General features: G+C 38.5%; 52 protein-coding genes and 1 riboswitch (2 of these 53 cut by a window edge). Of the genes, 34 read left to right on the plus strand and 18 right to left on the minus strand.

The annotated features are described in order from the left end of the window. The 12 genes from CD001_RS11030 to CD001_RS11085 form a co-directional block, all read left to right on the plus strand. A protein-coding gene (locus CD001_RS11030) for a lysophospholipid acyltransferase family protein (protein WP_096187787.1) crosses the window boundary here: on the plus strand, window positions 1–385 show its end. 560 nt of this gene lie to the left of the window's left edge; 385 of the gene's 945 nt are visible here — the last part of the coding sequence; the start codon falls outside the window, past its left edge; the stop codon is at window positions 383–385. Window positions 386–659: 274 nt separating this feature from the next. Continuing rightward, window positions 660–1,157, plus strand: a complete 498-nt coding sequence (locus tag CD001_RS11035) for a M50 family metallopeptidase (protein WP_096187790.1) — start codon at window positions 660–662, stop codon at window positions 1,155–1,157. Between the two features lie 17 nt (window positions 1,158–1,174). Beyond that, a complete protein-coding gene (locus CD001_RS11040) occupies window positions 1,175–1,516 on the plus strand; it encodes a hypothetical protein (RefSeq protein ID WP_096187792.1) in 342 nt (113 codons plus the stop codon). Window positions 1,517–1,554: 38 nt separating this feature from the next. After that, window positions 1,555–2,637, plus strand: a complete 1,083-nt coding sequence (locus CD001_RS11045; protein ID WP_096187794.1) for a nitric oxide synthase oxygenase — start codon at window positions 1,555–1,557, stop codon at window positions 2,635–2,637. A gap of 175 nt (window positions 2,638–2,812) precedes the next feature. Beyond that, window positions 2,813–3,211 (plus strand): VOC family protein, encoded by a 399-nt coding sequence (locus tag CD001_RS11050; RefSeq protein WP_096187796.1) that lies wholly within the window; start codon window positions 2,813–2,815, stop codon window positions 3,209–3,211. A gap of 11 nt (window positions 3,212–3,222) precedes the next feature. Next, window positions 3,223–3,606, plus strand: a complete 384-nt coding sequence (locus CD001_RS11055; RefSeq protein WP_096187797.1) for an HIT family protein — start codon at window positions 3,223–3,225, stop codon at window positions 3,604–3,606. A gap of 10 nt (window positions 3,607–3,616) precedes the next feature. Beyond that, on the plus strand, window positions 3,617–4,468 hold the full coding sequence (locus CD001_RS11060; RefSeq protein ID WP_096187799.1) for a hypothetical protein: 852 nt from the start codon (window positions 3,617–3,619) through the stop codon (window positions 4,466–4,468). Then, entirely contained in the window at window positions 4,465–4,872 is a 408-nt protein-coding gene (locus tag CD001_RS11065) for a VOC family protein (protein ID WP_096187801.1), read from the plus strand. Before CD001_RS11060 ends, CD001_RS11065 begins: the two co-directional genes overlap by 4 nt. A 215-nt stretch (window positions 4,873–5,087) precedes the next feature. Beyond that, a riboswitch (SAM riboswitch) is annotated at window positions 5,088–5,213 on the plus strand. A gap of 187 nt (window positions 5,214–5,400) precedes the next feature. After that, window positions 5,401–6,429: a methionine ABC transporter ATP-binding protein gene (locus tag CD001_RS11070; protein ID WP_096187802.1), complete on the plus strand. Its 1,029-nt coding sequence runs from the start codon at window positions 5,401–5,403 to the stop codon at window positions 6,427–6,429. Continuing rightward, complete coding sequence (locus CD001_RS11075; RefSeq protein WP_096187803.1) at window positions 6,419–7,081, plus strand: methionine ABC transporter permease; 663 nt, start codon at window positions 6,419–6,421, stop codon at window positions 7,079–7,081. The genes CD001_RS11070 and CD001_RS11075 overlap by 11 nt, the downstream gene beginning before the upstream one ends. 43 nt (window positions 7,082–7,124) lie before the next feature. Next, on the plus strand, window positions 7,125–7,943 hold the full coding sequence (locus CD001_RS11080; protein WP_096187804.1) for a MetQ/NlpA family ABC transporter substrate-binding protein: 819 nt from the start codon (window positions 7,125–7,127) through the stop codon (window positions 7,941–7,943). Window positions 7,944–7,970: 27 nt separating this feature from the next. After that, window positions 7,971–9,167 (plus strand): M20 family metallopeptidase, encoded by a 1,197-nt coding sequence (locus tag CD001_RS11085; protein WP_096187805.1) that lies wholly within the window; start codon window positions 7,971–7,973, stop codon window positions 9,165–9,167. Window positions 9,168–9,382: 215 nt separating this feature from the next. Here the strand turns inward: CD001_RS11085 and CD001_RS11090 are convergent, their stop codons facing one another. Both CD001_RS11090 and CD001_RS11095 read right to left on the minus strand, forming a co-directional pair. Continuing rightward, a complete protein-coding gene (locus CD001_RS11090) occupies window positions 9,383–9,853 on the minus strand; it encodes a hypothetical protein (protein WP_096187806.1) in 471 nt (156 codons plus the stop codon). A 20-nt stretch (window positions 9,854–9,873) separates the two neighbouring features. After that, a complete protein-coding gene (locus CD001_RS11095) occupies window positions 9,874–10,494 on the minus strand; it encodes a hypothetical protein (protein ID WP_096187807.1) in 621 nt (206 codons plus the stop codon). A 347-nt stretch (window positions 10,495–10,841) separates the two neighbouring features. Here CD001_RS11095 and CD001_RS11100 point away from each other — a divergent pair, with 347 nt between their 5' ends. Then, window positions 10,842–11,465 carry an alpha/beta hydrolase gene (locus tag CD001_RS11100; protein ID WP_179298705.1) on the plus strand — a complete coding sequence of 208 codons (624 nt, stop codon included), beginning with the start codon at window positions 10,842–10,844 and terminating at the stop codon, window positions 11,463–11,465. A gap of 2 nt (window positions 11,466–11,467) precedes the next feature. Beyond that, window positions 11,468–12,070, plus strand: a complete 603-nt coding sequence (locus CD001_RS11105; protein WP_096187808.1) for a flavin reductase family protein — start codon at window positions 11,468–11,470, stop codon at window positions 12,068–12,070. 136 nt (window positions 12,071–12,206) lie between these two features. Here the strand turns inward: CD001_RS11105 and CD001_RS11110 are convergent. Further along, window positions 12,207–13,548 (minus strand): IS1182 family transposase gene (locus CD001_RS11110; protein WP_407081103.1). Its coding sequence is split into 2 segments (ribosomal slippage): window positions 12,207–12,963 and window positions 12,962–13,548, totalling 1,344 coding nucleotides; the frame shifts between segments, so codons are not numbered across the junction. An 87-nt stretch (window positions 13,549–13,635) separates the two neighbouring features. Continuing rightward, complete coding sequence (locus CD001_RS25990) at window positions 13,636–13,947, minus strand: hypothetical protein (RefSeq protein WP_142303577.1); 312 nt, start codon at window positions 13,945–13,947, stop codon at window positions 13,636–13,638. 280 nt (window positions 13,948–14,227) lie between these two features. Between CD001_RS25990 and argC the strand changes: the two genes are divergently transcribed. Genes argC through CD001_RS11130 form a run of 4 tightly spaced genes read left to right on the plus strand, consistent with a single transcriptional unit; the run spans window position 14,228 to window position 18,478 of the window. Next, entirely contained in the window at window positions 14,228–15,265 is a 1,038-nt protein-coding gene (gene argC, locus CD001_RS11115) for an N-acetyl-gamma-glutamyl-phosphate reductase (protein ID WP_096187809.1), read from the plus strand. A 16-nt stretch (window positions 15,266–15,281) separates the two neighbouring features. After that, window positions 15,282–16,514 carry a bifunctional ornithine acetyltransferase/N-acetylglutamate synthase gene (gene argJ, locus CD001_RS11120; RefSeq protein WP_407081104.1) on the plus strand — a complete coding sequence of 411 codons (1,233 nt, stop codon included), beginning with the start codon at window positions 15,282–15,284 and terminating at the stop codon, window positions 16,512–16,514. A 21-nt stretch (window positions 16,515–16,535) separates the two neighbouring features. Then, entirely contained in the window at window positions 16,536–17,321 is a 786-nt protein-coding gene (gene argB / locus CD001_RS11125) for an acetylglutamate kinase (protein ID WP_096187811.1), read from the plus strand. Window positions 17,322–17,341: 20 nt separating this feature from the next. Next, the gene (locus tag CD001_RS11130) at window positions 17,342–18,478 is read left to right on the plus strand and encodes an acetylornithine transaminase (protein ID WP_096187812.1); all 1,137 of its coding nucleotides are present in this window, start codon (window positions 17,342–17,344) and stop codon (window positions 18,476–18,478) included. 159 nt (window positions 18,479–18,637) lie between these two features. On the opposite strand, the gene CD001_RS11135 is transcribed toward CD001_RS11130, so the two are convergent. From CD001_RS11135 to CD001_RS11150, 4 genes are all read right to left on the minus strand, one after another. Further along, on the minus strand, window positions 18,638–19,366 hold the full coding sequence (locus CD001_RS11135; protein WP_096187813.1) for a MerR family transcriptional regulator: 729 nt from the start codon (window positions 19,364–19,366) through the stop codon (window positions 18,638–18,640). Between the two features lie 44 nt (window positions 19,367–19,410). Beyond that, on the minus strand, window positions 19,411–20,262 hold the full coding sequence (locus CD001_RS11140) for an Hsp33 family molecular chaperone HslO (protein ID WP_096187814.1): 852 nt from the start codon (window positions 20,260–20,262) through the stop codon (window positions 19,411–19,413). 209 nt (window positions 20,263–20,471) lie between these two features. Next, on the minus strand, window positions 20,472–21,152 hold the full coding sequence (locus tag CD001_RS11145; protein ID WP_179298707.1) for an SIMPL domain-containing protein: 681 nt from the start codon (window positions 21,150–21,152) through the stop codon (window positions 20,472–20,474). Window positions 21,153–21,275: 123 nt separating this feature from the next. Next, window positions 21,276–22,832, minus strand: a complete 1,557-nt coding sequence (locus CD001_RS11150) for an ABC-F family ATP-binding cassette domain-containing protein (RefSeq protein ID WP_096187816.1) — start codon at window positions 22,830–22,832, stop codon at window positions 21,276–21,278. Between the two features lie 167 nt (window positions 22,833–22,999). On the opposite strand from CD001_RS11150, the gene CD001_RS11155 reads away from it, so the two are divergent. After that, window positions 23,000–24,139, plus strand: coding sequence for a DEAD/DEAH box helicase (locus tag CD001_RS11155; RefSeq protein ID WP_096187817.1), 1,140 nt, complete (start codon window positions 23,000–23,002; stop codon window positions 24,137–24,139). A gap of 107 nt (window positions 24,140–24,246) precedes the next feature. Here CD001_RS11155 and CD001_RS11160 read toward each other — a convergent pair whose 3' ends face one another. Further along, window positions 24,247–25,494: a TraB/GumN family protein gene (locus CD001_RS11160; RefSeq protein WP_096187818.1), complete on the minus strand. Its 1,248-nt coding sequence runs from the start codon at window positions 25,492–25,494 to the stop codon at window positions 24,247–24,249. 393 nt (window positions 25,495–25,887) lie between these two features. Here CD001_RS11160 and CD001_RS11165 point away from each other — a divergent pair, with 393 nt between their 5' ends. The 3 genes from CD001_RS11165 (at window position 25,888) to CD001_RS11175 (ending at window position 31,725) form a co-directional block, all read left to right on the plus strand. Then, window positions 25,888–27,414, plus strand: coding sequence for a DEAD/DEAH box helicase (locus CD001_RS11165; protein ID WP_179298708.1), 1,527 nt, complete (start codon window positions 25,888–25,890; stop codon window positions 27,412–27,414). Window positions 27,415–27,966: 552 nt separating this feature from the next. Continuing rightward, window positions 27,967–31,248, plus strand: a complete 3,282-nt coding sequence (locus CD001_RS11170) for a DEAD/DEAH box helicase (RefSeq protein WP_096187819.1) — start codon at window positions 27,967–27,969, stop codon at window positions 31,246–31,248. Window positions 31,249–31,482: 234 nt separating this feature from the next. Further along, on the plus strand, window positions 31,483–31,725 hold the full coding sequence (locus CD001_RS11175) for a hypothetical protein (protein ID WP_096187820.1): 243 nt from the start codon (window positions 31,483–31,485) through the stop codon (window positions 31,723–31,725). 56 nt (window positions 31,726–31,781) lie between these two features. On the opposite strand, the gene CD001_RS11180 is transcribed toward CD001_RS11175, so the two are convergent. Further along, complete coding sequence (locus tag CD001_RS11180) at window positions 31,782–33,461, minus strand: hypothetical protein (protein ID WP_257009979.1); 1,680 nt, start codon at window positions 33,459–33,461, stop codon at window positions 31,782–31,784. 273 nt (window positions 33,462–33,734) lie between these two features. On the opposite strand from CD001_RS11180, the gene CD001_RS11185 reads away from it, so the two are divergent. Beyond that, entirely contained in the window at window positions 33,735–35,651 is a 1,917-nt protein-coding gene (locus CD001_RS11185; protein WP_096187822.1) for an ABC-F family ATP-binding cassette domain-containing protein, read from the plus strand. Between the two features lie 101 nt (window positions 35,652–35,752). Here CD001_RS11185 and kynU read toward each other — a convergent pair whose 3' ends face one another. Next, window positions 35,753–37,024, minus strand: a complete 1,272-nt coding sequence (gene kynU, locus CD001_RS11190; protein ID WP_096187823.1) for a kynureninase — start codon at window positions 37,022–37,024, stop codon at window positions 35,753–35,755. Window positions 37,025–37,415: 391 nt separating this feature from the next. On the opposite strand from kynU, the gene CD001_RS11195 reads away from it, so the two are divergent. After that, window positions 37,416–38,441, plus strand: a complete 1,026-nt coding sequence (locus tag CD001_RS11195) for a WD40/YVTN/BNR-like repeat-containing protein (RefSeq protein ID WP_096187824.1) — start codon at window positions 37,416–37,418, stop codon at window positions 38,439–38,441. A gap of 533 nt (window positions 38,442–38,974) precedes the next feature. On the opposite strand, the gene CD001_RS11205 is transcribed toward CD001_RS11195, so the two are convergent. The 3 genes from CD001_RS11205 to CD001_RS11215 form a co-directional block, all read right to left on the minus strand. After that, on the minus strand, window positions 38,975–39,289 hold the full coding sequence (locus CD001_RS11205; RefSeq protein ID WP_096187826.1) for a DUF2325 domain-containing protein: 315 nt from the start codon (window positions 39,287–39,289) through the stop codon (window positions 38,975–38,977). Window positions 39,290–39,388: 99 nt separating this feature from the next. After that, complete coding sequence (ytvI, locus tag CD001_RS11210) at window positions 39,389–40,534, minus strand: sporulation integral membrane protein YtvI (RefSeq protein WP_096187827.1); 1,146 nt, start codon at window positions 40,532–40,534, stop codon at window positions 39,389–39,391. Between the two features lie 642 nt (window positions 40,535–41,176). Continuing rightward, window positions 41,177–41,578, minus strand: coding sequence for a DUF4870 domain-containing protein (locus tag CD001_RS11215; protein ID WP_096187828.1), 402 nt, complete (start codon window positions 41,576–41,578; stop codon window positions 41,177–41,179). Between the two features lie 403 nt (window positions 41,579–41,981). Between CD001_RS11215 and nhaC the strand changes: the two genes are divergently transcribed. Then, window positions 41,982–43,430: a Na+/H+ antiporter NhaC gene (gene nhaC / locus CD001_RS11220; protein ID WP_096187829.1), complete on the plus strand. Its 1,449-nt coding sequence runs from the start codon at window positions 41,982–41,984 to the stop codon at window positions 43,428–43,430. Window positions 43,431–43,882: 452 nt separating this feature from the next. Beyond that, a complete protein-coding gene (locus CD001_RS25995; protein ID WP_142303579.1) occupies window positions 43,883–44,332 on the plus strand; it encodes a hypothetical protein in 450 nt (149 codons plus the stop codon). 274 nt (window positions 44,333–44,606) lie between these two features. Here CD001_RS25995 and mreBH read toward each other — a convergent pair whose 3' ends face one another. Next, window positions 44,607–45,614 (minus strand): rod-share determining protein MreBH, encoded by a 1,008-nt coding sequence (mreBH, locus tag CD001_RS11225; RefSeq protein WP_096187830.1) that lies wholly within the window; start codon window positions 45,612–45,614, stop codon window positions 44,607–44,609. Between the two features lie 429 nt (window positions 45,615–46,043). Between mreBH and CD001_RS11230 the strand changes: the two genes are divergently transcribed. The 8 genes from CD001_RS11230 (at window position 46,044) to CD001_RS11265 (ending at window position 54,250) form a co-directional block, all read left to right on the plus strand. After that, on the plus strand, window positions 46,044–47,210 hold the full coding sequence (locus tag CD001_RS11230) for an acyl-CoA dehydrogenase family protein (protein WP_096187831.1): 1,167 nt from the start codon (window positions 46,044–46,046) through the stop codon (window positions 47,208–47,210). 413 nt (window positions 47,211–47,623) lie between these two features. After that, window positions 47,624–49,243 (plus strand): ribosomal protection-like ABC-F family protein, encoded by a 1,620-nt coding sequence (gene abc-f, locus CD001_RS11235; protein ID WP_096187832.1) that lies wholly within the window; start codon window positions 47,624–47,626, stop codon window positions 49,241–49,243. Between the two features lie 206 nt (window positions 49,244–49,449). Next, a complete protein-coding gene (locus CD001_RS11240; RefSeq protein WP_096187833.1) occupies window positions 49,450–50,136 on the plus strand; it encodes an MOSC domain-containing protein in 687 nt (228 codons plus the stop codon). A gap of 100 nt (window positions 50,137–50,236) precedes the next feature. Then, window positions 50,237–50,434: a hypothetical protein gene (locus CD001_RS11245; RefSeq protein WP_096187834.1), complete on the plus strand. Its 198-nt coding sequence runs from the start codon at window positions 50,237–50,239 to the stop codon at window positions 50,432–50,434. Window positions 50,435–50,489: 55 nt separating this feature from the next. Further along, entirely contained in the window at window positions 50,490–50,792 is a 303-nt protein-coding gene (locus CD001_RS11250) for a YhdT family protein (RefSeq protein ID WP_096187835.1), read from the plus strand. Continuing rightward, window positions 50,789–52,240 carry a sodium/pantothenate symporter gene (gene panF / locus CD001_RS11255; protein WP_096187836.1) on the plus strand — a complete coding sequence of 484 codons (1,452 nt, stop codon included), beginning with the start codon at window positions 50,789–50,791 and terminating at the stop codon, window positions 52,238–52,240. Before CD001_RS11250 ends, panF begins: the two co-directional genes overlap by 4 nt. 17 nt (window positions 52,241–52,257) lie before the next feature. Then, a complete protein-coding gene (locus tag CD001_RS11260; RefSeq protein ID WP_096187837.1) occupies window positions 52,258–52,584 on the plus strand; it encodes a nucleoside triphosphate pyrophosphohydrolase in 327 nt (108 codons plus the stop codon). 385 nt (window positions 52,585–52,969) lie between these two features. Further along, entirely contained in the window at window positions 52,970–54,250 is a 1,281-nt protein-coding gene (locus tag CD001_RS11265) for a helix-turn-helix transcriptional regulator (protein ID WP_096187838.1), read from the plus strand. 102 nt (window positions 54,251–54,352) lie between these two features. Here CD001_RS11265 and CD001_RS11270 read toward each other — a convergent pair whose 3' ends face one another. The 3 genes in view from CD001_RS11270 to hutU are tightly spaced (at most 2 nt apart) and all read right to left on the minus strand, a layout consistent with a single transcriptional unit that may run on beyond the window. Further along, complete coding sequence (locus CD001_RS11270) at window positions 54,353–55,345, minus strand: agmatinase family protein (protein ID WP_096187839.1); 993 nt, start codon at window positions 55,343–55,345, stop codon at window positions 54,353–54,355. After that, window positions 55,338–56,612 carry an imidazolonepropionase gene (gene hutI, locus CD001_RS11275; protein ID WP_096187840.1) on the minus strand — a complete coding sequence of 425 codons (1,275 nt, stop codon included), beginning with the start codon at window positions 56,610–56,612 and terminating at the stop codon, window positions 55,338–55,340. The genes CD001_RS11270 and hutI overlap by 8 nt, the downstream gene beginning before the upstream one ends. Window positions 56,613–56,614: 2 nt before the next feature. Next, on the minus strand, window positions 56,615–57,671 hold the 3' portion of the coding sequence (gene hutU, locus CD001_RS11280) for a urocanate hydratase (protein ID WP_306454069.1). The gene runs 599 nt beyond the window's last position; only the last 1,057 of its 1,656 coding nucleotides appear in the window; the start codon falls outside the window, past its right edge — the gene reads right to left on this strand; it ends in the stop codon at window positions 56,615–56,617.

Raw genomic sequence — 57,671 nt, forward strand, 5'->3', positions numbered from 1 at the left:
TAGTCCTTTTAAAGTCAACTTCATGAAGAAAAGACAAAAAGCACCAAGCTCTATTTTTCGATTAGCGGTAAAATTTCAAAAGGCGGTATGCTTCGTCCACTCAACAAAAAATGAGAATGATGAACCGGTATTACACATATATGGCCCGCTATGGGTACAAGATGATCAAATACAAAGTACATCACAAATTATTTATGATTTATTTGAGGAAGAATTGTTAAAGAAGCCTTATTTATGGAAAAAGTGGCATCGCCACAAGACGTTGGATGAGTACACCGATCAAATGATTACTCGCGCTGATCCAAGCATCGATGTGCTAAACCGATGGGGCACTCACGGATTAAATATTCAATCCGGTTTGATTTATCAAATTGCCTCATCATAAGTAAGTTAAGTTAGAAGGAAGTTTTACTTAAATTCGCTATTTCCCCTTAATTTTCGAATAGATGATGCCAAGCTCACTCATTAGAGCTTGGTCTTTTTTTTTTACAAAATCGCTGGATTTCCCCTCCTAATTCCCATTTACTTTCCACGTGCCTGGCACATGGGGATATCTGGTAATTCATTAAAGATTATAGGGATGTGTATGAAAAGTATATAGGGATATTTTGGTTTTGTTTGGTGATTCAAGGTAATAGTATGAGTATGGAGGGAGTGTTATGGATACGAGTACAACGATTAGTATCATCCTTTTTATATTCATCGCTTTTCCACTGTCTGTTTTTATTCATGAGTTCGGACATGCAGCAGCGATATTGCTATTAACAAAGAAAAAAGTACGGATATTTATCGGACCGCGTACTTCTGATAATGATGAAAGCTTTAAAGTCGGTCGATGTCATTTTCATTTACAATGGTCGACTGGAGGTTCCTGTTTCACAATGATGGAGGAGCAAGAATGGACAAAAAAAATTACGTTTTTCTTCTTTCTATTCGGTCCGCTTTTTTCTTTCATAGCAGCTTCGACGTTTATTTTAGCTGCGAATATGTTGAAACAAGAAACTTTTTGGTCTACAGTGCTCTTTTGGACTGGATATTTGAATGCAATCATGTTTATAATCACGTTAGTTCCGATAAAATATCCGAATACAACAGGACGGCTGAATGGAGTCCATTCAGATGGATATGAGCTCGTCCGCCTATTTTTCCAAAAATGAGTGAAGGAGTATTATATATGGTTTTTTGTGATCATTGTGAAACAGAGGTCGATGAAGTATTGATGGAGGCTGATTATGGCGCAGATCCATTTTGGTGCCAAGAGTGCTTAGGAAACCTGGATCTAGAAGATTTTCCGCTGGACGAGCATATAAAAGTCATGTTATTGGAATGGACGTTGGAATACGGAAGTTTTATAGATTTTGTCAAAAATAAATATGTTGAAAATGGCCGTGATATGGAAAAGGCTTTTAATGAAAAAGGTCAATTACTAAAAAATATGGTCGAATATGAGTTAGGGAACGAAATGTCGATCACATTTAAACCGTCAGAGTATTATAAGGTGCTAGAAGATAGTTGAAGATGAGTATAGGAATTTTATGAATCGAGGATGCAGGAATGACTAGTTTATTAGGGCAAGCTGAAGCATTTATTATTCGGTGTTACGAAGAGTTAAAGAAAAAAACAGAGATAGAGGCTCGTCTTAGAGAGATTAAAGAGGAAATTTCTGAAACGGGCACATACGAACATACATGTGAGGAACTATCGTATGGTGCAAAGATGGCATGGCGTAATAGTAACAAGTGTATTGGCCGCCTTTTTTGGGAGAACCTCCACGTGTTTGATGCCCGTCATGTGCATACGTCTGAGGATGTGTTTGCTTCATTACATGATCATATTAAATATGCAACGAATGGTGGCAAAATAAGGCCAACAATTACGATTTTTCCCCCTCGGAAAAATGGACGTGATCGAGTACGTATCTGGAATCACCAGCTTATTAGGTATGCTGGCTATGAAACAGAAGAAGAAATCATCGGCGATTCTTGGTCGCTTCGCTTCACGGAAATTTGTAGAGAACTTGGCTGGGAAGGTAGGTACACAAGCTTTGATATCCTCCCTCATGTTATTCAAGTAAATGATGCCCCGCCTGTTTGGAGAGAAGTTCCACTAGATATTGTGAAAGAAGTAAATATAGAACACCCTGAAAATCCAAAGCTAAAACAATTGAACTTGCAATGGTATGCTGTTCCGATCATTTCCGATATGTGTTTAGAAATTGGAGGGATAGAATATCCTGCTGCACCGTTTAATGGCTGGTATATGGGAACTGAAATTGGTGCAAGAAATTTAGCGGATACGGATCGATACAATGTTCTTCCAAAAGTAGCATCAATGTTTAAGATGGACATGAAACGAAATTCAAGTCTTTCGATAGATCGTGCACTTGTAGAATTAAATCGAGCAGTGCTTCATTCATTTCAAAAGGAAGGCGTCAGTATTGTTGATCATCATACAGCAGCTGAGCAGTTTAAGCAATTTGAGAAAAAAGAAACGAATGCTGGACGGTCAGTTACCGGCCAATGGAGCTGGTTAATACCCCCTGTATCTCCTGCGGCAACTCACATTTTTCATAAAGAGTATACGGATGAGCTTGTGTCACCAAATTATGTTTATCAAGACAAACCTTACTCATCTTGAGCATGTGCCATTATTGAGATGATCACATGCTTTTTTAGTAGGAAAAGAAACAGATCTAAAATGATGTTCGTTTCTACTATTTCATTGAACGATTCGTAAACCTTCGAATTTTTCAAAAAGGTATAGGATTTTTCCGGAAAGATGTCGAATGAAGTTTCGAAGGAGTGATGTATAAATGGAACTGACACATACGAGATTGTTAGTGAAAGATTATAAGGCTTGTTTAACGTTTTACAGAGATACGTTACAGTTTGAGCTTGATTGGGGTGACGAAAACACAAATTATTGCCAGTTTAAAGTTGGTAGTCATTTGTTAGCGCTTTTTGACAGAAACATGATGGCTGCTTCTGTAAGGAAGAGTGAATTACCGCTTGAGGTTGAGCAGATGGACCGTATTGCGTTAATCTTTCGCGTGGATGACGTAGATACGAAAGCAAATGAATTAAAAGAAAAGGGAATAACGTTTGATATGCACCCGGTAAATCGACCGGAATGGGGAATTCGAGTTGCACATTTTAGAGATCCAGATGGAAATTTAATCGAGATTAACGAGCCGATAGAATTTACTGGATAGGAGAGAGCCATATGGATCATTGCCTTTTCTGTTATTATGACCAGTTTCCGGGGCAAAAAGTCGTATTTGAAAATAAGTACGTCTTATTTTTACAAAAGCCGCAAGAGGTATTAATTGGATCAGGTTTAATTATTCCTCGAGCACATCGTGAAACGGTGTTTGACTTAACTCAAGAAGAATGGAATGCAACGTATGTGATGCTTCAGCAAGTGAAGACGTACCTTGACGATGAAAATTCACCAGATGGTTATAACGTTGGTTGGAACTGTAAGGAAGTTGGCGGCCAGTCAATTCCACATGCACATTTGCATGTCATCCCACGTTATAAAGATGAACCATATGCTGGAAAAGGATTGCGTTATTGGTTGAAAAGTAGTGAAAACAAGCGGGGGTAAGGGGGCTCGTATGGATTTAAAGAAGAGGGATGAGCAATTGCCTGCTGAACGTGAAAAGTTGATATTGGCAATTGAAGCCAATATTACTCCAGATGAAAATATTTTGTCCGTCTTTTACGGTGGATCAATAGGCGCGGGAAATACAGATCTCTATTCTGATATTGATGTACGAATAGTTGTGAAAGAAGATGTATATGAACAATATGTGTTATCGAAACAAAGTCGGGCAAGGAACTGGGGAGATGTCTTATTTTTTGAAGATTTTCCTGGGACTACGTATACAGTTGCCCATTATGATTGCTTTGTTAAAGTCGATTGTTTTTATTATCGCGCAGTAGATTTGAAGCCTTCAGTCTGGCTGAAAGACATTAAGATCGTTAAAGACACGGATCAGATAATGACAGTTGTAGCGGAGGAGTCAAAAAAGCTTTCTTTTAACTTAACAAAGGAAGACGTAGAGGTGTGGCGGACAAAATTTTTCGCCTATATCCATGAAGTGTATCGCCGTGTGAAACGTGGTGAAATATATTATGCTTTGAGCTGTTTAGATCATCTTCGTTTTTCACTGACTTCAGGGTGGTATATGGAGAAAGGGATTCAACCGAATTCTTTCGGTGATTGGGCAAAAATTGAAGGTCCACGCAGCTACTTAAATGACTGGCAGCAATCATTGCTGAAAGAATGGGAAGGTAGCCTGCAGCCTGATCATATTATGCATGTTATGAAACAGATGATTCCTGAGTTTATTCGTGTTCATAAAGTGTTGTGTGAAAAAGTTAGCTTGATTGAAGATCGTCAAAGGGTTGATAACATTTTAGGAAAAGTGTTTCAGGCTCTAAATAAAGGAGAAGATTGGCAATGACAGTAGGTGGGCTTCATCACATTGAGTTTTACGTTTCAGATTTAGAAAGATCATTGGATTTTTGGGGTTGGTTCTTAAGCGAATTGGATTATAAAATATTTCAAGAGTGGGAAGAAGGCCGAAGCTGGAAGAAGGAAAACATGTACATTGTGCTTGTTCAAGCTGATGAAAGGTTTCTAGACATCCCTTACCATCGGCGGCGCGTTGGTTTAAATCATTTGGCCTTCCATGCCCAATCACGTAAACATGTCGATGAAATGACAGAAAGCCTAAAGAAAAGAGGTGTTACGATTTTGTATACTGATCAACACCCTTACGCAGGAGGAACAGAACATTATGCGGTTTACTTCGAAGACCCAGACAGAATGAAAGTTGAACTAGTTGCACCAATATTGAATTTATAGAATATGGAAACGTTATTTTTCTGAACAACTGTTAATACATATTTCAGAAAAAATGAGATAAATTTCGCGACGCTAAGTTTATTAATATAACAACTTTGGTTCCGCTTTCAAAAGAAATAGAGATTAATATTTTTGAAAACTCAGTATTGACTTATATTTTTAACGGGTGTAAGATACCACTTATCAACAAAACAACAATTGTTACATAAATAATCTTCTTATCAAGAGAGACAGAGGGACATGGCCTGATGAAGTCTCGGCAGCGGGTTTTTGAACACGAATCTTGTTCAGATACACTGTGCCAATTCCTGCAAGCTTATTAAAAGCTTGAGAGATGAGAAGAGTGCGTTTGCATACATAAATTGCAAGCCCCTCTTCTTTATCTTTAAGAAGAGGGGCTTTTCCTATTCTAGGAAAACATTAACCTCTCACACAGAAATAAACACAAATTCTAGTAAAAATCAAGGAAGTTCACAAAATTGTCGGGGACCTGGTACCTGACAATTGAAAGGGGTTTGAAGGGACATCATGATTACGTTTGAGAATGTGAGTAAAGTTTTTGGTGATGGTGAAGAAGGGATAGCAGCTGTAAAAGATGTGTCCTTAAAGGTAAATAAAGGAGATATTTATGGGGTCATTGGTTTTAGTGGTGCTGGTAAAAGTACACTTGTAAGATGTGTCAACCTTTTGGAACGTCCTACTTCTGGACGTGTTCTCGTAAACGGTCAGAATATGACTGATTTGTCAGCTCAACAATTACGGGATGCGAGGAAAAAAATAGGGATGGTCTTTCAGCATTTTAATCTCTGTGAGTCTAAAACTGTTTTTAATAATGTCGCGATTCCACTTAAACTTTCAAAAGTAGCGAAAGAAGAAGTCAAACAGCGGGTGGATGAACTACTTGAATTTGTCGGTTTATCTGATAAAGCGACACAATATCCTGATCAACTATCTGGCGGACAAAAGCAACGTGTCGGAATTGCAAGGGCATTGGCAACTTCTCCTGAAGTATTGCTGTGTGATGAGGCAACTTCTGCACTCGATCCACAAACGACAGAGTCGATATTACATCTTATAAAAAAAGTGAATCGTGAATTAAATATTACAGTCTTGATGATCACTCATGAAATGAACGTTATACGTCAAGTTTGTAATAAAGTGGCAGTCATGGAAAATGGGGAATTGATTGAAGAGGGCTCCGTATTCGATGTTTTCTCGAAACCGCAAGCAAAAACAACGAAAAACTTTGTCAATTCAGTGATGCAAGATGATATTCCGAAGTCGATCCTGAATTTACTGGACGCTGGTAATCAAGAGAGACCTTTATACAGGATTTTGTTTGAGGGGCATCTTGCAGGGAAACCTATTTTATCACAAGTTGCTCGCAAATATGAGCTTGATGTAAACGTTCTTCATGGACAAATTACCGAGCTTCAAGAAAAACCATTTGGGAACTTAATCGTTCAATTCGATGGTCCTGATGTGAATGTAAAACAAGCAGTTGAATATATAAGTGAGAACTTAATCATCAAGGAGGTAGACAGACATGCAAGTTGAATGGAGCACGTTTTGGGTGCGAGTCTGGGAAGCGACTGTTGAAACGTTGGCAATGACAGGTTTTTCGTTATTGTTTGCAGCCTTGATCGGCCTACCGTTAGGGATCGCATTAGTTGTAACAAGACCAGGAGGATTATTTGAAAATAAACCTTTTTTTCAAGTAACAAATACGGTTGTCAATATCGTCAGATCTGTTCCATTTATTATTTTAATGGTAGCAATCATTCCGTTTACACGATTCATCGTCGGAACATCAATTGGAACAGCGGCTGCTGTCGTACCTCTCGTCGTATTTGCCGCACCATTTATTGCCAGACTCGTGGAGAGCAGTTTGTTAGAAGTTTCGGCAGGAATCATTGAAGCTGCTGAAGCGATGGGGGCTACACCTTGGCAAGTAATTTTTCGCTTTATGGTACCAGAAGCATTAAGCTCACTCGTATTAAATTTCACAATTGCAACGATTGGAATTGTCGGTGCTTCAGCGATGGCGGGGGCTGTCGGTGGAGGTGGACTCGGGAACTTGGCGATCGCATATGGATATCAACGATTCCAAGGAGACGTCATGCTCGTGACGGTTATCGTTCTAATTGTCATGGTTCAAGGTATACAAATGTTCGGCAACAAGCTATCTCAGGTGATCCGAAGACACTAATAAATGTCACACATACTATTACGAAAAAGGGAGAGAAAATTCAATGAAAAAAATCGTATCAGCAATTACAAGCATCATTGCATTATCCACTTTATTAACTGCATGCGGCGGGGATGAAGACACCATTACAGTCGGTGTTAACGGCTCAGGCATTCCAGTTTGGGAGTATATAGCTGATAAAGTAGAAAACGAAGGAATTACGATCGATATTATGGAATTTGATGATTACGTCCGACCGAATATGGCGTTAGCAGATGGGGAAATTGATATCAATGCATTCCAAACGATTTCATACTTTGAAAATTTTATTAACGAGCATAGTTTAGATTTAGTACCAATTGCATCAACATACTTAGCACCAATGGGGATGTATTCTGAAAAACACCCTTCTCCAAACGAAATTCCTGAAGGTGGCCAGGTTGCTGTACCGCAGGAAGAAACGAACCAAGGGCGAGCATTGTTGTTGTTAGAAGCGGCAGAGTTAATTGAGTTAGAAGAAGGATTTGATGGAGTTGGTGGTGCAGAAAATATCGTTTCAAACCCACTTAATTTAGAAATTGTAGAAGTTGTTGCGGCACAAACACCGAGAGTTTTACCTGATGTCGATGCATCGATTATTAATAATGGAGTTGCAGTAGAAGCAGGATTTACTCCAGTTCAAGATGCGATCTTCATAGAAGATGACACAGCAGAGCCGTATATTAACATTATAGCAACACAGTCTGGGCGTGAAGATGAAGAAGTATTACAAACGATTGTAGAGTTGTATCAAGAAGATGATACGATCGAATTTATTCGCGATACGTATAATGATTCACTCGTTCCAGTTTTTATAAGTGTCGATGAATTACAAGACTATTAATGAGATCACTCAAGAGGGGCTGGTTCAATGTCTACGGTAGAGGTTCAGTTAAGAGATGTCGTCATAGACAGTGTCGAAAAAAACAAAGAGACGTATCTTGAAACGAGTCATGCGATCCATGCACGTCCGGAAATTGGCAATGAGGAATATTTTGCACAAGAAACGCTCACTGCTTTATTAAAAAAAGAGGGCTTTACCGTTGAACAAGGAGTTGCTGGCCATGAAACTTCCTTTATCGCATCGTTCGATTCAAATAAAGAAGGTCCTCATATATGCTTTTTAGCAGAATATGATGCTTTACCTGGCTTCGGTCATGCGTGCGGACATAACATTATCGGTACAGCAAGTACTGCTGCAGGGATTGCATTGAAAAACATCCTTCAAAAAACTGGAGGCATGATTACGATATTTGGTACTCCTGCTGAAGAGGGTGGACCAAATGGAAGTGCAAAAGGCAGTTTCGTAAAACATCGATATTTCGATCAAGTCGATGCAGCGTTAATGATCCATCCATACAACAAAAATACGAGAACAGGGGAATCTCTTGCAGTCGATCCGCTAGACTTTGAATTCCATGGCCAAGCTGCTCATGCAGCAGCTTCTCCAGAGGATGGGATCAATGCGTTAGACGGAGTCATTCAGCTTTTTAACGGGGTGAATGCTCTTCGTCAACATGTGACGGACGATGTTCGAATTCATGGGATTATTACTCACGGTGGTGATGCACCGAACATTGTACCTGAGTATGCGAAAGCACGTTTTTATATACGTGCTGCGACGAGGGAAGCGTGTAATGAAGTGACAGCTAAAGTGAAAAAAATTGCCGAAGGGGCAGCACTTGCGACCGGAACATCACATCGAGTCATAAAAATTCAAAATGAGGTAGATAACTTCCAATTAAATGACCGGTTCGACGAGCTATTTCAAGAACAGTGGGAAAGTCTAGGAGAATCGTTTGATCCAATAAATACGAAAGGACTAGGCTCAACGGATGCAGGAAACGTTAGCCAAGTTGTGCCAACGATTCATCCGTTCATAAAAATCGGTGCTGAAGATCTTGTCGTCCATACGGATGCATTTCGTGAAGCTGCCAAGTCAAAGCAAGGTGATCAAGCCTTAATTCAAGGGGCAAAAGGACTCGCATTAACAGGACTTGAGCTGTTAACGAATCGTGATGTACTTGAGGAAATTAAAGAGGAATTCAAGCGTAAAAAAGATAGATAGGAAACAAGGAGAAGGTCTCATATTATATGACCTTCTCTTAAGATAAGAAAGTATAAAATTTCAATCTCTTGATTGCTGTCTAGACTTCAGGCGCCATCGGCTCGAGGTCGCTTCGCCCCGCCATTTGAAGTCTAAGTTCGAACTTCTTCATGTCGGGACTCCAGCGCTTTTCGCCGATAGGCGGGCGCCTTGCGCTTTTCTAATTCAACGATCAATTATTCAAGTAACTCAATAATATCATCTACGATTGAAAGGTGAATGGTTGCCAAAATGATGAATGAGATAAGGGAGACAATAAAACCAAGTCGTTTCTTATACTTTTGCCTCTTCGTATTCTTTTCATTGGTATTTTCTGAACGTTCACCTCTTTGCCAACTGAACCAACGTTCAACACTGATCAACAAAATGGAAACAAATGTTAAAGCTGAAGTTCTTAAGCTATCAATTTTATTTAATAGCAAATGTACATCGAAAGTTTGATCAGCATCACCTGTTGACGTATTGAAAAGATAAACGTTATCCTGAAACATCCCTTCATAGACATATACTTTAGTTTCATCGATGAAATCGTATGTAAAACTTTTCGGATAAAAGCCTGTCCAAGCAGCATAAAAAAGAAAACTCGCGATGATTAAAAAACGGATTAGGTCAATAAAGTTACGTTTATCTGAAAAAAGTTTCTTCAACTACGCGATCCTCCAGTTTCCTATTCATGATCTTCTGATATTTGAATATAGAACACGAGTGTTCTTACACTATCATCTAGTAACCTTTGAAAATCGTCATCATCTTGGTAATCATACATGTGCCATGTATTCCCAGCATAGCGATAAACAGCGAGCCTTTTTGCTTCTCCAACTTCAAGGCCGACATTTTCAGATGCGATCGCATAATCTCCGCCAAAACTTGTGTATTCAACCTCTTCTCGGGTGTTAAGTGGTTCTGAACCGGCAAAACTCGCCCCCGTACCATATAATAGGATAGATGCGTTATCATTATGGGGATTTAATATAGCAAATCCAATATTCCCTTCGGCGATCTCATCTACACTTTTACCATAAGTAAGGCTTCCTACCTCTTCTTGTTTCTCTCCCTCAATATACTCATCAACCGTTAAGGTGACCCAGTGAGTATCGGCATCGTTCAATACAAGATGAAAGTTAAAGATGTCACCTAAGTTAAGTTTTTCAAAGGTAGTCGTGTAATAAGAATCTTCATATGCACGAACATAGCCGATATAATCGTTTTCTTCATTTTGTTCGTCAATAAATATTGCTGAAAAAATAAGAACAAGAAATAAACTAGCAACCATGAAATCATTTTTCATTTCTATACTCACCCTTTCCATTAACAACGTAATCATAACATAAATTACCAATAAATTGGTTGTTCTCTTTATAGTGGATACGGGATGAGCTATACTCATAAAGTAAGACATATGTTTTGAATGAGTAGATCCAAAAAGATAAAATATAATTACTTACTTTTTGAAAGTCAAGTAGAGCAGGATTTGAGAGGATAAAGAAGGCCACTTTAGAAAGTCATCATGTCACAGATATTGTTGAAACCCGCATAAAAAGACGCTTATGCAACGGTGATAATGAAACGAGTGATTGCCTTAATACTTGAAATGAAATCTGTATTAGCTGTTCATGTACTGAAAGGAGAAATGAAATGATGAATCATATTTTTAAAGAAGGAAAAGAAGGCAATGAGAATACATTATTATTATTACACGGAACAGGTGGCGACGAGCAAGATTTGCTTCCACTTCGTGATATGATTGATCCAGATGCAGCTGTGTTAAGTGTAAGAGGGAACGTGAGTGAAAATGGGATGAATCGGTTTTTTCGCAGATTAGCTGAAGGGGTGTTTGATGAGGAGGATTTAATTTTCCGTACGAAAGAATTGAATGAATTTATTGATCAGGCAGCGAAGGACTATCGTTTTGATAGAAAACAAGTCATTGCTGTTGGTTATTCAAATGGTGCCAACATTGCTGGCAGTCTTCTTTATCACTATGATAAAAGTTTAAGAGGAGCGATTTTACTGCATCCGATGGTGCCACGCCGCGGAATAGAACTACCTAACTTAGAAGGGACGCCAGTGTTCATCGGAGCTGGGGCAAATGATCCAATTTGTGCTCCTGAAGAGACGAAGGAGCTAGATAAGATGCTTTCCGATGCAGGAGCAAAAGTCGAAGTATTTTGGGCACACCAAGGTCACCAATTAACACGTGAAGAGCTCGACCATGCTAGAAACTGGTATGACAACAATGTGAAAGGAGCGAATAAATAACGATGCATTCTGTTGATCCGAATTCATTCAGTAAAAAGAAGAATTACGGTTTATTAACAGCAACAATTGCACCAAGACCAATAGCGTTTGTAACGTCTATGTCGAAAGAGGGGGTGCTTAATGCTGCCCCTTTCAGTTACTTTAATGTGATTTCAGCTGAGCCCCCTTTAATTTCAATTTCGATTGGCAGACGCGGAGAGATAGCCAAAGATACCGCCCGAAACATTTTAACTTTGGAGGAATTTGTTGTTCACGTGACAGACGAATCAAATGTCGAATCAGTTAATCAAACGGCTGAAAGTTTAGGACCGGACGAAAGTGAAGTCGAGAAGGTAGGCTTAACCCCAGTAGAAAGTGAAAAAATCGAGGTTCCTGGTTTAAAGGAAGCGGCTGTCCGTTTTGAATGTAAATTAGAAAAGCACCTCGTTTTTTCTGAAGGAGAAACGTCAACCGATTTTATTATTGGCCGTATCGTCCACTATCATTTTTCAGACTCTATCTATAAAGATGGCCGCATTGATACGTCCGCGTTAAAACCTGTAGGACGGCTAGGTGGTACAGATTATACAAAATTAGGAGAAATCTTTTCCTTGAAGCGACCATAATGAGAAAAAGAACTTGCCCGGCAAGTTCTCAGATTGTCGAGAAACCCACACTTTTTGAGAAGTGCGGGTTTCTCTTTATTATTTTCGTCAGAAGAATTTGCTCACCCCTACGGTGAAGAATGGCCGAAACCACCTCTTAGCTCGCTGAGAGGTGGTTTGCGATCTTTTTTATGTTCTGTGCTGCCGCTGTCATCAACGCTTGTTCTGATGCGCCCTTTAAGCTGTGTAACCGGGAGTAGCGAAGTCCGTGGAGCTGTTTGGCATCCGCGAAGCTTCGCTCAATGGTTTCTTTTCTTTTTTTATAGAGGAATTTCCCTGTTGCGGAAAGTCTATGCTCTCTCACTTTTTCCTTACTGTCTTCCCATACATGCCTTGTGAGAACTTTTTTATGATTTTTGGCTTTCGTACATTGGTTAAGCAGGGGACAGTTTACACATTCTGCAGGGTTTGAATGGTATTGACGATAGCCTTCGCGGTTCGTTGTAGCGTAAGATAAGGTGCTACCATTAGGGCATGTATAAGTATCCGTCTCTTTGTTATAGGTAAATTTCCACTTTGGCAAATACCCCTTTTTAGGTTTGAAGCGGCGATGTGCGATAACCCCCATAATATGGCGATCTTCTAACCCTTTACATAAGGGAATGGTTAAGTAGCCCGCGTCTAATCCGACAGCTTCCACATTGAAACCAAATGTCTTTATCTGACGGTCCAGTCGATTTAAATACGGCAGGGAATCATGGATATTTCCTGGTGTTAAATGAACATCAGTAATAATATTAAATTTCATGTCTGTTGTCCGATGGTCTAAATAAAAGAACCCTTCGGGCTTTCCATCCCTGAACATATAGCCGCTTTCTTTATCTGTCGTACTGACTTTAATCTCTTTTTCTTTTATCTCTTTCCGGTAAGGGCTTTTTTCCATGTGCTTTTCGATCCTCCTCAACCGCTTTATTTAGATCTTCTATGTACACGCGTGTTTCAACTTGAACCGTCTTCTTAGTGAATTTCCGCTTATTTGCGTTGGCTTTAAGGTGGGTAGAATCAGTAAATAAAGCTCTCCCGCCAACCATACGATGCTTCATAGCCAGAAGAACGGTCTCATCAAATATCTCTTGAAAAATGTCTGTTTCTTTAAACCGTTTATGCCGATTGAAGCTTATGGTGGAATGGTGAGGAACCGAATCAGTTAGACTTAATCCTAAAAACCATCGATAAGCAATATTTGTCTCAATTTCTTTTTCTAACTGTCTTTCAGATCGGATACCGTAAAGGTATCCAATAAACATCATTTTAAAAAGCATAACCGGATCAATTGGTGGGCGACCGTTATCTTCACTGTAGTAAGGTTTTACTTTGTCATATATGAAGGAAAAATCAATTGTGGCATCAATTTTTCTTAGTAAGTGGTCGTCTGGGACTAACTGATCGATAGAGACCATTTCGAGTTCAACTTGTTTTGCACGAATGGGGCGTAACACACGATCACCTCACGAGTGGTTTTATCTATATTATACTATATTTACCTGAATAATCAGATAAAACTGATGAAAAAATAACCATCATTTCTAAATAGGAAAAGATGGATGTTCTAGGTTGATTGAAGAACGAAAGGCGGCGACTCCAATCGGATCAGCGCAGTCAGAATTAGTTGAAGACAAGCCCCATGGAAAGCGTCCGCCGGGAGGGATGAGATCGTGAGATATCATACTTTTCTTTTTAAAAAAAGGCTGTTGAGAAAACTTTCTCAACAGCCTGAGAATTTGCCCGGCAAGTTCTTTTTTTAGTTCATTTTTTAAACGTCTGATGACATAGAATTCGTTATATCGAGAAAAAGAGCTGATCTCGTGGCGTTTGAGGACAACAGGTTTGCTATTCACTGTAAATCATCTGAATTCGTCTTCCTTTTTGTATGATAAAAGGATCTCCTGTCCTTTAAAACGTAATAGTAAGCCTCTTTGATCGAAATACAGAACTGGTGTCCAACAATCGAGAGGTTGTTCCATCCCCACTATATTCAGCAGTAATAAACGAATTGTCTTCAAATTTCTGAAAAAAACATAAAAAAGAATAAAAATTCAGTTGAATTTATTAATATTCATACTTATAATATAACACAACATATCATTACTTAGTTAATGTTAAGAGGAGGAGAGGAGTTTGCGAGCAGCTATTGTCGGTGCAACCGGATATGGAGGAGCGGAGTTAATTCGATTATTATACAACCACCCTGAGGTCGAATTAAGTTCAATTCATTCTTCATCACAAAAAGGAACGTCAATTATTGAGAGCTATCCACATTTATATGATCTTGAGAGTAAGGCTCTCGAAGAAATTGATCCTGTTTTAATGAAACAAAAAGCTGATGTTGTCTTTCTTTCAACACCACCTGGTATTTCAGCAAAGATAACCCCATTGTTACTTGAACAAGGGTTAAGTGTAATTGATTTGTCAGGAGATCTCCGGCTAAAAGATCCGGAACAATATAAAAAATGGTATCATCTCAAACCGGCGGATGACGAAATAATTATGCAATCGGTATACGGGTTATCTGAATGGGCGCGTCACCAATTAAAAGGTGCTCAGCTCATATCGAATCCTGGATGTTATCCAACAGCTTCCCTGCTAGGGTTAGGTCCAGTGATCAATGAAAAGGTAATCGAAACAAACTCGATCATTATCGATGCAAAATCCGGTGTATCCGGTGCAGGAAGATCACCGATGCCGATTAGTCATTTCAGTGAAATGACTAATAATTTTAAAATTTATAAAGTAAATGAGCATAAACATATTCCAGAAATTGAACAGACTCTTCAACAGTGGGATGAGGAGGTTACACGAGTAACAGTAAGTACTCATTTAGTTCCGATGACAAGAGGAATAATGACAACGATATACGCGAATGCAAAAGAGCCGATGACTGAAAAACAATTGCGTGACCTGTATATGGAAGTATACTCACGCTCTCCTTTTGTCAGGGTTCGTGAAGAAGGGGTATACCCTGCGACAAAGGAAGTACATGGCACAAATTATTGTGATATTGGGATCACATTTGATGAGCGGACAGGAAGAATCACGATTGTTTCTGTTATTGATAATTTAATGAAAGGGGCAGCTGGGCAGGCTATACAGAACTTAAACTTGGCAATGGGGATAGATGAGACGGCTGGGTTACAATATATCCCGATATATCCGTAAAGAAAGGAGATTCATTGTGAGCATAAAAAGCAGTGATGAAAAAATCATACATGTTAAAGAAGGAACAATTACTGAGCCAAAAGGGTTTCGAGCAGCAGGCATATACACCGGGGTAAAAAGAAAACGGCTTGATTTAGGAATGATTTTTTGTGATGTTCCAGCAAGCAGTGCGGCAGTATATACATTAAATAAAGTGCAAGCTGCTCCGCTGAAAGTAACGAAAGAAAGCATAGCGAAAGAAGGAAAACTTAGTGCTGTTGTTGTGAACAGCGGTAATGCAAATGCATGCACTGGAAAAAAGGGGTTAGAAGATGCATATGAAATGCGAAAACTTACTGCTGAAACATTTTCTGTTCCTGAAAATCAAGTGGCAGTTTCTTCGACCGGTGTAATCGGAGAATATTTACAAATGGACAAAATAACAAAAGGGATAAGTCAATTATCTCCACTTTCATCTCCAGATGGAGCGGATCAGTTTAGTGAATCGATTTTAACGACAGATACATTGAAAAAACATGCTTGTTATCAAGTCATGATCGATGGTGTGGAGGTTACAATCGCAGGTGTTGCAAAGGGATCGGGAATGATCCACCCAAACATGGCAACGATGCTTGCCTTTATAACGACAGATGCAAAGATCGAACCAGAAATACTTCAGCATGCCCTTGCTGGAGTGACCGATGAAAGCTTCAATCAGATCACTGTTGATGGGGATACATCTACAAATGATATGGTTGTTGCTATGGCGAGCGGCTTAGCAGAAAACAAAACATTAACAAAGGATCATCCTGATTGGAGTCAATTTATACTTGCTTTAAAGACAACGTGTGAAGATTTAGCTAAAAAAATAGCACGTGATGGGGAAGGTGCTACCAAACTTATTGAAGCAAATGTAATTGGTGCAAAATCGAATAAAGAAGCTAGTATGGTTGCAAAACAGATAGTTGGTTCAGACCTCGTAAAGTCTGCCATTTATGGCACAGATGCTAATTGGGGACGGATAATTTGTGCGGTCGGGTACAGTGGTGCGGACATTGACTCAGAATCAATTGATATTATGATTGGTCCTATTAAAGTTTTAGAAAACAGTCGTCCGCTTAATTTTTCAGAGGAATTAGCAAAAAGATATTTACAAAATGAATACATTACAATTTACGTAAATTGTAATGTTGGCGATGGATTCAGTAAAGCATGGGGATGTGATTTAACCTATGACTATGTGCGAATAAATGCTGGATACCGTACTTAGTAGGAGGGAGACGGGGAAATAATGAACGATATTATTGTTGTGAAATGCGGTGGAAGCACAATTGACCACCTTTCCAAAAGTTTTTTTCAAAGTATTAAAGATTTAAAGGATTCAGGAAAATCGCCGATTATTGTTCATGGTGGTGGACCAGAAATAAATAAAATGCTTCAGACGTTACATGTCGAAAGTCATTTTATAAATGGACTGCGCAAAACGACAAAAGAAGTGTTAGAAACGGCAGAAATGGTTTTATGCGGAAAAGTAAATAAAAAGCTTGTGACGGAGTTTCATAAAGTTGGGTTAAATGCAATTGGCTTATCTGGATGTGATGGCAAACTTTTGGAAGTAGTGCCTGTTAATATTGAGAAACTTGGTTTTGTTGGTGAGGTTGCAAATATGAATACAGAGTTGCTGCAGCAACTTGTCCAAAGTCATTTTACACCTATAATCGCGCCAATAGGTATCGGTAACGACGGTGAACGCTATAATATTAATGCAGATAGTGCGGCAGCAGCAGTCGCAACAACATTAGGAGCGAAAGAGTTGCTGTTCGTCACCGATGTACCTGGAATATTACGCCATGAACGTTTATTAGAAAGAGTAACAACAGAAGAAGTAAAAGAATTAATCGATAATGGGACGATAAGTGGCGGTATGATCCCGAAAGTTTTAGCTGCTATGAAAAGTCTCAAAGGTAATATTGAATCGGTCAAAATTATGAACGGGCAAGGGAATCATTTAATAAAAAATGGGTCAATGATCGGAACAATGATTGTAAAAGGCTCTACACCAAAACACGTAATATAATAAGTAAGGTGGTTTTATGAATGAGTGCACTATTTCCAACATATGCAAGATGGAACATTTCGATTGAAGAGGCAAAAGGAGCGGTACTTATTGATAAAAAGGGGCAAAAGTATTTAGATTTTGCTTCTGGTATTGGCACATGCAACTTAGGCCATTGTCATGAACGAGTGACGGAGGCGCTGAAGGCTCAAACTGAAAAAGTGTGGCACGTCTCTAACATGTTCGAAATTGAAGGGCAAGAGCGTGTGGCAAAGTTGCTTACGACGTTTTCAGATGGAGAACTTGTTTTCTTTTGTAATAGCGGTGCTGAAGCCAATGAGGCGGCGATTAAACTAGCTAGAAAACAGACTGGAAAAACAAAGATTATTAGTTTTAAACAATCTTTTCATGGAAGGACATTTGCAAGCATGTCTGCAACAGGGCAAGAGAAGATTCATAAAGGCTATGGACCTTTACTCGATGAGTTCCTTTATTTACCCTATAATGATGTATTATCGTGTGAAGAAGAGATTGATGAATCGGTTGCTGCTGTTATGCTTGAAGTGGTTCAAGGGGAAGGAGGCATAATCCCCGGTGAGAAGCACTTTATAAAAGAAGTAGCAGATTTATGCAAAGAGAAAGAAATTCTCTTGATCATAGATGAGGTGCAAACAGGGATAGGGCGTACAGGTAATCCTTTTGCTTATCAACATTATGAGATCTCACCTGATATCATTACAGTTGCAAAAGGACTAGGGAATGGTTTTCCTGTTGGTGCACTAATAGGGAAAGCGGAGCTCAAAGATACGTTCGGTCCTGGAAGTCACGGCACAACATTTGGCGGAAATCCATTAGCGATGGCCGCTGCTGAAGCAACATTATCGACAGTTTTTAACGATGGATTTTTAGGTGAAGTTGTGGAAAAAGGGAAGTATTTATTCGAGAAATTAAATGATGTGCTGAGTGAGAGTGATTTTGTAAAAGAGGTTCGAGGTATCGGTCTTATGATTGGCATTGAATGCAAAGGCGATGTGTCCAAAGTTTTAGCGAATTTACGCGAACGAGGAATGGTTGCACTGAATGCGGGTCCGAGAGTGATAAGGTTGCTGCCGCCATTGGTCGTAACGTATGAGCAAATCGATGAAGCTGTAGCACGATTGGAGGCAGAACTCGTTTAGTACATTATTTTATTAGAGGGTGTCCAACAGTCTGGGAAAAATAGCTTTCGTATCTCTTCGCTAAAACTCAAAACATTTTCGTCGCCTTAATCTACTTGGCTCTTTTTTGAACACACACTATTAGTTGGAAGAGGGATGAAAGCTACCTCTTTCAACTTTTCATAATCGGTTTAGTGCTCCCATAATATATTGGTATAATTTGGTATCCATTCCGGATTGCAATTCATTATTAGGATTTTCAGCATGGAACTTTTCTGCTTGTCTTTGTATTTCTTGATCATTCTTTGTGTAGGAATAAACGATATCACTCCATTGTATAGCCAATTCTTGGACCTTTTTGTTTTCAGGAGAGGTACCTTTTTCTAATTCCTCACGTATCTGTTTCACAAGAAATTTGAATTCTTTTTCATCTTCTTCTAACCTTTCTTGATCAATATGATCATAATTTTTTTTCATCAAATCTAATTGTTGTTTTGAAAAGTATTTTTCTTGATTCATTTTCATGGCACTCAATAATTTAGTTAACTCCTCTAAAGACATCTTTTCTTTATCATGAGTGGCCTTATAGGCAAATTCTAATTCATTGAGTAAGTTTTCTTGTATCTGTATTTCTTTTTTTACACGCTTTATTTGGGTTGCTAGAATCTCTGCAGCACAATTTCTTTCTTTATCCTTCACGATTAACTTGATATCTTCTAAAGACATACCAATTTGTTTTAAAGATAAAATCTGCTGTAAAATAGTTAAATCTGATTTTGTATAAAGGCGATGACCAGACTCTGTATATTTAGACGGAGAAAATAATTGTATTTGATCGTAATATCTTAACGTTCTAATTGTTAACCCGGTTAACGAAGCAAGTTCTCCTACTTTCCAGTATTGTTTCATACAAATTAAGGCCCTTTCTATTTATTTTAGTCGATTTCCTTTTTTCAAAGGAGGTTTTGTAATTCATTTTGTTCAAAGGTAAATGTTCTTCCGCAAATTTGACAAACTGTATTTATTGGTTCTTTGTTATTGATAGCTTGTTCGATTTCGTCCTTCTCCAAAGAATGAAGCATCCCATAAAGCATTTCTTTTGAACATCCGCAGAAAAATTGGACAGGACTATGTCCTAGTATTTTAACATCATTAAAGTGATTCCTAATGTTACTTTTTATATTACTCTCACCATTGAATAGTTGGTTTGAAAGGATTTTGTCTTTTATCTTTTGCATTAATTGATGTTGTGCATTTGGAAGCAGTTGAGCAAAAACAGCCTGACTGAATAATAGGCAGCCGTCCTCACCAAATTTCATGTTCGCATTTAAAAAGGTTGGAGTTTGCTCACTTTGGACAAAGTAATGGGAGATATCATCAACAATATTTCCGTAAGGCATATTCGTAATTCCGGTAAATTGATTCATCTCTGACCCTTTTATTATCCGGATTTTTCCTTTATGGCCAATAAGGTCATTCAACGATTTTGGATTTACTTCATCAAAAGAAGCCTTCGATAGATTCTCATTGATATAACCACGTACATTTCCTTGTGCATCTGCATCAGCAAAAATTTTATATTTTGGATTACTCAGTGTGATTTGCAGACTGATTCTTTGGTTTCCTTTTAATGTTCCTGAAATGATGCTCATTACTGATAAAGTTTTCCCTAATGCTAGTTTAAGCACGGTGTTAGCTTCTTTGTTCAAATTAAGAATTTCATTAATTAATTTTGTATTGTCAACAACAAGCAAGCGAACTTGACTTTCGTTTATTAGTGATTTCATTACGACATTTTCCATCATTATTTCCCTTTCTTTATTAAATGATTGTACTGTTCATCTTAAAACATTACGTTACGTAATGTTCAAGAGGAAACAATGATGATAATTATGAAAACAAAAAAATAGTAGTTTGTTTTAAGACTATGATGAAACAAGGGACGTATGCAGCAGCAAGTTTTTTTAAGAAAAGAAGAGATGAAACGTACTATTGTCCCTTATTTCATATGCTATTAAAATGAATACGTTAATTTAACTCTTGCTTTTATTTGCAGTGTTCCTGGCTGGATTGGTGCTGCTTCTGCTTGTGCAAGTAAAGTTGGTTGAAAGGGACGGACGATATCATCTTCTTTAAGTTCATCAATCTTTTTCGGAGTAGGATCTAAGGAAAGGTTCTGTTCATCAGCGATGACATTCGCTTTATTTTCTGCAGAGCGAATGGCAAGTCGGAGGGCTTCGGAATATTTCTCACTAGGGTCCGACAGAGAAAATTGAATATTCGAGACTGAGTTTGCACCATTAGCAATGGCCGTATCGACGACGAGTCCCGTTTGCTCGATATTCTCAATAGTTATTTGGAGCTGATGGTTCACTCGGTACCCTCGAAATACTTGTTGTCCATCAATATAGTCATATTGCATATCAACGCGGTAGGCCACGGTTTGGATGTTTTCTTCGGGAATTCCGAGCTGAAGAAGTGCTGAAATAACGTTTGCGGACGTCGTTGAATTTTCTTCCTGTGTTTCTTGTAATGTTTCCCCGTCTGAGATAATTCCAACCGTAATATTAGCCTCATCAGGCTGTGCGGATACGACACCCTCACCATAAACGACGATTGTCTGTCCTTGTTTGTTCGTTCGTGCAGTGATACGAGGATCTGGTTGAGTATGGTGAAACTGCGGCTGAAAAAACATGTTCGAACACCTTCCTTTTACATGAATTATATGGATTGAATAGTCCATATATATTCAAAAAAAAGCCGCAATAACCAATATTATTATTGTTATTACGACTTTATTTATAATGATCTCATATTCTTAGAAGACTTTTGTTGTCCATGTTTCGCCGTTCCAGACGTCGGTAGTAACATCTTCATAAAACTCGGGTTCATGGCTAATTAAAAGAATACTTCCTTTATATTCTTTTAATGCTCGTTTTAGCTCTTCCTTTGCCTCAACATCGAGATGGTTAGTCGGTTCATCAAGCACGAGTAAGTTTGTTTCTGAATTGATCAGTTTACAAAGTCGAACTTTTGCTTTTTCCCCGCCGCTCAATACTTCAACTTTACTTTCGATATGTTTCGTCATCAGACCACACTTCGCTAAAGAGGCACGGACTTCGTATTGAGAAAAATGAGGGAAAGCGTCCCATACTTCTTCAATACATGTATTGTTGGACTTGTTCTTTATTTCTTGTTCAAAATAGCCAATCTCAAGAAAATCTCCTTGCTCGACTGAACCGTTTAACGGTTTAATTTCCCCTAATAAGCTGCGTAATAGTGTCGTTTTTCCGATACCATTAGCACCAACGAGCGCAATTTTTTGTCCTCGCTCCATACTTAAATTAAGTGGTCTAGATAAAGGTTCATCATAGCCAATGACGAGGTCTTTCGTTTGAAAAATATACTTGCCAGGTGTACGTGCTGTTTTAAAATGGAATTCTGGCTTCGGTTTTTCTTTCGTTAGCTCTATTTTCTCCATTTTATCTAGCTTTTTTTGTCGTGACATCGCCATGTTTCGAGTAGCGACCCTCGCTTTATTTCGCGCAACGAAATCTTCTAAGTCAGCAATCTCTTTTTGCTGTTTTTTATAAGCTGCTTCGATTTGCTGCTTCTTTACTTCATATACATGTTTAAAATGTTCGTAATCGCCGACATATCGATTAAGCTCTTGATTTTCCATATGATAAATCAGATTGATGACACTGTTCAAAAATGGAATGTCGTGAGAAATCAATATAAATGCATTTTCGTATTCTTGAAGGTAGCGTTTGAGCCATTCAATATGTTGCTCATCAAGATAATTCGTCGGTTCGTCTAAAAGTAAAATATCAGGTTTTTCGAGTAAAAGCTTTGCTAACAATATTTTTGTACGTTGACCGCCACTTAAATCGTTGACATCACGATCTAGTCCGATTTCATCAAGGCCAAGTCCTCGCGCAACTTCTTCAACTTTTGCATCAATCGTATAAAAATCGTTGTTTGTCAGTAAGTCTTGAATCGTTCCGACTTCCTCAAGTAATGCTTCCATTTCTTCGGGTGTCGCTTCTCCCATTTTTTCATACATGTTGTTCATATCTCTTTCCATTTCATATAAGTATTGAAAAGCATCCTTGAGAACATCTCGGATCGATTGGCCTTTTTCTAAGACAGTATGCTGGTCAAGAAAGCCGATACGGACATTTTTTGCCCATTCAATTTTTCCTTCATCAGGCTCAAGCTGGCGTGTAATGATATTCATAAAGGTTGATTTTCCTTCGCCGTTGGCGCCGATTAAACCAATATGTTCCCCTTTTAAAAGTCTGAATGATATGTCATGAAAGATCGCCCGATCACCAAAACCGTGGCTTAAATTTTTTACAGTTAAAATACTCATAATATCGCACCTTTTAAATAAAAATTTGGTTTTGTAGCACATAATACGCTACACTCAATCTATAATAAAAATCAAAAGAAAACGAAACTCCATATTTATCCAGGTGCCTGGCACCTGGATAAATATGGGTTTCCTTTCGGTATGATCTGAATGAAGAGGGGTTTGTTATGAATAATCGTACATGGACTATGATACAGAGTTTTACGTCGTTTTTACAAGAGGCATGGGAAAAATCTCAGTTTTCTCAACCTACTGCTGTACAGGAACAGGCTGTCACTGTGATTCATGAGGGGAAAGATGTGGTGGTTGAAGCACCGACTGGTTCTGGAAAGACGCTCGCCTATTTGCTTCCATTATTACATAATGTGGATCCACAAGTGAAAAATACGCAAGTTGTCATCGTTGCTCCTTCTAAAGAACTTTCAATGCAAATCGTAGATGAGGTGAGAAAATGGTCTGAAGGTTCCGAGATTCAAACGGCATCTTTTGTCGGTGGAGCGAATATAAAACGTCAGCTTGATCGTTTAAAGAAAAAACCGCAAGTAGTAGTTGGTACTCCAGGGAGACTGGTTGAGCTTGTACAAATGAAAAAGCTTAAGATGCATGAAGTAAAAACGATTGTGCTAGATGAAGGGGATCAACTGTTATCAACTGAGCACGACAAGGAAATCGACAGTCTTATAAAGACAACATTAAAGGACCGGCAAATCCTTGTCGTTTCAGCAACGTTGCCGCAAGAAATTGAAAAAAAAGCTGTTGAGCGAATGAACAATCCAGAAATTATTCGCATTGAGAGAAAAGATGATGAATTAATAAATATGAAGCATCATTACATTGTTTGTGAGAAGAGAGAGAAAATTGAACAGCTGAAAAAAATTATTAATATGCGAAACGTAAAGGCACTCGCTTTTTCGAATGATATTGACTTATTACATGAATTTGCCGACAAACTGGAATATAAAGGGCATAAAGTTGGAGTGCTTCATAGTGAAGTGACAAAACAGGAGCGTGAATCAGCCATTAAACAGTTTCGCTCAGGGAAAGTACCAGTGCTCCTATCAACTGATGTTGCTTCCCGTGGCTTGGATATTCAAGATCTTACTCACGTTATTCTTTTGGACGTTCCTCGAGAGGGTAAGCAATATATTCATCGAGCAGGTCGGACAGGACGAGCCGGTAGCAGTGGCGTTGTCATAACGATAGTGTCAGGGATTGAGGAAAAATGGCTCAGTAACCTTGCCAAAGATTTAAATATTGAAATAGTGAAGAAGCGGTTCTTTAAAGGTGAATTAGTCGATATCGAATAGTGACAGTCGCTGAGATAATCATCGTTATACAATGTCCATGATAAATGTAAAAAAAGAGGGGTCACCAAAAGCAAAGCTTATGGGACACCCTCTCACATTTTATATCGTTACTCGATCCCTTCTTGAATCTCATACCCGCGGTCTTCTAATAAACCGACGATGCTCGTTTCTCCGACAAGGTGCAGAGCTCCTACGACGACAAAATACGTTTCATTTTCATCAAATAAGAGAAAGTCCTCTATTTTTTCTGTCATCTCAAAGTCACGATCATCCATTAATGCTCTACTATATTCCTGATAATCTTCACTGGCATTTTCATCAATGTCTCGCTGTGGCAATAAAGAATCGATGTCTCCGGTTCGCCAAATATCCATAAGCTCAGCCATGTCTTCTTCCATATTGTCATAATCATCAATAACTTCTTGTAAATATGCTACTTGACTATCTTCTGATAGAATGTCAAACGTTCCCATTTGATCTTCAACCGTTTCTAAACCGATGATATCAATATTATTTTTAGCTCGGTCGATAAAATAGAAGTCGATACCGTAATCAGAAGAATATCCTGCCTCTTCTACCGCGACATTAGAAATCGATGTGGCTGCATACCATGGCTTTAACATATCGACCATCGATTCGTCATATTGATATGCTTGGAGAATATCAACGGTATCTTGGAATAGGTCATCCGGAATAACGTCACTTAACGAACGTCCATCCTGATACATTCCAACTTGACTCATATAGTTCGCAACTTCAAAGCCATTCAGCTCGGTCATATCAATTTCAACAGCTAAATAATCTGCTTCATCAAAGGCACTTTCTATATTTTCATGAAGGGGGTAAATGTCTTCCATCCCGACATGAATTGAACCGAATAAGTACACAGTGTTACTGCCTTCTTCGACTTTGTAAAATACACCTTCAGATGGTGGTCCTGTCTCGGCAAATGCTGGTGTATCTTCATATTCGACAGCGACACCATTTTCTAGTAGCTCTTCAACTGCCTGAAACGAATCCTCGTCTTCATCAATTCGGTTGCCGATAATCGTAACATCAGTCAAATGTTCCAACTCTAACAAAGGGGTGAAATCTTCAATCTGATTGTGTGAAAGATCTACCATTTCCAAGTTCGTTAACTCTTCAATACCATTCAAATAGTGAATATCTAAGTCCGAAAGGTCAAGTGAAGTAATTGATTGAGCTTCTTTTTCTGTCAGTTCACCTTCAATATCCCTAGCTTCGATAATCGCTTCTTCCAACGTTTCATCGGAAAATTCTATTGTTGCTGTTGTGCAACCAATTAAAGTGAAAATAAACAAAAAAATAATGCCTGCTAATAATTGATTTTTCATTTTTTCTCCTCCTGTAACAAATGATGCATCTTCTATTGTACTTCGCTTTTCCTAATCTTTACAGTGAAAATAAGTCATTTATTTTTACGTTGCATCCATAGGAAGGTTTCACGAACATATTTTTGCAGAAAGAAAATTGTGTAGTCATACAGCTTTATTTGTGTTAAGGTTAATAAGTTGGTTCAGTGGACGAACAAAATTACAGATTATTCATCCGGCAAGGATTTATTTTATTTATGAATGGTTCAACTAAACATTGATAAGAATAACTTAGTGTAAGCTTATTCCTCTCAATAAGGGATAAGCTTTTTATTCTTGACGAAGCGATAAATGGATTCTGCGAAAAATGACAGCAGATCATATAAAAGATGGATCCGATATAGAGATGGATAAATGAAAGGAAGAAAAGATTTGGCATTATTTTATGAATTAGATATCGAGCATTCGATATTACGCGCAATTGAAAGTATGGGGTTTAAAGAAGCGACTCCGATTCAAGAACAAGTCGTACCACATGGAAAAGCCGGAAAAGATATTATTGGTCAGGCACAAACAGGTACAGGAAAAACTGCTGCTTTTAGTATTCCATTAATTGAAAATATGGAAGTAGAGCAAAGACATCCGCAAGGACTTGTACTTGCACCGACACGTGAATTAGCAATTCAAGTATCACAAGAAATTAATAAGCTTGGTCAGTTTAAAGGTATCCGCTCGTTACCAATTTATGGAGGACAGGACATTGGCAAACAAATTCGTGGCTTAAAAGACCGTCCGCAAATAATTGTGGCAACACCTGGACGTTTCATGGATCATATGCGTCGTAAAACAATCCGTCCGGAATTTATGAATACGGTCGTTTTAGATGAAGCAGATGAAATGTTAAGCATGGGTTTTATCGAAGATATTGAAACAATTTTAGCTGATGTTCCGAATGAGAGACAAACGATGTTGTTTTCAGCAACAATGCCTACTCGTTTAAAAACAATCGTGCAAAAATTTATGAATAACCCGATCAGTGTTACGGTTAAGGCAAAGGAAATGACAGTAGAAAACATTGAACAGCGTTACATTGAAGTTCGTGAAAAAGAGAAGTTTGATGCGTTGTGTCATTTATTAGACATGGATCCACCAGAGCTGGCAATCGTTTTTGGACGTACGAAACGAAGAGTCGATGAATTAACAGAATCACTTAGTATTCGCGGGTTTGCAGCTGAAGGCTTACACGGGGATATGAAGCAAGAGCGACGTGACCAAGTGATTCGTAAATTTAAACGCGGCACAATTGATATTTTAGTCGCAACAGACGTCGCAGCACGTGGACTTGATGTAAATAACGTTTCTCACGTATTTAACTTCGATTTACCACAAGACTCTGAAAGCTATGTTCACCGTATTGGACGTACTGGGCGTGCTGGGAAAAGCGGGATTGCATATAGCTTTGTTACTCCAAAGGAAAAAGATCACTTAAAAGTCATTGAAAAAGTTACGAAAAAGCCGATGAAACGTCAAGGTGTTCCAACGTATGCAGAAGCGTTAGCTGGACGTCATCAACAAGCGGTTGGACAGCTCGAAAAGGCATTGGGTCAAGAGTTAGACGAAAATCTTTTAGGATATGCACAAGCATTAATGGAAGATAATGATCCCGTAGCACTCGTTGCTGCTGCATTGAAAATGGTAACGAAGGAGCCAAACCAGAAGCCTGTAAAAATAACTGGTGAAGCACCTGTTCGTTCAAAAAGGAAGCCTAAGCGCGAATCATCTGGTGGATATTCTCGTAAACGAAGAGATGACCGTAAAGGTGGAGGCGGTTACCGTAAAGGTGGCGGGGGACGCGATCGAGATCGTAAGCCTCGCAAAGACCGTGACACAATGAAGCTCCGTGGTAACAGTGGCAGCAGAAAAAGGAAAAGTCATGTATAAATAGAACAAATGACAAGACATCTTCTCTTAAGAAGGTGTCTTTTTCTTCCAGATAATTTCCATGTGCCTGGCACTAGGAAATTTTCTGGAAGGGATATGAGGTCAATCGGGATTGAGTGGGAGGAAGGTATGAATGTGAAATAGATTTATTCAAATCATGAGTAAATCATGAGTGATCAATGTTGAAGTGGTGAAAATGATATTGATCTTGTCCTTGTCCACGTGAAGTATTGCAGTAGAATTTTATATTCGTCAAGCATATGAAAAAAAAGTTTGGTAAAATGAAGGGATAATGGTCAATACTGTGTTTAGAAAATATCGTTAATTAAAATTATTTAAATACATTTGAAAGCAATAAATGAGTAAATAAGTAAAAACTTTACAAATTGTTAAAGAAGTTTAAACAGGCTTATGTCCCATGAAAAACGTAAAGTAAATATTGCGGTGATTGATGTCATCGCAAATTTGTGCAGATCCAAGGTTCTTTTATGCGCAAATAAATGAACGAAAAGAAAACATGAAATGTTCGTCTAACTGTGAGAGGTGAAAACGGTGACTAATGATACATTAATAGAAGAAAGGGAAATTGAGAAGTTATGTGAAATGCCAAATACGTTTAGTAGAGGTAAACGATATTTTTTAGAAGATCGTGTAGAAAACTTTCACTATGATGAAAAAAATCATCTTTATAAAGCAACTGTTACCGGTACCGAGCAATATGACGTCAGTATCGGTGTAACGAATAAAGGTGCAATTGATCTAACCGAGTGCACATGTCCTGCATACTTTGATTTTCCCGGTATTTGTAAACACATTACGGCAGTACTGCTCAAGCTAAAGAAAGAAGGGTTACCTCTGACTAAGACGACAGACATAAACACTCACCATTCGCTAATCGAAAAGAAGAGGAAGAGACTTCCTGAAATGGAAACGAGGAAAGCGAAAAATTTCATCGATCTTTTCAGCCAAGTATATTACAACAAACAAGAGCGCTATAGGGAAAAAGACTTGCTGTACGTGCAATACCACCTTACATTGCATGGAGGCTTTCGAACAAACCATGGGAGTATCGCTACTTTGGAAATGAAAGTCGGCCCAAAGCGATTATATGTTGTAAAAGACATTAAAGAATTTTTAACATCAGTATTTGAAAAGCAGACGTTAAAATTTGCCAAGCATTTTACGTACGACCCGTTAGACTATGAATTTTCACATGGGGATAAACAAATATTGCAAACAATGTGGAAATATTATCAAGTTCAAGATGAAGCGGATCATCCTTCGATTTCGTACTACTCTAATTACCGAAAAAAAGAAGGAAGAGCATGGACAATCCCTGGGACAGTGTTTCATGAAATACTTGATTTACTGATCGGGCAAGACGTTCAAGTTGAAACTCCGAATGGACAATTCCATAGTATTGATGTCAGACAAGAACCATTACCAATGCAATTTCAGCTTCGAAACCATGACAATTATGAAGATACGTACGTGTTTAATTGGGAAAATGAAGATGACTTTCTTTTATTAGATCAAGATTACGATTCAGCTTTATATAAAAATGCATTTTATAAGTTACCAGCAGAAGGTCGCGAAGTCGTTCATTTACTGACTAGTCATCTAGAGCTCCACGGTCATTCTGCACTGCATTTTACTAAAACAGAATTGGAAACATTCACATCAGTCGTGCTGCCGCAATTAAAGCAAGTTGGAGATGTAGGAATTAGTGAGGAAATTGATCAACTAATTGATATGTCACCATTAAAAGCAAACCTTATGGTTGATTATGATGAAGAGAGGCTCACTGCAAAAGTTGAATTCCAATATGGGGATCTTCATTTTTCACCATTCGATTCAGAGGATCATGAAAAATCGGACAAAGTGATTGCCCGAGATGTAGAACAAGAGCTTTATTTATTGTCACTTATTGAAAATATTCCATTTAAATATAATGGAAAAGAGCTATTTTTAAATGATTTCGATGAGATCATTGATTTTGTTTTTGATGAAATTCCAAAACTGTCAGAGGAATTTCATTTATTTGCGACATCAAAAGTGAAAAGCCTGATTTATTCACCTGAATCAATCCCAGCAGTTCGAGTGGAAACGAACAATGAGCTCAATTTGTTAGACGTCTCATTTCAAATGGACGACTTAAACGAAGACGAAATTGATGCATTATTAAAAGATTTATTAGCAAACAAAAAGTATTACCAGCTGTCGAACGGTTCATTTGTTTCACTTGAAAATGAAAGCTTCCAAGAAGTGAAAGAGCTCTATCAAGATCTTGATATACCGAACGATGATCTGCAGGCGAACACTTCCGTCCCGTTCTTAAAAGCATTCCAGATTAACCAGCGGGAACATCAAGCTGTTTTAAAACGAGGTAAGCAGTTTAAGTCGTTAATTGATGCCATTGACCACCCTGAGGAAATGGACTATCGGTTACCTGATTCCTTGAAGGCCGACTTGAGACAATACCAGGAGACGGGTTATAAATGGATTATGTCGCTTGCTCATTACAATTTAGGCGGGATATTAGCAGATGATATGGGACTTGGAAAAACGGTGCAAATGATTGCATATTTGTGTAAACAAAAGGAGAATGGTGTGACAGAGCCAGCTTTAATCATCTGCCCGTCAAGCCTTGTTTTTAACTGGAAAAAAGAAATTGAACGATTTGCACCTTCATTAACCGTAAACGTTATTTCTGGATCCGTACAAGAAAGAAAAGAGCTGCTCCATAATCAAGAAGGAAAAGAAGATGTCTGGATTACATCATATCCTTTACTAAGAAGAGACGAAGAACATTATGAAGATAAAGTTTTTTCTACGGTCATTTTAGATGAAGCGCAATATGTCAAAAATGATTGGACAAAAACATCGAAAGCAGTAAAACGAATACGCTCGAAATTTTCTTTTGCACTTAGCGGAACTCCAATTGAAAACTCACTTGATGAACTATACTCGATCATTGATTTAGTGCTGCCAGGACTGTTTGCGAATAAGCGGTCGTATAAAGAAATGTCACAAGAACGAATTACAAAACGGATCCGCCCTTTTGTATTGCGTAGATTAAAGAAGGATGTATTAAAAGATTTACCTGAAAAAATTGAAAATGTTCAATATACCGAGCTTAATGACGATCAAAAAAAATTGTATATGGCTCAGCTGCGACTTATTAAAGATGAGGCGAGCGATGCGATTAAAGCAAATGCATTTCAGCAAAATCGGATGAAAATATTAGCGGGACTGACGAGACTGCGACAAATATGCTGCCACCCGGGCATGTTTCTTGAAAACTATGAGGGTAGTTCTGGGAAGCTCGAAAGGCTGCTCGATTATTTGGAGGAGGCTCATGCTAACGGTCAGCGGCTTGTTATTTTCAGTCAGTTTACGACGATGCTTGCAATATTAAAAGAAGAGCTTGATAGAAGAGGTTGGGACTATCATTATCTTGATGGAACGACACCTTCAGAGGAAAGGCTGAAACTGGCAGACAAGTTTAACGACGGGGAAAAAGATTTCTTCTTAATTTCGTTAAAAGCAGGCGGAACCGGCCTGAATTTAACTGGGGGCGATACAGTTGTTTTGTATGATTCTTGGTGGAATCCTGCAGTAGAGGAGCAGGCTGCTGATCGCGTATACAGGTATGGTCAGAAAAAAGTTGTCCAAGTGACAAAGCTCATTACAACTGGAACGATCGAAGAGAAAATTCACATGTTACAAGAGAAAAAAAGGGAGTTGCTGGATCAAGTCATTCAATCTGGAGAAACGATGATTTCCTCCTTAAATAAAGAAGATATTGAAGAATTGTTAGAGCTGGATGCATAGACATCGGTTAAAGGAAAAACCAACATTTACCAGGTGCCTGGCACCTGGTAAATGTTGGTTTTCTTCGTTGTCGACCTCCTCGCTTTTTTTCCTTATGGAATTCTGTTCATTTTCCTCATAATTCTAAGCATAAAATGGTTGCAGCTCGCTATAAATAAAGGGAACTGTTTTATTGTTTCTATCATGAGCAGTAATGTGAAGACGAGGTTTTAGAAAAGAAAGGAGTTGAGGTGGGTGTCTGGCCAATATCCATTAAAAAATCCTGGAGTAGCAGCAGTGCTTAGTGCGCTTTGGACAGGACTCGGTCAAATTTATAATGGTCAAATTGGTAAAGGAATTGCGTTTATGATTATTCAAATTTTCAATTCGATGTTGATGGTTGTACTTATAGGGTTTATTACGTTTCCGATTTTTTGGATCTACGGAATGGTTGACGCTTATAAATCCGCCGAAGCCTATAATAGAGGAGAAGTGTAATAGATAGAAAGGAAGGCAGGCCGTTGTAAAACGACCTGCCAAATTTTTTGAATATATTAAAACTCTAGTTCTTCAATAGGTTGAACTTCTTCTCCAGAATCGACAAAGCGTATCGTTATTTCATCGTCCGGCTGAATAAAGACAGCTCTTGGATAGGCAGATGCATTAACCGTGAAAATCCGGTCATGATCTTCTAACAGAAGTCGTACTGTCACATTATCTTCACGGTCCCATTGATAGACACGCTCGACCGTTGTTGTAATTTCGGTCAAATCAGTCAATTCACCTGGAACAACATCATCATCGACGGATGTGGATAATTCAAGTTGATAAGCACCAAATGCTTCCCTCTTTGTTTCCCCATATCCGTAAGTGTTTTCACTTCGAGCATTGACGAGCATAATTTGCCGCAGGACATTGTTTCGGTCCATAAGCGGGACTACCCACGTGTATTGACCGTAAATATTGTATAAAGATGGTGTGCCTGCTACATAATCATCACGCCTAAACGTTCGTTCTGCAAGGTTCATAGCTGTACGACCATTAAGGGATCCGCTTGCATCGCGGAAGTATTTTAATTCTCCAGTTCGAGCGTCGAACATCGTAAAACCAACCATTGAATTAGACGTTTCTTCACTGCCTCGCAATCGCATATGGTCAGTAAACCAATTTAAATTAAGATCTTGGTCTACGACCCCCGTAACTGCATCATCGGCAGTCCATTGTGTCGGTTCTGTTAATCCTTCACGGCCGAAGAAACGGTTGATCAAGCCTTGTTTATAAATACCGAACCACTGATTTCGTTCTTCAGCAATGTGCGGAGGATAAATTCTATTTACCCACTCAGGTGTTTCTTCTTTTTCGTATTTTTCCATTTCACCAGTTTGCGGATCAACGATGACAACTCCGTCGACATCTGCGACTCGTCTGAATTCCGTGTAATGTCCAAAACTGACAATATAATACGGGTTTCCTTCACTGTCGATTTCAAAACTCGTATCAAGCATAAGGATGTCAGGATACTCCATACGAACTTGACGTTCTAAGTTTTCATGGAAAAATGCAGAAGGGACGATATTCATTTCAGTTAATACGAGTTCAGGTTCTGCACGGGAGTTTTCTGCATTAACCATAATATAACCAGGTACAGCATCACTTCTGATCCAACGGAAGAAGCCGTCGTATTCAATAGGAGTAACCCAAAATAACGTATCGTCAACGCGCTGAATTCTCGTTTCTCCAAGGTTGTAAAATGCCGGGTTATCAAGCTGACCCATTTGTACATCGGTACGATATCGGGCATAGTTTCTTGACACGACCGGGATTGATTCTTCGTTGACAGGGTTCAGTTCTTCAATAGTTACTTCTTCTCCTCCGGCAATGTTATATTTAGCATCAGCTAAAAATAACGGCTGAAGGATCCAAAACAATGCAAAGCCTGCAAGGAGTAATAATCCAATCCCAGCTCCAATGACAGCTTTTTGCTTTCGGAATGTCTTTTTAAATGAAAACACGATAGTGTTGTCTGCAATGAGTGCAATCCCTACAATCGGGAGATAATAGGTGATGATTGCTGTTACAGATTGGTCTAGAAGTCCAACATAAAATAAGAAAATCCCATAAGCTAAACCGATAATATATCTTGGAATAAGCCACTTGCGAAAAAAGCTTCCCTTCCACCATTCTAGTTGTAGTGGTAGGAATAATAGTGCTAATAAAGCACTCATAATAAGCATTTGTACCAATGTAAACACCTCATTTTAATCTAAAGAAATAATAGGATCATCATATTATACGGATAAATCCCCTTCCTAGTTTCATCCCTTATTAGAGTATCATAATACTTACAACAAAACAGAAAAACATCGTGTAAAATCAAAATATCTAAAAATGTCAAAAAATATCCAGGTGCCAGGCACATGGATATTTTTTGACATTTTTTTAGGGGAGGGGCTGCGCTTGCTAACGTCCGTTTAAAACATGCTACAATGAAAATGGAGGATGATGTTATGAGTATTTTACGAGTTGAAAATTTGTTAAAAACGTATGGAGAGAAAACTCTGTTTGATTATATTTCTTTTACTGTTGAAGAAAAGGAGAGAATTGGGCTGATCGGTGTAAATGGAACCGGGAAATCTTCTCTTCTTAAAGTGTTAGCGCGTATTGAAGGAAAGGAAGACGGAGAACTTATACATGCAAATCAGTTTCATATTGAATATTTACCACAAGAACCGGATCTTCAATTAGATAAGTCAGTGATTGAGCAAGTGTATGATGGAGACTCGCTTATTATGAAAACGATGCGTAACTATGAGCTAGCGTTACTGTCCTTAGAACAAGATCCACTGAATGAAAACTTGCAAAATCAGCTATCAGCTGCTCAAGAAAAAATGGTTAAAGCTGAAGCGTGGGAAGCGAATACCATTGCTAAAACCATTTTAACTAAGCTCGGTATAAGCGACTTTTCAAAAAAAGTAAAATATCTTTCAGGGGGACAGCAAAAACGTGTTGCGATTGCAAAATCTCTGATCCAACCAGCTGATTTACTTTTACTAGATGAACCGACGAACCATTTAGATAACGAGACTATCGAATGGCTAGAAACATATTTATCTCAATATCGCGGATCTTTAATGGTGATTACACATGACCGCTATTTTTTAAACCGGGTTACGAATCGGATTTTTGAACTCGATAATGGACAGCTTTATCAATACGAAGGAAACTACGAGCTATTTTTAGAAAAAAAGGCAGAGCGTGAACGAGAAGAAGCGAAGCAAGAGGATAAGCGGCAAAATATTTTGCGAAGGGAGCTTGCTTGGCTGCAACGTGGTGCAAAAGCGAGAACAACGAAGCAAAAAGCGCGTAAACAGCGAATTGAAAACATCCAAAAAGAGGGCTCCGTAAAGGACAAAGGGGATGTTGACTTTGCAATCGGCTCAACTCGTCTAGGAAAAAAAGTCATTGAACTTGAAAATGTTCGTCATTCCTTTGAAGGGAAAAGCTTATTTAGCGGAGTGGAATATTTATTGACGCCTGGTGATCGATTAGGAATTATTGGACCGAATGGAAGCGGTAAATCGACATTATTAAATATTATGGCAAATCGTCTTATACCAGACTCAGGTACAATTGCTGTCGGTGAGACCGTAAAAATTGGTTATTACACACAGAGCCATGAGCAAATGGATGAAGATATGCGGATGCTTGATTATATTAAGGATGTTGCAGAAGTTGTTCACACAGCAGATGGTTCAGTCATTACGGCTGAACAAATGCTTGAGCGGTTTCTTTTCCCTCGTTTTATGCAAAGAACGCACATTCGCAGGTTGTCTGGCGGTGAGAGGCGCCGTCTATATTTATTAAAAATTTTAATGGATGAACCAAATGTGTTGTTTTTAGATGAACCGACGAACGATTTAGATACACAAACGCTTGCAGTTTTAGAGGATTACTTAGATCAATTCCCTGGTGTTGTCGTGACGGTTTCGCATGATAGATATTTCCTTGATCGTGTAGTAGATAAGTTACTTGTTTTCGATGGAAGAGGAAATGTTGATCGTTTCCAAGGAAGTTATAGTGATTATATGGAAACTGTTACACATGAACTAATGCGTGTAAAGCAAGCTGACAACGATCGAGACGTTAAGAGGGAGGAACAACATGCGGGTGAGAAAAAAAAGCCGAAGAAACTTTCCTATAAAGACCAAAAGGAATGGGAGGAAATTGAAGATCGAATTGCTCATTTGGAAGAAAAAGTCGAGTCTATAGAACAGGAAATCCAAAACACGGGTAGTGATTTTGATTTAGCGCGAGAGTTATATGAGGAACAAAAACAGGTGGAAGATCAATTAGAAAAAGCGATGGAACGCTGGGAAGAACTCTCTGTATTAGTTGAAGAAATTGAAGCGAATAAAAATAAGTAGATTGATTGATACATTGACACAAAAATTTCCAGGTGCCTGGCACCTGGAAATTTTTGGTGTTTTTCATCAACGATGATAGGCTTAAATGAACAGTTTTTATGTTACGCAATGACGTTCCGGTCATTGGAAAAGTCTTTATATTCCTGTTGATTCATAATTTCTTTTAATGATTGAACGGTCGTCCAAACATCTTCAAAGGAGGTATAGAGTGCAATTGGTGCAAAGCGGATTACGTTTGGCGAACGAAAATCGGGGATGATCCCTTTTCTTTTTAATGCTTTACAAATTCTAGCTGCTTCTTTATGGGCAACGGCAATATGTCCGCCTCGACTATTTTCTTCAAGTGGAGTAATGATCTCAAACGTAGACGTTAAATCCTCTTTCGACAAGCACTCTAACAAAAAGTTAGTTAACTTCAAAGATTTCTCTCTTATATTCTCAATACCTGCCTCATGAAACATTTCGAGAGAACCAATTAATGGAGCACTGCTAAATATGTGCGGAGTACCTAATTGGTAAGCTCCGGCTGTATCAGCATGGGTCATTTCATGTACCATATCAAATTGCTTTACTTTATTTGACCCAAACCAGCCGGCTAAACCAGGTTTTTTACCGTGGTGTTTTTCGTGGATAAATAATCCCCCAACACCTCCTGGTCCACTATTTAAATATTTATATGTACACCATACTGCAAAGTCACATCCAATAGTATGAAGCTGATGAGGAATAATCCCTACTGAATGTGCAAGGTCAAATCCTATGATGATCCCTCTTGCATGTGCCTCTTCAGTTAGTTTTTTCACATTTAACAGTTGACCGCTGCGGTAGAGAACAGAAGGGAGTAGAACAAGTGCAACATCTTCTGTCATATTTTCAATAATCGTATCCTCGTTAAGTGTGAGACCATTTTCACTTTTCACTACTTGTAAATGTTCATCAGGATTAAGACCATGTAAAGCCAGCTGACTTTTTAATACGTAAATATCGGTCGGGAATGCAAGTTCTTCAGTTAATATTTTCGTTTTCTTACCTTCAGGTTGAAAAAAAGTTGCGACCATTTGGTGCAAATTTGTCGTAATGGACCCTGTTGAGATGACTTCATGAGGTTTTGCTCCTAACAGTGGAGAAGTCATTTCACCTAACTTTTCTGATAAGAAGTACCAAGGCTCTTGTCCGTCTGTCCAACCGTCAATTCCGTGTTCTTTCCAATCGTTTAATGATCTTTCTAAAGCTTGCTCAGCTCTTTTAGACAATAGTCCGAGGGAGTTCCCATCCATATACAGACGTGAATCGTGTATATAAAATTCCTCTTTATAAATTGCCAGCGGATCGTTTTTATCATATTCCAAAGCTTGATCATATGTTGCTTTCACGTGAGCATCTCCTCCTTCGTTAACTCTATTGTAGGTAGAAGATTGCAACCTGACAAGGGAAGAATAAGCAATACACCACCCAACTTCAGAAACCGTAGCGAACTATTGAAAACCCTATCCAAAACTATCAAACTCAAATTCAAAATCACTAAACACAATCGCTCATCATTTAATTAACCACAAAATAAATCAGCTGAAACCAATAATATCCAAAAAATATCCAGGTGCCAGGCACTTGGGCAATTATGGAAAGGAATTATAGAGGGGATTGAATGAAATGGAAATGATAATAAAAATAAAAATAGAAATGGGGATGAAAGTGGATTTTTAGAGGATTCTGGTCATAAATCAAGAACGTCTTAATTAAGTACAAAATGAAGGGGGAATGATGATGAAATTATTTATTGCTTCAGGAAACGAGTTGTTAGTTGCTGAAAAGAGAACTGGCGAATGGTCTTTGGTTTCTCGGAGTTTACCAAAGGGAGATATTCAAGCGGTTGCTGCTGAACCTCAAGGCGGAGCTGTGTTTGCCGGAACGTTAGATCACGGGTTATGGTACAGTACAAATGAAGGTGAGAGCTGGGAGCAGATCGGTAAAGATGTTTTGCATAACAGAGTCATGGCACTTCACGTTACATCCTACAAAGGAACTGACAGAGATGAAGAAACACGTCTATACGTTGGGACAGAACCTAGTGAGTTATACTGTACTACTAATTATGGGCAAACGTGGGAGCGATTTCCGTCTTTATTAACGTTACCGTCGAAGTCGACGTGGAGTTTTCCTCCGCGACCATACACTCACCATGTTCGTGATATAGCTACTAGTAAAAAAGATAAAAACTTCATTTTGGCAGGGATTGAGCTAGGTGGTGTAATGAGAAGTCTTGACGGCGGAAAGAGCTTTGAAGATCGCAAGGAAGGCTCTCAGTTTGACTGTCATACAATTAAAGTCCATCCAGAAAATGATCAACTTATTTATGAGGCAGGAGGGGGAGGTTTTGCAGAAAGTCGTGATAAAGGGAATACTTGGAATACGCACAATGATGGCTTAGGAGAGTTTACGTATCTCGTCCACGTTGCTGTTGATCCCGGTGACTCAGAATTGGTTGTTGTCTCGGCTGCGGAAGGCCCCATGACAGCTTATTCACCAAGTCGTGCTCATACCCACATATACAGGCGGGAAAAAACAGGTGGAGTGTGGTCAAGAGTCTCAGATGGTTTACCTGATCCAACTCATTCCACTGTATACCATCTCCATTCAAATCCAAATGAACCACACTGTTTTTATGCGGTAAATAATAATGGAATATATTGTTCAGATGACAAAGGTAAGACGTGGTCTGAAGCGCCAGTTCAGTGGTCGGAAAGTGTTCATCATAAAAGGATTACAGACGTTTGGCTTCAAAGTGAATGATAGTATCAGCAAAAATTAAAGATGTCTTCGTAAATAAGTTCCCGAACCTATCCCCTTTATAGAATGTACATGCAAAATGCCTGATTCAACTTCATAAATGTAACAATTGTGCTGTCTCGTTTCTGTGGGAGAATGTGATTTTAAATATTCTACTAACTTAGGGATATATGGTTTACTTTCGTTTGTTAAAAAGATCCAAGTTTCTTTCTTCATTTTCTTGTCGCGGTGATTCCCAGTAAAGATGAAAATATTCTCATAAAAAACGATATTTTTTAAGCAGAAACAAGACAGCCTGTGTTGTACTTTAAGAGAGTAGTCAATGATTGCCGTAATTTTGATAAGGAAATCTGCACTTGAATGAAACACCCGGTCCAGACATGGATGTGATTCTTCATAAAAGTGATTTAACATTTTCATTTTGGTTATGGATTGTGATGACATCGATTTGGCAAACGTGAGTTGAACTAAATCTTGTAGAGTATTGATCTCCTCATTCATATAGAATGCCTTTAAATGAAACATGAGTAACCACCTCAGTTATGAATAAATGGACATCTACTGCACACGTGCTCACATGTTGTTAGCGTTTGATAAATTGCACACCATGAACGCCTCGAAAAACAAATAGGAATCGATTGTTGCTGTGCTTTTTTCTTCATTTTCTTTGCTAAATTATGGTTTATGTAATCAGTTAATACAAGAATTATATCTACATTAGGAGGGATAGACTTAGTAATCATTTTCGTTTTACGTCCAGAAATATGAATGTACGTTTCGAAACCAAGATGTGTTAAATGATCTGGGATTGCACCAAGCTTGTCTCCGCCGACAATCATGATTGAGCTCATAGTATCTCTCCTTTAGTTGAAATTGAAAATCATTATCAATTAAAATTATAAAAGAAAACGACTTTCATTACAATCGTAAATTGTGAAAGTCGTTTTTGATTATTTGCTATTTTGTTTTGGTGACGTTTCATCAACAAATCCATATCTAATGAAATAACCTACATCTTTCCATATACCGATGTCTTTCATGATGACAACAATCACTAATACAAATGGACCGATAAACAAGCCCAGTATTCCAAACAGTTGAAAACCAATGAACAATGAAACAAGAACGCCGAGAGCATTTAAGTTCATACTTGTTGATAAAACTTTCGGTTCAATTGTTTGACGAATTGCGACTGTTACTCCGTATACGACGGCAATACCTATTCCCATACTTATATCACCGGTTATAAAAAGATAAATGAGCCAAGGGATCAAAATCGTTCCTGAACCTAGATAAGGAAGGATTTCGGCGACACCAACAATGATTGCAATCGTTAAAGCTTGTTCCACTCTTAAAATGGATAACCCAACTAATACGATAAGAGAGGCAATACCCATAAGAATAATTTGTGCTCTTAGAAATCCAAGAACACGATAGCTGAACATTTTTCTAAATGCTCGTCCTTTACGTATTAGTGGTGCCGGGGTTATCTTTTTCGCTCTTTTAACTAATGAATCCCAATCCTTTCCTAAAAAATAAAAGGCTAAAAAGATAAATAAGAAGCCTATTAAAAATGTTGGGACGGCGATCAAGAGCTGAGTAAGGGTATCAACAAATTTTTGACCCATTTCCCCGAGCATTGATGCTAATTGGCTACCTAACTCCGCAATTCCTTCATGTAGTGTACTTTGCTGTTCAGGGGTTAAAGAATCCATTGCACCAGAAAGTTGATTCCAAATCGGTAATACAGATTGATTAAAAAACTGCTGTACTTGGATCGATCCGTGTTCAACCCATGAAGGTAAATATTCTGACAAGCGTCGTACTCCAAAAATGACTAAAAAGGTTAGACCGGTAAATATTCCTGCTAGTGTACTTAAGCCGATCAAAAGTGCGGTCAAAACAGACAGTCCATATGGAAGTTTGACTTTATCATTTAATAATCGAATGAGTGGCATAAACATCCAAACAAGGCCAGCGGCAATCCAAAATGGATAGGAGATCGTGAAGAGCCAGCCTAAAAACCATAATGTTCCGATGCTTAGTAAAACGACTATTGTAAAGCGAGCTGCGATAATTCCGTGATTCTTTGTCATGCCAGCCCTCCTTTTTTTACAATAATATTCTAATACTATAAAAAAGTAAATTTGTCGAATGAACAAGATTTCTTTTTTAAAAGGTTAAGAAAGTATAAAATTTCAATCTCTCGATTGTTGTCTAGCTTCAGCGACGAGCGTTTACATCACGTAAGACTTCGAATTATCTCGATGGACAGGACGTCCTAATGCCGGGCATGCCACAGGACGTGGCGTATTGCCCGGTTGACGGATACACCCCAAAGCAATACTAGTAGAGGAAGAGACAAAGACAAGCTTTCGACACTCCTTTATCTCACCCGACTAATTCCGACGAACATGGACGTTCCAGTGTCGGGCATATGCCATAGGACGTAGCGTTTTTGTCCGACCAGTTTTCTTCGTCGATAACAGAAGGCGCTTGCGCTTTTCTTATCATAGCAGAATATTCCATACAAAGAAATCAATCATGTCAAAAGGACATTGTCAAGAGCTTTCACAAATTGTCGGGGATCTGGTCCCCGACAATTTTATTCTGGAGTAATGTTTTTAGGCAAGAAGTTTAATAAGTAAAAAGCTACTTTTCTTCATTATCAGTTTTTCCGCTTTTCTCTCATACATAAACCATAAACAATTTGGGCTTAAACTAATAATAAACGTACGTTAGGATATAAATCTGATAATAAGCGGGTATCGTTTTTCTCTACCAAACAAACAGAAAACAATAGTTATGAGCACAGTCACTACATAGAAAAGGTAAATAAATATCGATATTGACAAAGCAGTAAACGTTCCTAAAACCGCAAATATTCCAATTAAAATCGTCCCTGATATTAAGTCCGTCATAATTGTGTACATAATAATAAAGATTAAAAGGCTGTATAATGTAATACTAATTTGTAAATTTAAAGATTCCTTACCTTGGCGGTTAACAAATTCTGAGTTAGATTTCATTAATAGCCAATAAGTGAAGGTGAGTATTATGTTCCCAATCGGAATTGGAATAATAGCAAGGAAATGAGCAATTGATCCAAGTACTCGTTCCATAGGCGTAGCTTCGTTCATATTAATTGAATCCCCTTAATATCAAAATGATGAAGTCATTATAACATAATTGAGCGGTATTAATTGTGCGGTACCAGGTCCCGCACAATTGTTTGAAATCTATTGACAAACATATTTGTCTGTGACAATAATCCATATGTTTTGTATGTTAAAGATTTGTAAATTCATTTCCTTTTATTACTACCTAATAATTTCTGGGCCTATATGAACAATAGATTGACAAACTACTAGATCTTCGTTAGGATAGAAACAGCCCGCATCACTTTACCACTTAAAAGCGTTTAAGTGATTAAGTGATCAAGCGATTGTAAGTTTAACTTATCAAAAAAAGCGAACAAAAGTTCACAAAATTGTCATGGACCTGGTCCCCGACAATTTCGTTGTTTGAAGAGGAGAGGTTTCCATGGGAGACAACAACAGTGCAATTCACATCCGAGGGTGGGAATCCGTTATAATTTTATTTTCAATATTAGTAGTTATTGGATCTTCTTTGTTTCTTTTTGAAGCAGAACCACACGTTCCAATTTTTATTGTAATCCTCCTATTAATTACATGGGGGAAACTACGTAAATTTGAATGGAAAACGATTGAAAACGGGATGATTAAAGGTGTGCAGTCAGGCATTGTTCCTGTCATCATATTCATGCTAATTGGAGTTCTTATTGCTGTTTGGATGAAGTCTGGAACGATCCCGACACTAATTGCTTTCAGCTTTGAAATAATATCAATCGAATATTTCTTATTAAGTGTATTCCTTGTTACAGCAATTATCGGAATATCAATAGGCAGCTCATTTACAACAGCATCGACCATTGGAGTTGCTTTTATGGCATTAGGGACAGCACTTGATTTCAACTTGGCTATGGTAGCTGGAGCAGTAGTTTCCGGAGCGATGTTTGGAGATAAAATGAGTCCAATGTCTGATACGACGAACTTAGCTTCTTCTGTTTGCAAAGTTGATTTATTTGAACATATCCGTCACATGCTCTGGACAACTATTCCTGCGTTTATCATTACAGGGATCATTTTCTTTACAATAAGTTCTGGAGCGGAGACGGCAAATATTAGCCAAGTTGAAGCTTGGATAGAAGCTTTTGCATCAGTAACAACTGTTCATTGGCTTGCCATGTTACCAGCTATTGTGATGTTATTTGCAGCTATTAAAAAGCTTCCAGCAATACCAACGATGATATTAGGGATTGTAAGTGGTGTTGCAGTTTCAGTTGTTTTACAGCAAGGTGGGGTAAACATTTCAGAATGGATGTCATTAATACAGAACGGTTTTGAAGCATCAACTGGAAACGAGCAAGTAGATGATATTTTAAGTAGCGGTGGTATTCAAAGTATGATGTGGGCAGTGTCCCTGCTATTACTCGCTCTATCGATGGGTGGAATTCTTTCAGAGCTTAACGTCATCCAATCGTTGATGTCTGCTATTCATAAACTAGTAGAAACACGAGGGAAAATTGTCCTTTCTACCGTCTTATCTGGCATAGGTATTAACTTGAGCCTCGGCGAACAATATATGTCTGTCGTATTAACAGGTGAAGCTTATGAGAGGCGCTATAAAGAAATGGGATACACAGGCAAGCATTTATCAAAAGTATTAGAATCTGGCGGAACGGTCATCAATCCACTCATTCCATATGGGGTCAGCGGTGTATTTATGGCAAGTGTACTAAATGTACCAGTATTATCATTTGCCCCATTTGCGTTCTTCTGTTTACTTTGCCCGATCATTACAGTTATTTATGGATTTACAGGCGTTTCAATGAAAAAACAGCAAAAGATTACAGTTGATAAAGAAGAGGACGATCAAAAAACGAATGAACTCGTTTCTAATATAAGCTGATCTTTCTGATCGTAAAACAAGAATAAGGCTCCGCACAATTTTGTGGCGAAGCCTTTTCTTTGTTTAAAGGTAAGAAAGTATAAATTTCAATGTCTCGATTGATGTCTAGACTTCAGGCACGAGCGTTTCCTACACGAGCTTCCACACGGATGTGGTGACTTCGGTGTTCCCGCAGGACGCGGGGGTTTTAGCCGAAGATCTTATCTTACGAGTTGTCTCGACGGACAGGACGTCCTAATGCCGGGAATGCCACAAGACGTAGCGTATTGCCCGGTTGACGGATCTAGCTTCAAAGTGATACTAGAAGAGGAAGAGACAGCAGTTTTCGGCTCGAGGTCGCTTCGCCCCGCCACTTGAAGTCTAAGTTCGGACTTCTTCCTGTCGGTAACCCCAAAGAGCATTTACATCACGAATAAGCTTCGATTTGCCTCGACGGATATAACCACAGAGCGATGCTAGAAGAGGAAGAGGCAGCTCGTTGCTCCTGCAGTTACTCGTCGCAGACTGAGTGCTTCTTCCTCTGCCAGAACATACGAAGAAGAGAATGCGTCGAAGCAGCTCGTAGTGAAATCAGCGAAGAATGGCTCGTTGCTCCTGCGGTTACTCGTCGCAGACTGAGTGCTTCTTCCTCTGCCAGAACATACGAAGAAGAGAATGCGTCGAAGCAGCTCGTAGTGAAATCAGCGAAGAATGGCTCGTTGCTCCTGCGGTTACTCGTCGCAGAAAAACAATGCTCCTGCGGTTACTCGTCGCAGAAAAACAATGCTCCTGCGGTTACTCGTCGCAGACTGAGTGCTTCTTCCTCTGCCAGAACATACGAAGAAGAGAATGCGTCGAAGCAGCTCGTAGTGAAATCAGCGAAGAATGGCTCGTTGCTCCTGCGGTTACTCGTCGCAGACTGAGTGCTTCTTCCTCTGCCAGAACATACGAAGAAGAGAATGCGTCGAAGCAGCTCGTAGTGAAATCAGCGAAGAATGGCTCGTTGCTCCTGCGATTACTCGTCGCAGGTAAAGAGTGTCGCCGATAGGCAGGCGCCTTGTGCTTTTCTTTTATGTTTAAAGATAAGAACTGAATAAAATGTAAAAATTTCTATCACTCTCGGCATCTAAGTATTCCGGATGACAAATCTAAACACCACAATCTAGTTGAAGTGAGAAAAGAGATTACGTGTTTGTCTTATTTTGCAGCTTTTTGCAATTTATGAATGACACTCAACGAACGCCCAGTTCCGATGGCGACAGCTTCTAAAGGATTTGGCGCAATGTGGACCGGGACAACAATCTCTTCACTTAGCCATTCTTGTATCCCATTTAACAAAGCTCCACCTCCAGTTAAAATTACCCCGCGATCTACAATATCTCCACTTAACTCTGGAGGACAATCTTCTAGAGTAGCTCGAATCGCTTCTAAAATCGCTAACAATGAATCTTTGATAGAATCTTGGATTTCATGAGAACTTAATTTGATCGTTTTAGGTAATCCTGTTACTAAGTCACGGCCCCGAATATCCATTTGTAATTCCGGGTGATTGATAAGTGCATAACCGATTTCCATCTTAATTTGTTCTGCTGTACGGTAACCGATAAGTAAGTTATATTTCTTTCTGACGTATTGAATAATATCATCATCCAATTGATCACCGCCAGTTCGAATTGAATTACATGAGACAACTCCTCCGAAAGAAATAATTGCAACTTCAGTTGTTCCCCCACCAATATCAACAACAACATTTGCAATCGGCTCTTCAACAGGTAAGTCTGCTCCAATAGCTGCAGCAACTGGTTCCTCAATCAGCTCAACATCTTTCGCCCCGAAATTTTTTACAGCATCATGAATAGCCCTTCTTTCAACAGAAGTAGAGCCAGAAGGTGTACAAACAACGACATTCGGTTTTCTTAATGATAAACCTAACTTTTTACTTACTTTTTTCATAATATGTTTTAGCATATCTGTCGTTACTTGATAATCAGCGATGACACCATCTTTAAGAGGTCGGATAGCGACGATATTTTCCGGAGTTTTTCCTACCATACTTTTAGCTTCATCTCCAACAGCTAAAACTTGCTTGGTTTTAAGATCAATGGCCACAACCGAAGGCTCATTTAATACGATACCTTTGTTCTTTGTGTAAACTAAAATATTTGCAGTTCCTAAATCAATTCCGATTTGTGTATTCGAAAACATTTTCATTCCTCCATCTGTACATGGTTTTCCCCATATCATATTTGTTCTTCAATCATAGCTTTTTTCTAGGGGTGAAAATAGAGAGAAATTATGGAAGAGTATGTGAAAGGGAAATTATTTCCCGGGAAAATATTTGTCGAATTAGGTAAAAAGATCACTGTCGAAAGGAATAATATTGCATAAAAGAGGATGTTCAAAAAGTCCAGGAAAAATAGATTTCGTATCTCTGCGGTGACTCGTTTTTCTGTTACTCACGTATTAATATCATAGCTTCGCTAATCAAAACATTGTCGCCTGAATCTACTCGGCTCTTTTTGTCCTCCTTTTGAACAGCATATAAGTGATTATTCTTTATTAATTTAAAATCTTTTCATACAATAATACTTAAAAGCATAGAGGAATAGTCGAGATTAGAAAAGGAGGATCGTCATGGATCATGTAACACGTAACTTAATAAAAACTACTAAACAAAATGAATTGTTTTGCAGGGCTGAATCATTCATCAGCAAATTTAAAAAACGAGCACCGATGAATGACGCAAATAATACGTTCCCTTTTGAAAATTTTGAAGAGTTGAAAGCGAATCATATGACTACACTAACGATTCCTAAAAATTACGGTGGAGAAGAAATTAGTTTATACGAGTTTTTGCTCGTGCAAGAAACATTGGCACAAGGAGATGGAGCAACGGCATTATCATTGGGCTGGCATAATGGAATAGTTATGCAATTAAAAGATTCAAAAAAGTGGCCAGAAGAAACATTTAAAAAAGTAGCGCATGATATTGTAAGCAATAAAACGATCATAAACAGTGCAGCGACTGAACCGAAAACAGGCAGTCCGGCACGAGGGGGAAAACCAGAAACAACAGCTGTAAAAACGGATAAAGGATGGATGATCAGCGGAAGAAAAACGTTTACGTCTTTAGCTCCTGTATTAGATCATATCATTATTACAGCAACGATGATCGAGGGAGAGAAGGAAAGTGTTGGTGAATTTCTTTTAAAACGTGAGACAGAAGGAATTTCCTATGAACAAACATGGAATACGTTAGGAATGCGGGCGACCAGAAGTGATGATTTAATTTTGCACAATGTTCATGTTCCTGAAGAGGCACTTGTTGCTACGAAAGATACAGGGCACGGAAAAAGCCCTCAAGGCTGGCTTCTACACATTCCTGCTTGTTATTTAGGTATTGCTATTGCAGCAAGGAACGATGCAATTGAATTTGCAAGAACGTATGAACCGAACAGCTTAAATCACCCGATCTCTGAAGTGCCAGAAGTACGTAGGAAAACAGCTGAAATGGATCTTGAATTGCTAAAAGCAAGGCATTTTCTCTACCATATCGCAAGTATATGGGATGATTTTCCTGAAAGAAGATCACAGTTAGGGAGTGAACTAGCTGCAGTAAAAACTGTCGGAACAAACGCAGCAATAAATGCTGTGGATTTAGCGATGCGGATTGTAGGCGCCTATAGTCTACAACGAGACAATGATTTTGAACGGTATTATCGAGATGTGAGAGCTGGACTTCACAACCCACCATCAGACGATATTACGTCGATGATTTTAGGGAAGAAAGCGTTTGAATGAGAGGGAAACGTCTTTTAGCAAATGGTTCAAGTGACCTTCGGATAATTGGGAAAAATGACGGTTTACAAGAGGTGCGTAAAAGGATAAGATATTATTAACTTTAGATAGAAAGGGTAAGGTACTTAATACAATGAAGCAGTAATCCTATTTTAGACACGAAATTTCAATATTTTTAAAATTTGTCTAGACAGGATTAGTCTGTTCATTTTAGGTACAATACTTCTTTACTATATAAAATTAAACAAGAGAAAGTGCGCCGTTTAGTTTAATTGGCGGTTTCGCACTGCACAGCCCAAATTGTGCTAGTATAACGTTTGGTATGATGATGCACCTTTCTTCGGTCATACGGAGCTTGTTTAATGTACCTGAATATATGCGTCTAATCCTCTCTAGCAAAATAGGGAGGTTTTTTTATGTTATTAATTGAAGCAAAAAATATAGAAAAAAGTTATGGTGACAGGACGATTATTCAAGCTGAGCATTTGCAAGTGTATGACCGTGAACGTATCGGTGTAGTTGGAAAAAATGGAGAAGGGAAATCGACCTTATTAAAAATACTCGTTCAAGAACTTGAACCAGATCAAGGGGAGGTTCAGTCTTATTGTTCAATGTCGTATATCCCTCAACTTGAAGATGGAGAAGTAAATCCGATAAGTAAGAAGGCGAAAAATCAATGGCACATACCTGATCGAGATAAAACATCTTTAAGCGGAGGAGAAGAGACGAGAATGAAAATTGCAGCGGCATTCTCCACAGACGCTAAACTAATTGTAGCTGATGAGCCGACAAGTCACTTGGATATTCAAGGTGTAGAAAAGATTGAAGAGGAAATGAAGACATTTTCTGGAGCAATCGTGATGATCTCTCATGACCGTGAACTTCTTAATGAAGTATGTACGTCGATTTGGGAAGTCGACAATGGCAGCATCAATTGCTTTCAAGGAAATTACGATGCATATGTAGAACAGAAGGAACATGTAAAGGAACGACAAGTTTTTGAATATGAGCAATATATTAAAGAAAAAAGAAGGCTTGAAGAAGCTGCTGTTGAAAAAGAGAGGAAATCGAGTTCATTAAAAAAAGCACCTAGCAGAATGGGGAATTCTGAAGCTAGACTGCACAAGCGCAGTGTAGGTACCAAAAAAGCTAAACTAGATAAAAATGCAAAAGCGATTCAAGCAAGAATTGATCAACTTGAAAAAAAGGAAAAACCAACCGATGAAAAGAAAATTACCTTTGATGTACTTTCTCATAATCAAATCCACAGCAAAGTCGTTTTATCTTTCGATCACTTGGCTGTGCAAGTAGGAAAAAAATTATTATTTGAAAAATTTACAGGTATGATTAAACCAGGAGCACGGGTAGCGGTTTTAGGAAAAAATGGGTCAGGGAAATCAACATTGTTAAACATAATTGCAAATGAAAACAATGACAACATCACTATTGCAAAGCCTGTAAAGCTCGGATATTTCCATCAAAAGCTTGAAAACTTAGATGAAAATAAGTCGATTTTAGAAAACATCCTAACATCAAGTCCACATTCAGAACAATTTGTACGTACAGTATTATCAAGGCTGAATTTTAAAAGGGATGATGTCAATAAAAAAGTTATGATGTTAAGCGGAGGAGAAAGAGTAAAAACTGCATTAGCAAAAGTATTTTTAGGTAAATATAATGTTCTATTGCTTGATGAACCGACAAATTATTTAGACCTCTCAACAAAGGATGCATTGCAAACGGTTTTAGAAGCCTTTCCTGGAACGGTTATATTTGTTAGCCATGACCGCTACTTCATAAAAAATTTAGCGACTCACTTTCTACAAATCGAAAAAGGAACAGCTGTATTAAATGAAAACGTCTCGGAAGAACAGGAACAAACTGATTTTCATGAGGAGAAAGTAGATAAAATGAAGCTTGATTTAGAGATTACAGAAACAATTAGTAAACTATCGCTTGCAGTAACTGACGATGAAAAACAGAGGCTGGAGTTAAAATATAGAGAGTTGTTAAATATGAAGAAAAAACTGAATTAAACATACAATATCATACATTGTTATCGCAATATATTACAGAATTTGTTAGAATTTAGTTTAAGATGGATCGTCTTAGGAGTTCGCATCACAATGTCAATGTGATGAGTGATGACAAATATCCCCAAAAATAACATCAACATGACGAATTTTAAATAAGAATTTCCCAAATAATGTTGGCTTGATAACGTAGAGAGGGGCAATGTGAGATGAAGCGGTTAAAAGCAAACTTGATCTCAGTTAATGTCGGTCATCCTAAAATGTTAACAGGACTTGACGGAACAGTCATTTCATCAATCGATAAAACAGCAGTTGATGAAGATTTATATTTATCTAAGCATAATTTAGCTGGTGACCAGCAAGCCGATTTAAAGCATCATGGCGGAGAGGATAAAGCATTATGTGTCTATCCGTTTGATCATTATTTATTTTGGGAAAAAGAATTAAATCGGAAATTGGCACCAGGAGCATTTGGCGAAAATTTGACGGTAAAAGGATTGACAGAGGATACAGTATATATTGGTGATGTTTTCCAATGGGGGGAAGCACAAGTACAAGTTTGTCAGCCAAGAATACCATGTCATAAATTAGCAAAAAAATTAAAATCAAAAGACATTCCGAACAAAGTCATAGAGACTGGGTATACAGGGTACTATATGCGCGTTTTAAAAGAAGGTGTAGTCTCGGTAACGAGTCCATTGCAGTTTATAAAGCGTTTTTCAGAAGTATCTATTGAAAATGTAAGTGAAATATACTTTCATGACCGTTTAAATCAAGGAGCAATAAAAGAAATTATATGTATACCTGAGTTAGCTTCAAAATGGAGAGAAATGATGGAGAAACAACTAGAGAAGGCAGAGAGTAAACAAAATAAAGTGGATAAAGAAAGAGCTTGAGTTATTGATTCAAGCTCTTTTTCTTTCGTTTTAAGTGGTAAAATATCCTAAATCGAGATTATTAAGATAGAAATGAAGTTTTATAGGAGTTATGCTAAGAATGGTAGGCATTGCTAAAAATCCACGGACTTCTTCACTATCTTACTTTACATGTCATTTTTTCGTTATAGAAGAAGAGCTGGTAAAGGTTCTCGTTAATTTTAGAAAAGATGATGATAAAAAACAGTTTCCAGCGATGAACAAAAAGAGCTTGAACGAAATAATGTTTGCATGTGTGTATGTTGTTGCAGGAATTTAACGCTTTATCATGAATTAGTTTTAAAATGACTTCATGGAGGGAGAAGGAGGATCTTATGAATCGAAAAACTCCATTTGACATTGATGATCCCAGGTTTCAAGTTGCCAATCGCGAAGCACTTGCTGGAGTCGCACTTGTCCTATTTAATTTTATATGGTGGTACGGATTTGCTTACGGTCTAGGCTCTAAGCCTGTAGAGGAATATACGTATATACTCGGTCTTCCAGCATGGTTTTTTTACAGCTGTGTCGTTGGATTTATTGTAATGGCCATCCTCATCGTTATTTTAGTAAATGGTTTTTTCAAGGAAGTGTCGTTTGAAGACAAGCCCGAAAAAGAACGGGGGCGTAAAGAGTGAATACCCCTGTATTAGTTTCTTTAATCATTTTTGTCATCATCATTTTTATCATTGGTTTATGGTCAGCTCGAAATGCGAACAGGCAAGGGAGCGGATTTTTACAAGAGTATTTTCTAGGGAGCCGTGAATTAGGCGGGTTCTTATTGGCGATGACAATGGTCGCTACATATGGGAGTGCGAGCAGCTTTCTTGGCGGTCCTGGTACAGCTTACGTACATGGACTAGGCTGGGTGCTGCTTGCAATGTCTCAAGTCGCAACTGGTTATTTCGTGTTGCTCGTCCTAGGGAAGAAGTTTGCAATCATGGCGAGGAAATATGAAGCAGTTACGCTAGTTGATTTTTTACGTAAACGATATGAAAGTAAGGCGGTCGTATTAATCTCCGCATTTAGTATCATTATTTTTCTTTTTTCTGCAATGGCTGCTCAGTGGGTCGGTGGAGCAAGACTCATTGAATCGCTGACAGGTCTTACATACACGTCTGCCTTATTTATTTTTGCAGTTGCAGTACTCATTTATGTGATTATTGGCGGATTTAGAGCGGTCGTTATGACTGATATGGTACAAGGTGTTGTCATGGTCATTGGAACTCTTGTTATTTTAATCGGGACAATCATTGCAGGCGGCGGTATTACGAACATTATGAACGATCTTATTGCAGAAAATCCAAATTTAGTCACCCCTTATGGTCACGATGGCAGTTTAACTCCAGCATATGTTTCTTCATTTTGGATTTTAGTCGGGGTTGGCGTCATTGCACTTCCTCAAGTAGCAGTTAGAGCCATGTCTTATAAAAATGCGAAGGCAATGCACCGTGCTCTTATTGTTGGTACGATTGTCGTTGGGTTTATTATGTTGGGAATGCATTTAATCGGTGTTTTTGCTAGACCGATTATTCCTGGCCTAGAAGTGCCAGATCAAGTTATGCCACTCATTGCAATGGAAGTATTACCACCGTGGCTCGCCGGTTTTGTTTTAGCAGCACCGCTGGCTGCAATCATGAGCACTGTTGATTCATTACTATTATTAGTTAGTTCAACGGTTGTTAAAGATGTTTATTTAAATTATATCAAGCCCGATGCAACGGTAAAAAAGGTGAAACAAATTTCATTTGGAGTGACAGCTACTTTAGGAATTATTGTTTTTGCTCTCGCACTAAGCCCTCCTGACTTATTAATATGGCTGAACTTATTTGCATTTGGCGGGTTGGAAGCAGCATTTATTTGGCCAATTATTTTCGGTCTCTACTGGAAGGGGGCAAACAAATGGGGGGCACTTTCATCAATGATTGTCGGTGTCTCTTCATATATGATGATTCATCAGTTTTGGCCAGATCCATTCGGTATGCACTCAGTGGTTTTACCAGTAGCTTTCTCATTTATTGCATTTGTTTTTGGATCACTTTTAGCAGGCAAGAAATCGAATGTTGAGTGGAGTGAAAAAATATAATTGTGGGGTGTGGATGAATGCCAATTTACAATAAGCTCGTTCGAGACCGAATACCTGAAATCATTAAAAACAATGGAAAGAAATATGAAATGAGAAGGTTGGATCATGGGGAATTTGAAAGAGAGGCAAAAATTAAACTGAAGGAGGAGCTTGAAGAATTTTATGAGGCAGAAAATGCAGAACAAGCAATTGAAGAATTAGCAGACCTTTTGGAATTAATCTATTGCATCAGTGATCACTATGGGTATTCAAGGGCAGAATTAGAGACGATTAGGCAGGAAAAAGCACAACGAAGAGGGTCTTTCCAAGAGCATTTGTTTTTAGAAAAAGTAGTGGATGAATAGGCAGTTAGTTATAAGAGTAGATACTTTTACGTAATTTAGTTATATTTACCAAGTGCTAACTTTCATTTATAATGAAACTTTCCTAAAATCATAGTGAAAATTCGACATAAACATACAAAGATTTTTCGGAGGAAAGTTATAGTCATGCTCAAGTCATCATCTATAAATACCGCTGTTATAATGATATTTTACTTTCGACAAATACTCGAAATAATAATCGAATTGTGATAGGAAAATTTTCATCTTCTATGAAAAAAATTTTCCTGGGGAAAAGGATTTAATTCATAAGTCTTATTGTTTAACATAAGAGTGAGAGCATCATAAATCATTAAAAACAGCTATTTACTATCAAGAAATACAGTAGAATTAACGGTGGTGGAATGAAATGCTGGGCAAAGTGTTAAAGTATAATCGAATTAAACAGCAGAAGAAACAGGAAGAAGTGTGTGAAGGAATTTGTTCCATCTCGTACTATAGTAAAATTGAAAACGACCAAATTGAGCCGAGTGCAGAACTCGTCTACAAGTTGATGGACCGACTTAATATCGATGAAGGAAAGTTAAAAAATCAAGATGAAAATAAAGTAAAGGACGAACTTATTAAGTGGGGCGAAGCTCTAGTAGAGAAGGATAAAGATGAGGCTTATGAGCTGTACTTCCACTTACAAGAAAAAATCGGTTTTGTTAAAGAGGAAAAAATCTCTCTGTTGTATAAAATCTTTTATTCCCGTTACTGCTGTTTGAATGAAGATTTTGCGACAGCGAAAGAGATGATGGAAAAAATCGAACATGATGTTTACCGGGTAAATGATGTAGAGCTCTATTTTTATTTTTATAAATGCCAAGTTGGATATTTAGATTATCACGGTAATTATGCGAAAGCGAAAGAAGCAATTGAAACAGCGGAAAAATATATTAATTATGCGATACACCCGCAAATTCAAATAACTGACTTATATTTTATGGCTGGGCTCTTTAGCTATCGAATGCATAATGACACTGTTGGAATTTATTATATGAAAAAGGCTTTACAAGGATTTGAATCTATTTATAATTATACTCGATCTGCGGAATGTCATATAACAATGGGGTTATGCTATAGAAACTTAAAGCAAGGAGAGGAAGCAAAGCAACATTACAGCTATGCAAACAAAATTGCTAAGCAAATTAAAGATGAGTCATTACAAGCTAGTGTGTTGCACAATACTGCTCAGTTATATCAAGGATTAAATGATCCATTTAAAGCAATTCAATTTTTTCAAATGAGTTATCGTTTAAGAAATGGTGAGGAAAGACTCGTTTCAATTTCTGGAATGCTTGATGAATTTTATAAATTAGGACACGAACAAGAAATGTTAACGTGGATTGAACATGGTTTTGAAATTATTGACGATGTGAAGAGTAAACGTCAATTAGATGGATTGGAAACAGTATTCTATTATAGATATTTATTTTATCGCGTCTTGATCGATCCGAAGTATAAAAAGGACTTTGAAAAGGTTATGACCGAAATTATCATACCTTATTTTGAAGACAAGGAAAGGCCAGCGCATGTAGCCTATTTTGCTGAAAAAACAGCAGAATACTTTGAGGAAAAAGAAGACTTTACTAATGCTACTGTATATTACAAAAAAGCTTACAAATCACTATATACCATTGTTTATTAATTGTGATACTAAAAATCCTTGGCACTCATAATGCTATTATTACGGTGACCTGCCCACTATCTACAAGACAGAGGGCAGGTCCTGTTTAATTTTTATTTGTATCTAAAAACTTGATTCTCTTAATGCTACACCCGTTAAGAAGCTTAGAAATACATGAGTCCCTGTTTTGACCGTTATGTCAGCAAGATCTTTCTTAGGATCTAAACAGACAATGTCCATCGCTTCAACTTTCGAGTGAGTACCAATAAGAGTTGCTGCCTCAAATAACTCATCAGATCTCATTCCGCCAGGGGTTGTTGCAGGAACTCCAGGAGCATATGACATATCGAGAACATCCATATCACATGTAAAGTAAATGAAATCTACTTTTTTACTTAGCTCATTCAAAGCTTTTTCAACCGCGTTATTTACTCCTTGCCTTCTTGCCTCGCGCATCGTCGTGTATTGAACGCCATTTGCATCAGCGTATTCTTTTAAATCTTTTGTGTTAAAAAAGCCATGAAGGCCGATATTATGGACATTCGATCCTTTTATGATGCCATTTTCAATTAAATATCGAATCGGTGTACCATTTGCTGGTCCAAGCTCATTCGGGTCCCGCAAATCAAAGTGTGTATCAAGCTGAATAATGCCGATTTCCTTTGTCTGATCCGCTTGCCGAATTCCCTTAATCGTCATCGCGGTAATTGAATGATCACCGCCAACCGCAATTTGAACAGAGGGTGAGTGCTTGATCTGAATATCTGTTACTGCTTCAACGATATGTTCATGACACATGTCAACATTTGTTACGTGCTGTTTCGTGTCTCCTAGGTCGATGACGTTTAAGTCAGATAAATCAAGGTCATAATCAAGATTATATGTTGTGAATCCTTTCCATGATCTGCGAAATGCTTCAGGAAACTCAGAAGCCGCAGATGCGCTAATTGACGAACGGGAAAGAGGGATACCAAACAGTAAGATATCAGCTTCGGAAATCTCTTTTCCTGTAACGTGCTGAACCGGATTAATCCATTCGTGCACCTTCTCAATTTGCCCTCCAGTTTTGGACCACGTAAACGTAGGAGGAACTAACCCTTTATACGTGTTACTCATTGTGACCACTCTTAGAAAAAATGACTTTGCCATTTTTTACGACTGTTTCGGTATGGTTAACACCGTAATGATAAGTAAACTGCATATAGTTAGGGATATCCCAAATGACGACGTCTGCTTTTTTCCCAGACTCGAGACTTCCGACTTTATCGCCTCTTTTAATCGCATGTGCTGCATTAATGGTCGCAGCGGTAATCGATTCTGCAGGTGTCATTCCCATTTTCAAGCTTGCTAAGTTGATCATAAAGGGCATTGAGACACTTGGCGATGACCCTGGGTTACAATCTGTTGAAAGGGCAACAGGTACACCAGCATCAATCGCTTTTCTGCCATCAGCAGCATCTGTCATTAAGAAAAAGGCTGTCCCTGGAAGTAATACAGCGACCACTCCTTTTTCAGCCATCATGTCCAAACCTCGGTCTGACACTCGTAAGAGGTGATCCGCAGATACAGCACCGACTTCAGCAGCTAATTCTGCTCCTTCATAAGGTTCTATTTCATCAGCATGAATCTTCGGTAATAGTCCATGGGCTTTACCCGCTTCTAATATTTTACGAGACTGTTCAGGCGTATAAACACCGCGTTCACAAAAAACATCATTAAATTCCGCAAGCCCTGAATCAGCAACTTTCGGGATCATTTCATGACAAACAAGGTCAACGAACTCATCAGGCTTTTCCTTATATTCTTGCGGAATGACGTGGGCACCCATGAATGTATGGACAATATCGAGCGGGTGGTCTTGATTAAGTTGATGGGCGACTTCAAGCTGTCTTTTTTCGACATCCCAATCCATTCCGTAACCACTTTTCGCCTCAACAGTCGTCACTCCGTGTTCGACGAATTGATTAAGACGACGTAAGCTTTGTTTATACATCACTTCAAAAGAAGCTTTTCTTGTTGCACGCGTTGTCGCATGAATACCACCGCCTTCCTCCATGATTTTCATGTAAGAAGCACCTTGCAGTCGCATATTATATTCATTTTCCCTGCTGCCGGCAAAAACGAGATGGGTATGGGGATCAACGAGTCCAGGAGCAACAACCTTCCCTTTTGCATCAATGACTTTGGCCTTTGCAATCTCTGCAGCATACGCTTCCTCAAGCTTAGTCGTCTCATCGACAGCAAGAATTTCATCATCTTTTATTAAGATCGCCCCATTTTGAATGACACTTAATGAGTTCATTTGTTTCTTTGTAGCCGGACTGTTGGAAAAACCTTTAATTGTAAGTAATTCATTTGCATTTTTTATATAAAGGTAGCTCATGATTATTCTCCTTTCTTCGTTATCAGCGGCAGGTGTATTCCTTTATTGCTCGCTGTTTCAATTGCTTTTTCATAACCTGCATCAGCATGACGAGCGATTCCCATGCCAGGGTCTGTCGTTAATACACGTTCAAGCCTTTCTTCAGCTTCTTTCGTACCATCAGCTACAATGACCATACCAGCGTGGATTGAGTATCCCATTCCGACACCGCCACCGTGATGGACAGATACCCAGCTTGCTCCGCCAATACTGTTTACTAGGGCATTTAAAATTGGCCAATCCGCAACAGCATCACTGCCATCTTTCATCGCTTCTGTTTCACGGTTTGGCGAAGCGACAGACCCTGAATCTAAATGGTCACGTCCAATCACTATCGGGGCTTTAATTTCTCCTTTAGCAACTAAGTCGTTAATGATCTTCCCAAACTTAGCACGTTCCCCGTAACCTAACCAGCAAATTCTTGATGGCAAGCCTTGAAACTGAATTTTTTCACGGGCCATGGTAATCCATTTACATAAAGGTTTGTTAGCGGAAAACTCTTTTAAAATGACTTCATCTGTTTTATATATGTCCTCTGGATCTCCAGATAGTGCGACCCAACGAAATGGGCCTTTTCCTTCGCAAAATTGAGGGCGGATATACGCTGGGACAAATCCAGGGAAGTCAAAGGAATTGCTTATCCCTTCGTCGTAAGCAACTTGACGTATATTGTTGCCGTAATCAAAGGTGATGGCACCTTTCTCTTGCATTTGCAGCATGCTTTGTACATGAATGGCCATACTGTTTTTCGACTTTTTCATATATTCAGCGGGGTTTTCTTTTCGAAGGACTTCAGCTCCCTCTAGTGTTAACCCTTCTGGAATATATCCATTTAGCGGGTCATGAGCGGACGTTTGATCCGTTAATACATCAGGAATAAATCCTTGCTGAACCATTTCTGGTAATATTTCAGCTGCATTTCCGATGAGACCGATGGAAAGAGGTTTACTATTATTTTTCGCTTCACGAGCTAACTTCATTGCTTCGGCTAACGTATCAGCTTTCACATCTAAATATCCC

Source organism: Evansella halocellulosilytica (assembly GCF_002335745.1).
Classification (GTDB): Bacteria; Bacillota; Bacilli; order Bacillales; family Salisediminibacteriaceae; genus Bacillus_CA; species Bacillus_CA halocellulosilytica.

Bases quoted from the DNA above. Each gene is read 5' to 3' on its own strand.
- CD001_RS11260 (WP_096187837.1), top strand. From the start codon at position 52,258: ATGCCAATTTACAATAAGCTCGTTCGAGACCGAATACCTGAAATCATT.
- CD001_RS11080 (WP_096187804.1), top strand. From the start codon at position 7,125: ATGAAAAAAATCGTATCAGCAATTACAAGCATCATTGCATTATCCACT.
- CD001_RS11130 (WP_096187812.1), top strand. From the start codon at position 17,342: ATGAGTGCACTATTTCCAACATATGCAAGATGGAACATTTCGATTGAA.
- CD001_RS25995 (WP_142303579.1), top strand. From the start codon at position 43,883: ATGCTAGAAGAGGAAGAGGCAGCTCGTTGCTCCTGCAGTTACTCGTCG.
- CD001_RS11035 (WP_096187790.1), top strand. From the start codon at position 660: ATGGATACGAGTACAACGATTAGTATCATCCTTTTTATATTCATCGCT.
- CD001_RS11180 (WP_257009979.1), bottom strand. From the start codon at position 33,461: ATGCTTATTATGAGTGCTTTATTAGCACTATTATTCCTACCACTACAA.
- CD001_RS11270 (WP_096187839.1), bottom strand. From the start codon at position 55,345: ATGAGTAACACGTATAAAGGGTTAGTTCCTCCTACGTTTACGTGGTCC.
- CD001_RS11155 (WP_096187817.1), top strand. From the start codon at position 23,000: ATGAATAATCGTACATGGACTATGATACAGAGTTTTACGTCGTTTTTA.
- CD001_RS11250 (WP_096187835.1), top strand. From the start codon at position 50,490: ATGAATCGAAAAACTCCATTTGACATTGATGATCCCAGGTTTCAAGTT.
- CD001_RS11075 (WP_096187803.1), top strand. From the start codon at position 6,419: ATGCAAGTTGAATGGAGCACGTTTTGGGTGCGAGTCTGGGAAGCGACT.
- CD001_RS11150 (WP_096187816.1), bottom strand. From the start codon at position 22,832: ATGAGTATTTTAACTGTAAAAAATTTAAGCCACGGTTTTGGTGATCGG.
- CD001_RS11050 (WP_096187796.1), top strand. From the start codon at position 2,813: ATGGAACTGACACATACGAGATTGTTAGTGAAAGATTATAAGGCTTGT.
- CD001_RS11185 (WP_096187822.1), top strand. From the start codon at position 33,735: ATGAGTATTTTACGAGTTGAAAATTTGTTAAAAACGTATGGAGAGAAA.
- CD001_RS11240 (WP_096187833.1), top strand. From the start codon at position 49,450: ATGAAGCGGTTAAAAGCAAACTTGATCTCAGTTAATGTCGGTCATCCT.
- CD001_RS11230 (WP_096187831.1), top strand. From the start codon at position 46,044: ATGGATCATGTAACACGTAACTTAATAAAAACTACTAAACAAAATGAA.
- CD001_RS11045 (WP_096187794.1), top strand. From the start codon at position 1,555: ATGACTAGTTTATTAGGGCAAGCTGAAGCATTTATTATTCGGTGTTAC.
- CD001_RS11060 (WP_096187799.1), top strand. From the start codon at position 3,617: ATGGATTTAAAGAAGAGGGATGAGCAATTGCCTGCTGAACGTGAAAAG.
- CD001_RS11055 (WP_096187797.1), top strand. From the start codon at position 3,223: ATGGATCATTGCCTTTTCTGTTATTATGACCAGTTTCCGGGGCAAAAA.
- CD001_RS11065 (WP_096187801.1), top strand. From the start codon at position 4,465: ATGACAGTAGGTGGGCTTCATCACATTGAGTTTTACGTTTCAGATTTA.
- CD001_RS11040 (WP_096187792.1), top strand. From the start codon at position 1,175: ATGGTTTTTTGTGATCATTGTGAAACAGAGGTCGATGAAGTATTGATG.
- argB (WP_096187811.1), top strand. From the start codon at position 16,536: ATGAACGATATTATTGTTGTGAAATGCGGTGGAAGCACAATTGACCAC.
- CD001_RS11140 (WP_096187814.1), bottom strand. From the start codon at position 20,262: ATGATGGAAAATGTCGTAATGAAATCACTAATAAACGAAAGTCAAGTT.
- CD001_RS11100 (WP_179298705.1), top strand. From the start codon at position 10,842: ATGATGAATCATATTTTTAAAGAAGGAAAAGAAGGCAATGAGAATACA.
- mreBH (WP_096187830.1), bottom strand. From the start codon at position 45,614: ATGTTTTCGAATACACAAATCGGAATTGATTTAGGAACTGCAAATATT.
- CD001_RS11165 (WP_179298708.1), top strand. From the start codon at position 25,888: ATGAAAGGAAGAAAAGATTTGGCATTATTTTATGAATTAGATATCGAG.
- CD001_RS11215 (WP_096187828.1), bottom strand. From the start codon at position 41,578: ATGAACGAAGCTACGCCTATGGAACGAGTACTTGGATCAATTGCTCAT.
- CD001_RS11070 (WP_096187802.1), top strand. From the start codon at position 5,401: ATGATTACGTTTGAGAATGTGAGTAAAGTTTTTGGTGATGGTGAAGAA.
- CD001_RS11105 (WP_096187808.1), top strand. From the start codon at position 11,468: ATGCATTCTGTTGATCCGAATTCATTCAGTAAAAAGAAGAATTACGGT.
- abc-f (WP_096187832.1), top strand. From the start codon at position 47,624: ATGTTATTAATTGAAGCAAAAAATATAGAAAAAAGTTATGGTGACAGG.
- CD001_RS11265 (WP_096187838.1), top strand. From the start codon at position 52,970: ATGCTGGGCAAAGTGTTAAAGTATAATCGAATTAAACAGCAGAAGAAA.
- CD001_RS11135 (WP_096187813.1), bottom strand. From the start codon at position 19,366: ATGAAACAATACTGGAAAGTAGGAGAACTTGCTTCGTTAACCGGGTTA.
- CD001_RS11160 (WP_096187818.1), bottom strand. From the start codon at position 25,494: ATGAAAAATCAATTATTAGCAGGCATTATTTTTTTGTTTATTTTCACT.
- CD001_RS11095 (WP_096187807.1), bottom strand. From the start codon at position 10,494: ATGAAAAATGATTTCATGGTTGCTAGTTTATTTCTTGTTCTTATTTTT.
- CD001_RS11145 (WP_179298707.1), bottom strand. From the start codon at position 21,152: ATGTTTTTTCAGCCGCAGTTTCACCATACTCAACCAGATCCTCGTATC.
- CD001_RS11195 (WP_096187824.1), top strand. From the start codon at position 37,416: ATGAAATTATTTATTGCTTCAGGAAACGAGTTGTTAGTTGCTGAAAAG.
- nhaC (WP_096187829.1), top strand. From the start codon at position 41,982: ATGGGAGACAACAACAGTGCAATTCACATCCGAGGGTGGGAATCCGTT.
- CD001_RS11085 (WP_096187805.1), top strand. From the start codon at position 7,971: ATGTCTACGGTAGAGGTTCAGTTAAGAGATGTCGTCATAGACAGTGTC.
- CD001_RS11245 (WP_096187834.1), top strand. From the start codon at position 50,237: ATGGTAGGCATTGCTAAAAATCCACGGACTTCTTCACTATCTTACTTT.
- ytvI (WP_096187827.1), bottom strand. From the start codon at position 40,534: ATGACAAAGAATCACGGAATTATCGCAGCTCGCTTTACAATAGTCGTT.
- CD001_RS11205 (WP_096187826.1), bottom strand. From the start codon at position 39,289: ATGAGCTCAATCATGATTGTCGGCGGAGACAAGCTTGGTGCAATCCCA.
- hutI (WP_096187840.1), bottom strand. From the start codon at position 56,612: ATGAGCTACCTTTATATAAAAAATGCAAATGAATTACTTACAATTAAA.